This window comes from Amycolatopsis pittospori, assembly GCF_013870525.1.
GTDB lineage: Bacteria > Actinomycetota > Actinomycetes > Mycobacteriales > Pseudonocardiaceae > Amycolatopsis > Amycolatopsis pittospori.
The window spans coordinates 54,969-104,959 of record NZ_JACBXD010000024.1; the positions used below are offsets into that span (position 1 = coordinate 54,969).

Annotated in this window: 46 protein-coding genes (1 of these 46 only partly in view); 26 read left to right on the forward strand and 20 right to left on the reverse strand. The window is 69.1% G+C overall.

All coding sequences use genetic code 11. The features are described from left to right. On the reverse strand, positions 1–797 hold the 5' portion of the coding sequence (locus H5J31_RS16020; RefSeq protein WP_181773370.1) for a steroid 3-ketoacyl-CoA thiolase. 367 nt of this gene lie to the left of the window's left edge; the window shows 797 of its 1,164 coding nt (coding positions 1–797); it begins with the start codon at positions 795–797; the stop codon falls past the left edge of the window. Positions 798–1,041: 244 nt separating this feature from the next. Between H5J31_RS16020 and H5J31_RS16025 the strand changes: the two genes are divergently transcribed. From H5J31_RS16025 to H5J31_RS16035, 3 genes are read left to right on the forward strand one after another with little or no spacing between them, the layout of a single operon-like run. After that, positions 1,042–2,268: a cytochrome P450 gene (locus H5J31_RS16025; RefSeq protein ID WP_181773371.1), complete on the forward strand. Its 1,227-nt coding sequence runs from the start codon at positions 1,042–1,044 to the stop codon at positions 2,266–2,268. 33 nt (positions 2,269–2,301) lie between these two features. Next, positions 2,302–3,090 (forward strand): transglutaminase-like domain-containing protein, encoded by a 789-nt coding sequence (locus tag H5J31_RS16030; protein WP_181773372.1) that lies wholly within the window; start codon positions 2,302–2,304, stop codon positions 3,088–3,090. 48 nt (positions 3,091–3,138) lie between these two features. Next, positions 3,139–4,161: a YhjD/YihY/BrkB family envelope integrity protein gene (locus tag H5J31_RS16035; protein ID WP_181773373.1), complete on the forward strand. Its 1,023-nt coding sequence runs from the start codon at positions 3,139–3,141 to the stop codon at positions 4,159–4,161. Positions 4,162–4,241: 80 nt separating this feature from the next. On the opposite strand, the gene H5J31_RS16040 is transcribed toward H5J31_RS16035, so the two are convergent. The 3 genes from H5J31_RS16040 to H5J31_RS16050 are packed head-to-tail and all read right to left on the reverse strand — an operon-like array spanning position 4,242 to position 7,449. Beyond that, complete coding sequence (locus H5J31_RS16040) at positions 4,242–5,408, reverse strand: thiolase domain-containing protein (RefSeq protein ID WP_181773414.1); 1,167 nt, start codon at positions 5,406–5,408, stop codon at positions 4,242–4,244. Next, positions 5,402–6,457: a thiolase domain-containing protein gene (locus tag H5J31_RS16045; RefSeq protein ID WP_181773374.1), complete on the reverse strand. Its 1,056-nt coding sequence runs from the start codon at positions 6,455–6,457 to the stop codon at positions 5,402–5,404. The genes H5J31_RS16040 and H5J31_RS16045 overlap by 7 nt, the downstream gene beginning before the upstream one ends. 8 nt (positions 6,458–6,465) lie before the next feature. After that, the gene (locus tag H5J31_RS16050) at positions 6,466–7,449 is read right to left on the reverse strand and encodes a Zn-ribbon domain-containing OB-fold protein (RefSeq protein WP_181773375.1); all 984 of its coding nucleotides are present in this window, start codon (positions 7,447–7,449) and stop codon (positions 6,466–6,468) included. Positions 7,450–7,547: 98 nt separating this feature from the next. Here H5J31_RS16050 and H5J31_RS16055 point away from each other — a divergent pair, with 98 nt between their 5' ends. Further along, the gene (locus H5J31_RS16055; RefSeq protein ID WP_181773376.1) at positions 7,548–9,107 is read left to right on the forward strand and encodes an acyl-CoA synthetase; all 1,560 of its coding nucleotides are present in this window, start codon (positions 7,548–7,550) and stop codon (positions 9,105–9,107) included. 68 nt (positions 9,108–9,175) lie between these two features. On the opposite strand, the gene H5J31_RS16060 is transcribed toward H5J31_RS16055, so the two are convergent. After that, positions 9,176–9,964, reverse strand: a complete 789-nt coding sequence (locus H5J31_RS16060) for a crotonase/enoyl-CoA hydratase family protein (protein WP_181773377.1) — start codon at positions 9,962–9,964, stop codon at positions 9,176–9,178. 61 nt (positions 9,965–10,025) lie between these two features. Here H5J31_RS16060 and H5J31_RS16065 point away from each other — a divergent pair, with 61 nt between their 5' ends. Then, a complete protein-coding gene (locus H5J31_RS16065) occupies positions 10,026–11,642 on the forward strand; it encodes an acyl-CoA synthetase (protein ID WP_181773378.1) in 1,617 nt (538 codons plus the stop codon). Positions 11,643–11,653: 11 nt separating this feature from the next. Beyond that, positions 11,654–12,760 carry an NAD(P)H-dependent flavin oxidoreductase gene (locus H5J31_RS16070; RefSeq protein WP_181773379.1) on the forward strand — a complete coding sequence of 369 codons (1,107 nt, stop codon included), beginning with the start codon at positions 11,654–11,656 and terminating at the stop codon, positions 12,758–12,760. Positions 12,761–12,925: 165 nt separating this feature from the next. Here H5J31_RS16070 and H5J31_RS16075 read toward each other — a convergent pair whose 3' ends face one another. Beyond that, on the reverse strand, positions 12,926–13,732 hold the full coding sequence (locus H5J31_RS16075) for a S1 family peptidase (RefSeq protein WP_181773380.1): 807 nt from the start codon (positions 13,730–13,732) through the stop codon (positions 12,926–12,928). Between the two features lie 445 nt (positions 13,733–14,177). Between H5J31_RS16075 and H5J31_RS16080 the strand changes: the two genes are divergently transcribed. The 9 genes from H5J31_RS16080 to H5J31_RS16120 all read left to right on the forward strand — a co-directional run bounded on the left by H5J31_RS16080 (position 14,178) and on the right by H5J31_RS16120 (position 22,112). After that, positions 14,178–14,954 carry a GntR family transcriptional regulator gene (locus tag H5J31_RS16080; RefSeq protein ID WP_181773381.1) on the forward strand — a complete coding sequence of 259 codons (777 nt, stop codon included), beginning with the start codon at positions 14,178–14,180 and terminating at the stop codon, positions 14,952–14,954. Positions 14,955–15,126: 172 nt separating this feature from the next. Continuing rightward, on the forward strand, positions 15,127–16,239 hold the full coding sequence (locus tag H5J31_RS16085; protein WP_181773382.1) for a TIGR03364 family FAD-dependent oxidoreductase: 1,113 nt from the start codon (positions 15,127–15,129) through the stop codon (positions 16,237–16,239). Then, the gene (locus tag H5J31_RS16090) at positions 16,233–16,907 is read left to right on the forward strand and encodes a phosphonatase-like hydrolase (RefSeq protein WP_181773383.1); all 675 of its coding nucleotides are present in this window, start codon (positions 16,233–16,235) and stop codon (positions 16,905–16,907) included. The genes H5J31_RS16085 and H5J31_RS16090 overlap by 7 nt, the downstream gene beginning before the upstream one ends. A 390-nt stretch (positions 16,908–17,297) precedes the next feature. Further along, positions 17,298–18,317, forward strand: coding sequence for a 2-aminoethylphosphonate ABC transporter substrate-binding protein (locus tag H5J31_RS16095; protein WP_181773384.1), 1,020 nt, complete (start codon positions 17,298–17,300; stop codon positions 18,315–18,317). Beyond that, positions 18,314–19,375, forward strand: a complete 1,062-nt coding sequence (locus H5J31_RS16100; RefSeq protein WP_181773385.1) for an ABC transporter ATP-binding protein — start codon at positions 18,314–18,316, stop codon at positions 19,373–19,375. Before H5J31_RS16095 ends, H5J31_RS16100 begins: the two co-directional genes overlap by 4 nt. Continuing rightward, entirely contained in the window at positions 19,372–20,226 is an 855-nt protein-coding gene (locus tag H5J31_RS16105; RefSeq protein ID WP_181773386.1) for a 2-aminoethylphosphonate ABC transporter permease subunit, read from the forward strand. Before H5J31_RS16100 ends, H5J31_RS16105 begins: the two co-directional genes overlap by 4 nt. Beyond that, positions 20,204–21,001, forward strand: coding sequence for an ABC transporter permease (locus H5J31_RS16110; RefSeq protein WP_181773387.1), 798 nt, complete (start codon positions 20,204–20,206; stop codon positions 20,999–21,001). The genes H5J31_RS16105 and H5J31_RS16110 overlap by 23 nt, the downstream gene beginning before the upstream one ends. 51 nt (positions 21,002–21,052) lie before the next feature. After that, the gene (locus H5J31_RS16115; protein WP_181773388.1) at positions 21,053–21,538 is read left to right on the forward strand and encodes a hypothetical protein; all 486 of its coding nucleotides are present in this window, start codon (positions 21,053–21,055) and stop codon (positions 21,536–21,538) included. Between the two features lie 43 nt (positions 21,539–21,581). Beyond that, entirely contained in the window at positions 21,582–22,112 is a 531-nt protein-coding gene (locus H5J31_RS16120; protein WP_181773389.1) for a hypothetical protein, read from the forward strand. An 87-nt stretch (positions 22,113–22,199) separates the two neighbouring features. Here the strand turns inward: H5J31_RS16120 and H5J31_RS16125 are convergent, their stop codons facing one another. The 4 genes from H5J31_RS16125 to H5J31_RS16140 form a co-directional block, all read right to left on the reverse strand. After that, the gene (locus H5J31_RS16125; protein WP_181773390.1) at positions 22,200–23,870 is read right to left on the reverse strand and encodes a fumarate hydratase; all 1,671 of its coding nucleotides are present in this window, start codon (positions 23,868–23,870) and stop codon (positions 22,200–22,202) included. 383 nt (positions 23,871–24,253) lie between these two features. Next, positions 24,254–25,285 (reverse strand): sigma-70 family RNA polymerase sigma factor, encoded by a 1,032-nt coding sequence (locus tag H5J31_RS16130; protein WP_207898117.1) that lies wholly within the window; start codon positions 25,283–25,285, stop codon positions 24,254–24,256. Between the two features lie 246 nt (positions 25,286–25,531). Continuing rightward, the gene (dtd, locus tag H5J31_RS16135; protein ID WP_181773391.1) at positions 25,532–25,957 is read right to left on the reverse strand and encodes a D-aminoacyl-tRNA deacylase; all 426 of its coding nucleotides are present in this window, start codon (positions 25,955–25,957) and stop codon (positions 25,532–25,534) included. Next, complete coding sequence (locus H5J31_RS16140; protein WP_181773392.1) at positions 25,957–27,453, reverse strand: DUF7782 domain-containing protein; 1,497 nt, start codon at positions 27,451–27,453, stop codon at positions 25,957–25,959. Before H5J31_RS16140 ends, dtd begins: the two co-directional genes overlap by 1 nt. 27 nt (positions 27,454–27,480) lie before the next feature. On the opposite strand from H5J31_RS16140, the gene H5J31_RS16145 reads away from it, so the two are divergent. Further along, entirely contained in the window at positions 27,481–28,746 is a 1,266-nt protein-coding gene (locus H5J31_RS16145) for an amidohydrolase (RefSeq protein ID WP_181773393.1), read from the forward strand. Between the two features lie 17 nt (positions 28,747–28,763). Continuing rightward, complete coding sequence (locus H5J31_RS16150) at positions 28,764–29,117, forward strand: DUF3099 domain-containing protein (protein WP_005164464.1); 354 nt, start codon at positions 28,764–28,766, stop codon at positions 29,115–29,117. A gap of 280 nt (positions 29,118–29,397) precedes the next feature. Here the strand turns inward: H5J31_RS16150 and H5J31_RS16155 are convergent, their stop codons facing one another. The 5 genes from H5J31_RS16155 to H5J31_RS16175 are packed head-to-tail and all read right to left on the reverse strand — an operon-like array spanning position 29,398 to position 33,166. Beyond that, a complete protein-coding gene (locus H5J31_RS16155; protein ID WP_181773416.1) occupies positions 29,398–30,270 on the reverse strand; it encodes a carbohydrate kinase family protein in 873 nt (290 codons plus the stop codon). Positions 30,271–30,275: 5 nt separating this feature from the next. Beyond that, positions 30,276–31,193 carry a pseudouridine-5'-phosphate glycosidase gene (locus H5J31_RS16160; RefSeq protein ID WP_181773394.1) on the reverse strand — a complete coding sequence of 306 codons (918 nt, stop codon included), beginning with the start codon at positions 31,191–31,193 and terminating at the stop codon, positions 30,276–30,278. Between the two features lie 9 nt (positions 31,194–31,202). Continuing rightward, positions 31,203–31,847: an HD domain-containing protein gene (locus H5J31_RS16165; RefSeq protein ID WP_181773395.1), complete on the reverse strand. Its 645-nt coding sequence runs from the start codon at positions 31,845–31,847 to the stop codon at positions 31,203–31,205. Beyond that, complete coding sequence (locus H5J31_RS16170; protein ID WP_181773396.1) at positions 31,844–32,344, reverse strand: pyridoxamine 5'-phosphate oxidase family protein; 501 nt, start codon at positions 32,342–32,344, stop codon at positions 31,844–31,846. The genes H5J31_RS16165 and H5J31_RS16170 overlap by 4 nt, the downstream gene beginning before the upstream one ends. Positions 32,345–32,359: 15 nt before the next feature. Then, the gene (locus tag H5J31_RS16175) at positions 32,360–33,166 is read right to left on the reverse strand and encodes a sporulation protein (RefSeq protein WP_181773397.1); all 807 of its coding nucleotides are present in this window, start codon (positions 33,164–33,166) and stop codon (positions 32,360–32,362) included. Positions 33,167–33,224: 58 nt separating this feature from the next. On the opposite strand from H5J31_RS16175, the gene H5J31_RS16180 reads away from it, so the two are divergent. Together H5J31_RS16180 and H5J31_RS16185 are read left to right on the forward strand one after the other, a co-directional pair. Next, positions 33,225–33,467, forward strand: coding sequence for a DUF3039 domain-containing protein (locus tag H5J31_RS16180; RefSeq protein WP_005164469.1), 243 nt, complete (start codon positions 33,225–33,227; stop codon positions 33,465–33,467). A 123-nt stretch (positions 33,468–33,590) separates the two neighbouring features. Then, positions 33,591–34,427: a hypothetical protein gene (locus H5J31_RS16185; RefSeq protein WP_181773398.1), complete on the forward strand. Its 837-nt coding sequence runs from the start codon at positions 33,591–33,593 to the stop codon at positions 34,425–34,427. Positions 34,428–34,478: 51 nt separating this feature from the next. Here H5J31_RS16185 and H5J31_RS16190 read toward each other — a convergent pair whose 3' ends face one another. Beyond that, positions 34,479–37,625 carry an efflux RND transporter permease subunit gene (locus H5J31_RS16190; protein WP_181773399.1) on the reverse strand — a complete coding sequence of 1,049 codons (3,147 nt, stop codon included), beginning with the start codon at positions 37,623–37,625 and terminating at the stop codon, positions 34,479–34,481. A 133-nt stretch (positions 37,626–37,758) separates the two neighbouring features. Continuing rightward, entirely contained in the window at positions 37,759–38,883 is a 1,125-nt protein-coding gene (locus H5J31_RS16195; protein ID WP_181773400.1) for a YihY/virulence factor BrkB family protein, read from the reverse strand. A gap of 262 nt (positions 38,884–39,145) precedes the next feature. Here H5J31_RS16195 and H5J31_RS16200 point away from each other — a divergent pair, with 262 nt between their 5' ends. From H5J31_RS16200 to H5J31_RS16220, 5 genes are all read left to right on the forward strand, one after another. After that, the gene (locus H5J31_RS16200; protein ID WP_181773401.1) at positions 39,146–40,900 is read left to right on the forward strand and encodes a DEAD/DEAH box helicase; all 1,755 of its coding nucleotides are present in this window, start codon (positions 39,146–39,148) and stop codon (positions 40,898–40,900) included. A gap of 339 nt (positions 40,901–41,239) precedes the next feature. Beyond that, positions 41,240–42,373: a sugar ABC transporter substrate-binding protein gene (locus H5J31_RS16205; RefSeq protein WP_181773402.1), complete on the forward strand. Its 1,134-nt coding sequence runs from the start codon at positions 41,240–41,242 to the stop codon at positions 42,371–42,373. Positions 42,374–42,461: 88 nt separating this feature from the next. After that, positions 42,462–43,235: an ATP-binding cassette domain-containing protein gene (locus H5J31_RS16210; RefSeq protein ID WP_181773403.1), complete on the forward strand. Its 774-nt coding sequence runs from the start codon at positions 42,462–42,464 to the stop codon at positions 43,233–43,235. A 17-nt stretch (positions 43,236–43,252) separates the two neighbouring features. Further along, positions 43,253–44,713, forward strand: coding sequence for a sugar ABC transporter permease (locus H5J31_RS16215; protein WP_181773404.1), 1,461 nt, complete (start codon positions 43,253–43,255; stop codon positions 44,711–44,713). A gap of 11 nt (positions 44,714–44,724) precedes the next feature. After that, entirely contained in the window at positions 44,725–45,906 is a 1,182-nt protein-coding gene (locus H5J31_RS16220) for an ROK family transcriptional regulator (protein ID WP_181773405.1), read from the forward strand. A gap of 69 nt (positions 45,907–45,975) precedes the next feature. Here H5J31_RS16220 and H5J31_RS16225 read toward each other — a convergent pair whose 3' ends face one another. The 3 genes from H5J31_RS16225 to H5J31_RS39865 form a co-directional block, all read right to left on the reverse strand. Then, positions 45,976–46,581 (reverse strand): TetR/AcrR family transcriptional regulator, encoded by a 606-nt coding sequence (locus tag H5J31_RS16225; RefSeq protein WP_181773406.1) that lies wholly within the window; start codon positions 46,579–46,581, stop codon positions 45,976–45,978. Continuing rightward, positions 46,562–47,425: an alpha/beta fold hydrolase gene (locus H5J31_RS16230; RefSeq protein WP_181773407.1), complete on the reverse strand. Its 864-nt coding sequence runs from the start codon at positions 47,423–47,425 to the stop codon at positions 46,562–46,564. The genes H5J31_RS16225 and H5J31_RS16230 overlap by 20 nt, the downstream gene beginning before the upstream one ends. A 105-nt stretch (positions 47,426–47,530) precedes the next feature. Beyond that, entirely contained in the window at positions 47,531–47,710 is a 180-nt protein-coding gene (locus H5J31_RS39865) for a DUF7455 domain-containing protein (protein ID WP_016332937.1), read from the reverse strand. 339 nt (positions 47,711–48,049) lie between these two features. On the opposite strand from H5J31_RS39865, the gene H5J31_RS16235 reads away from it, so the two are divergent. After that, positions 48,050–48,853, forward strand: coding sequence for an EamA family transporter (locus tag H5J31_RS16235; protein ID WP_181773417.1), 804 nt, complete (start codon positions 48,050–48,052; stop codon positions 48,851–48,853). Between the two features lie 67 nt (positions 48,854–48,920). After that, on the forward strand, positions 48,921–49,991 hold a 1,071-nt coding region (locus H5J31_RS16240), incomplete at its 3' end, for a type I glutamate--ammonia ligase (protein WP_181773408.1).

Sequence of the window (49,991 nt, forward strand, 5' to 3'; positions counted from 1 at the left end):
GGCCTGAGGCCCAGCGCCTTGGCCCGGTCCGAGTCCATCAGGAGGAGCGCGGCCGCGCCGTCGGAGATCTGCGAAGACGTCCCGGCCGTGTGCACGCCGCCTTCGAGGACGGGCTTGAGCTTGGCGAGGCCTTCGACGGTCGTCTCGCGCAGGCCCTGGTCGCGGGTCACCAGGCGGGTCTCACCCGTCGCTTTGCCGTCCTCGCCGAGCACGGGTGCCTTCACCGCGACGACCTCGCGGTCGAAGTGCCCGGCCGCCCACGCCGCGGCGGCCTTGGCCTGCGACGCCGTCCCGAACCGGTCGACGTCCTGGCGGGTGATGCCGCGACGCTCCGCGATCCGCTCGGCCGCGCCGTACTGGTTCGGCATGTCGATGGCCCACGACTCCGGCCGCGGGGTCCCGATGCCTTCGCCGCGGTTCGCACCCAGCGGTACCCGGGTCATCGCCTCGACACCGCAGGAGACGCCGGCGTCGATCGCCCCGGCCGCGATCAGCCCGGCGATCAGATGGGTCGCCTGCTGCGCCGAGCCGCATTGGGCGTCGATGGTGGTCGCGCCGGTCGTCTCGGGGAGCCCGGCGTGCAGCCATGCCGTCCTCGTGACGTTGCCCGCCTGCTCCCCGGCCTGGGTCACGGCGCCGCCGATCGCCTGCTCGACCAGGGCGGGGTCCAGCCCCGCGCGTTCGAGCAGGGCGCGTTGCGCGGCGCCGAGGATCTCGGCGGCGTGCAACCCCGCCAGGTGGCCCCTGCGTTTGCCGACAGGGGTGCGGACCGCCTCGACGATCACCGGACTACCCACGTTCGCCTCCTGGGGAAACACTGTTCACTACGCAAAAACTAGAACACGTTCTCAATTTGGGCAAGTCGCCCCAGGGTTGACTCGTTTTTGATCACTGGTCGCGGTTACCGCTTCTTGCTGCGGCTCCAAGATCCCTCCCGGCCAAGTTAACGGGTTTCACTAAAAACTCTTCACTAGGTGAACGCCGTATGCTTCAATCGGGTCTAGAACGTGTTTCATTGGCGAACCGCGTAGGAGGTAGCCCGTGGCCGCTCCGCTGATCCCCGCCGGTTTCGATTTCACCGATCCGGATCTGTACGCCACCAGACTGCCTCTGGAGGAGTTCGCCGAACTCCGCCGGACGGCGCCGGTCTGGTGGAACCCGCAGCCGCACAACACCGCGGGCTTCCGCGATGACGGCTACTGGGTCGTCAGCCGGCTCGAGGACGTCAAAGCGGTGTCGAGGGACAGCGAGCTGTTCTCCTCGCGAGAGAAGACCGCGATCATCCGCTTCGACGAGAACATGACCGACGACAGCCTCGAAGCGAATCGTCTGGTCCTGCTCAACATGGACGCCCCGCAGCACACCAAGCTGCGGCGCATCGTGTCGAAGGGCTTCACACCGAGGTCGATCGCGAAACTCGAGGACACCCTGCGCGACCGCGCGGAGAAGATCGTCAACGAGGCCAAGAAGAAGGGCTCCGGGGACTTCGTCGTCGACGTCGCCTGCGAACTTCCCTTGCAGGCCATCGCCGAACTGATCGGCATCCCGCAGGAAGACCGGATGAAGGTCTTCGACTGGTCCAACCAGATGGTCTCCTACGACGACCCCGAGTACGAGGTCGAGCCGCTCGCCGCGTCGGCCGAGATCGTCGGCTACGCCTGGAACATGGCCGAAGAGCGCCGTAAATGCCCGATGGACGACATCGTCACGAAGCTGATCCAGGCCGACGTCGACGGTGAATCGCTGGCTTCGGACGAGTTCGGCTTCTTCGTCATCCTGCTGGCCGTCGCGGGCAACGAGACGACGCGCAACGCGATCACCCACGGCATGAAGGCGTTCCTCGACCACCCGGATCAGTGGGAGCTCTACAAGAAGGAACGGCCGAAGACCGCGCCGGACGAGATCGTCCGCTGGGCCACCCCGGTGGTCGCCTTCCAGCGCACCGCGACCCGCGACACCGAACTCGGCGGGCAGCTGATCCGCAAGGGCGACCGGGTCGGGATGTTCTACAGCTCCGCGAACTTCGACCCGGACCACTTCGACGAGCCGGAGAAGTTCGACATCCTCCGCGAGGACAACCCCCACGTCGGTTTCGGCGGCACCGGTTCGCACTACTGCATCGGCGCCAACCTCGCGCGGCTGGAGATCGACCTGATCTTCAACGCCATCGCCGATGTCATGCCGAACATCAGCGAGGTCTCCGAGCCGGACCGGCTGCGGTCGAGCTGGCTCAACGGGATCAAGCACTATCAGGTGCGCTACGCCTGATCCGCCGCGCACGTCGTAGTGCACCATGGGGCCATGGGTCCCCACGTGCAGGTCGACGTCGAAATGTCCTTCCGGGTCACGAAACCCGGCCCCGCCGCGTTCGTGATCGCGATCGCGGGCGGGGCGGAACAGGAAGAGTTCGCCTATCCCGCGCCGCCACGCCAGGTGGCGTTCGAACACGGGAGCCGCGCGCAGGTCCTCGATCTGCCGCTCGGCGAGCACGTCGTGCGGTACCGGGCCGAGCACAGCCTGGGGCGGGCCGAACCCGAGCCCGTCACGATGGACGACCTCATCCGGTACACCCGGCCCAGCCGGTACTGCCCCTCGGACCGGATGGGCGGGCTCGCGCTGTCGCGGTTCGGGCACCTGCCCGACGCGCGGACCCAGGTCGAGGCGATCGTGCGGCATGTGGGCGAGCACCTGTCCTATGTGGTCGGTTCCGGTTCGCCGACCGACGACGCCGTCGACACCTATCTCGCCGGGGAAGGGGTTTGCCGCGACTACGCGCACGTCTGCATCTCGCTGTGCCGCGTGATCGACATCCCCGCCCGGTTCACCGCGGTCTACGCGCCAGGACTGTCCCCAATGGACTTCCACGCCGTGTTCGAGGCGGCGATCGACGGCCGCTGGTACGTGTTCGACGCCACCGGCCTCGCGCCGAGGCAGAGCATGAGCCGGATCGCGACCGGGCGGGACGCCACCGACACCGCGTTCCTCTCCACACTCGGCTGTGAGCTGGACTTTCTCGGCAACACGGTGCTGGCGACGGCCGGCCCGTCCTTGCCGGAGGACGACGGCTCGGAGCTGATCGCGCTCGCTTGATCGCGTGTTGTGCACGAAGCGTGACTTCGCTGAGGTAGACATTGGCGTGTGAGGGAGAAGCAAGCACCGACGAAATGGAAGCGGCTGCGTGCCCGCTACCGCTGGCTGGACCATTTGGCGCGGGCGGTGAACCGCTATGTCGAGTACGGCGGTTACCACTACGTCGCCTCGATCACCTACTTCAGCCTGTTCTCGCTGGTGCCCATCCTCATGGTCGCGGTGTCGGTGGCCGGCTTCGTCCTGGCGAGCCAGCCGCAGCTGATCGAGTCGATGCTGAACGCGATCACCGGCACGCTGCCCGGCGGTCTCGGCGACAAGGCGGGGGACCTGCTCACCGGCTTCGTGGAGCAGCGCACCAGCGTCGGGCTCATCGGTCTGGTGATCGGGCTGTACTCCGGCTGGAACTGGATGAACTCGCTGCGGGACGCGCTCACCGCGCTGTGGGGCCAGAACCGCTCCGACCTCCCGCTGCTGCGCACGATCGCCGCCGATCTCCTCGCCCTGGTGGGGCTCGCGGCCGCGCTGCTGGTCTCCTTCGCCATCACCATTTCCGGATCCGCGCTCGGCCGGTACCTGCTGGGGCTGGCCGGGGTCGACGACACCGCCTGGGGGCACAACGTGCTTTCGGCGATCTCGATCCCGTTGGCGCTGCTGGCCAACTGGCTCGTGTTCCTCTGGGTGCTCACCCGGTTGCCGCGGAAACCGGTCGGGGTCCGCAGCGCGATGCGCGGCGCCGTCGCGCTGGCACTGGGGTTCGAACTGCTGAAGCAGGCCGGGGGGATCTACCTGCGGTTGATCGGCGACTCGCCGACCGGCGTCGCGTTCGGTTCGATCATCGGCCTGATCTTCTTCATCTCACTGGTGGCGCGGATGCTGGTGTTCGTCACCGCCTGGACCGCGACCGCGCGGGACGCGCCACGCGACCCGGTCCGGCCGCCGCCACCCGTCGTCGTCCGGCCGGTGGTGGCGCAGGCCGACCGGCACGGCCTCAAACCCGTCCTGGTGGGCGCGGTGACCGGCGTCGTGGCCACTCTCGCCGCGCAACGCCTCCGCCCGCGCCGCCGCTCCTGACCCACCCTCCGGGCGTGCTATGAACGGCTCGTTACTTGCAAAATTTGCAAGTAACGAGCCGTTCATAGCACCACCGAGGCTCAGGAACCGGGTTTCGCCGAGCCCACCACCCACATCGAGAAGAACTGCGAACCGCCGCCGTACGCGTGCCCGAGCGCGACCCGTGCGCCGTCGACCTGATAGTCCCCGGCCCGGCCCATCACCTGCTTGGCGGCTTCGGAGAACCGGAGCATGCCCGACGCGCCGATCGGGTTCGAGGACAGCACGCCGCCCGACGGGTTGATCGGCAGCCGTCCGCCGAGCGCGGTCTCGCCCGCCTCGGTGAGCTTCCAGCCCTGGCCTTCCTCGGTGAATCCCAGGTTCTCCAGCCACATCGGCTCGAACCACGAGAACGGCACATAGATCTCGGCGGTGTCCACTTCGGACAGTGGGTCGGTGATGCCCGCGTCGCGCCACAACGCGGCGGCGGCGTCCCGGCCCGCCTGCGGGTTGACCTGGTCGCGTCCGGCGAACGTCGTCGGCTCGGTGCGCATCGCGGTCGCGTGGATCCACGCCGCGCCACCGGGAACGGCGTCGCCGGCGGCCTCGTCGCCGATCACCATCGCGCAAGCGCCGTCCGAGGACGGGCACGTCTCGTCGTAGCGGATCGGGTCCCACAGCATCTGCGAGGCCTGCACCGACTCCACGGTGATGTCCGGCTGGCGCAAGTGCGCGTACGGATTCAGGGCGCCGTTGCGCCGGTCCTTGGCCGCCACGATCGCGCCGATGTGGTCGGGTGCGCCGGACCGCCGGATGTAGGAGCGCACGTGCGGCGCGAAGTAGCCGCCCGCCCCGGCGCCCACCGGCATCTGGAACGGCGGCAGGATCGACAGACCCCACATCGCGTTCGATTCGGACTGCTTCTCGAAGGCCACCGTCAGGACCCGTTTGTGCACCCCGGCCTGTACCAGCGACGACGCCACGAGAGCGGTCGATCCGCCGACCGAACCCGCGGTGTGCACGCGCAGCAGGGGTTTCCCGGTCGCGCCGAGCGCGTCGGCGAGGAACAGTTCGGGCATCATGACGCCCTCGAACAGATCCGGCGCCTTGCCGAGGACGACGGCGTCGATGTCGTCCCAGCCGGTCTGCGCGTCGAGCATCGCCCGGTCGATGGCCTCCCGGAGCAGTCCGGGCATGGAGACGTCGGTGCGCTTGGCCTTGTGGTGGGTCTGGCCGGTTCCCAGTACGGCCGCGAGGTGCTTCACGATCCGACCTCCAGGGTCGCGACCAGGTTCTGCTGCAGGAGGGGGCCGCTGGTCGCATGGGCGAGGGTCTTGCGCGCGCTGCCGTCGAGGATGCGGTTCGCCGCCTCGCCGATCCGTGCGAGTCCGGCGGAGAACATCGGGTTCCCGGCCAGGACCCCGCCCGAAGGGTTGATGCGCACCTGCTCGCCCAAACCCAGCGCGTCGCGCAGGATCAGTTCCTGGTGGGTGAACGGCGCGTGCAGTTCGGCGAGTTCGACGCCGTCGAGGTCGAGCGCCCGGCCGGCGGCCACTGTGGACGGTGACCGGGTGAGATCCCGGACGCCGAGGGCGGGGGAGTCGACTCGGTGTTCGATCCCGGTGATCACGGCGGGGCTGTCGACGAGGTCCGCGGCCCGTTCGGCCGAAGCGAGGACGATCACGGCGGCACCGTCGGTGACCGGGGCGATGTCATGTGCTCGCAGGGGATCCGCGAAGTACGGGGTGTCGAGAAGCTCGGCGGCCTCGACCGTTCCGGAGACCTGTGCGACCGGATTTCCGGCGGCGTCGGCGCGGCTGCGCGCGGCGACCTCGGCGAGGTCCTTTTCGGACCACAGGCCCGCTTCGAGACCCATCCTCGCCTGGATCCCGGCGACGCTCACCGAGTCCGGCCACAGCGGCGCGACGACGTACGGGTCCATCTGCAGTGCCAGCACTCGCCGCAACTGCCCGGCCGAGGACTTGCCGAAGCCGTACACGAGCGCGGTGTCGACCTCGCCCATCCGGATCTTGAGCCAGGCCTCGTACAGCGCCCAGGCGGCGTCCATCTCGACGTGCGACTCGTGGATCGGCGGGAACGCGCCGATGGCGTCGACGGCGGCGATGAACGAGAACGCGCGCCCGGCGAGGTAATCCGAGGAGCCCGAGCACCAGAACCCGATGTCCTCTTTGGACAAACCGGTGCGTTCGAAGACCTCGGCGAAGATCGGCACCAGCATTTCCACGCCATTGGTGGTGCCCGGGGTGTTACGGACGTTGGGGGCCTGCGCGAAGCCCACTACTGCTACATCTGGCACTGTGGTCCTCACAGATGGTGGGCGAAGGATTCGTAGGGCGCGTCGGGCTCGCCGGTCGGTTCGAAGTGGCCGATGTTCTCCAGCGACGTCCACCATTCGTTCCGCGGTTTCCAGGCGGCGCGCACGCGCATGCCCATCCGGACGTCGGCGGCGTCGCAGCCGAGGACCAGGTGAAGGAACGCGATGTCGGCGCCGTCGAGAAGGATGTACGCCGCCACATACGGCGGTTTGATCTTCTGGCCGAGGAACGGCACGTTCACGATGCAGAACGTGGTGACGATGCCGGTGTCGGGCAGTTCGACCTCGTCGGTGGTCGGGACGCCGTCGGTCGGGCACGCGCCGCGCGGCGGGATGTAGACCTTGTCGCACGACGGGCAGCGCTGGCCGATCAGCTTCCCTTCGGCGAGCCCGCGCAGATAGCGGCTCTCCTCCGGGGACGCGGAATGCTCGTAGCGCAGGTGGATCGGTGTGATCACCACGCTGACCGGCGCGCCCTCTTCGCGTTTCGCGACCGGGGGAGGGGCTTCGGTGGACTCGGTGTCGGGTCCGTCGGCGGGGACGAAGTAGGCGATGTCCCTGATGTGGCCGACGGTCTCGTCGGCCCAGCGGATCCGTACGCGTTGTCCGGTGTGGACATTCGACGGGCCGCCGGCGTCGACGGCGTGCAGGATCGCGGTGTCGGCGCCGTCGAGCCGGATCAGCGCCCAGGCGAACGGGCGGGACAACGGCTGGCCGTCGAGCGGTTCGGCGATCCACGACCAGGACACGATCTCGCCCTCGGCGGCGACCGGGACGAACTCGGACAGCGCCTCGGCGGTCACGGGATCGTATTCCAGTGGCGGCACGTGGACACGGCCGTCGCTGCCGCGGACGCCTTCGACACGGCGCTCGCGCAGGGCGTTGACGAAGCGGCCGAGCACGGGGCCGACCGAGCGGGTGTAGTCGAAGCCCACGTTGAGCGGGGCCGACAGCGGAAGTTCGGGTGCGCTCACATCCTGAGTGAAACACGTTCTCGAAATTCCGGCAAGATCGGTCTTCTGGGCCTTGCTGGCGGTTGCTCTTGAGTGGAACGCGTTCTAGATTTGCGCGTATGTCGACTGCTACGGGGACACTTGGGGTCTGGAACATCGCCGCGCAGGAGCCGGAGCGGGTCGCGCTCGTCGACCCGGACGGCCGTTCGATCGGCTACGGCGAGCTGGCCGCGAAGGCGAACGCGTACGCCCGGGGCCTGCAAGCCCTGGGGCTGGAGGCCGGGGACGTGATCGTCGTCCTCCAGCCCAACGGCGACGAACTCGTGGCGGCCTATTTCGCCGCCATCCAGTCCGGTTTGTACATCGTGGTGGTCAACTGGCATCTCGTCGGCCCGGAGGTCGCCTACATCCTCGCCGACAGCGGCGCCAAGGCCTTCCTCGCGCACGAACGGTTCGCCGACGTCGCGATCGCGGCCGCCGACGAGGCGGGGATCCCGGAACGGGGACGGTTCGCCGTCGGCGACGTCGAGGGCTTCCGGCGGATCGAGGAACTCGGCTCGGGCGAGGGCGACGGACGTCCGGAGCGGCGTACAGCCGGCTCGCCGATGCTCTACACGTCCGGGACGACGGGGCGGCCCAAGGGGGTCCGCCGTCCGCTGACCGGGGCCGACCCCGACGCCGTCCCGGGCGCGTCGACGTGGTTCTTCGGGATCTTCGGGCTGGCACCGCACGACGATCACGTGCACCTCTGCGGTTCGCCGCTCTATCACACGGCGGTGCTCAACTTCGTCGCGATCTCCCTGCAACTGGGGCATACGGCGGTACTGATGGACCGCTGGGACGCCGAGGACATGCTGCGGCTGATCGAACGGCACCGCGTCACGCACAGCCATATGGTGCCGACGCAGTTCCGCCGCCTGCTCGGACTGCCGGACGACGTCCGCGCGGCCTACGACCTGAGTTCCCTGCGCGTGATGATCCACGGCGCCGCGCCGTGCCCGCTGGAAGTCAAACGGCGGATGCTCGACTGGTGGGGCCCGGTCGTCACCGAGTACTACGCGGCCACCGAGGGCGGCGGCACGGCGATCTCGGGGGAGGAGTGGCTCAAGAAACCGGGTTCGGTGGGATTGCCGTGGCCGGGTTCGACGATCAAGATCCTCGACGACGAGGGCACCGAACTGCCCGCGGGCGAGACCGGCACGGTCTACATGAAGATGGGCGACTCGAAGTTCGAGTACCACAAGGACCGGGCCAAGACGGCCAAGGCGCGGGTCGGGGACCTGTTCACGCTCGGCGACGTCGGGCATCTCGACGAAGACGGCTACCTCTTCCTGCACGACCGCAAGGCGGACCTGATCATCTCGGGCGGGGTCAACATCTACCCGGCGGAGATCGAGGGCGAACTGGTGATGCATCCGAAGATCGCCGACGTCGCCGTGTTCGGCGTCCCCCACGAGGACTGGGGCGAGGCGATCAAGGCCGTCGTGCAGCCCGCGGACGGCGTCGAGCCTTCCGAGGAGCTGACCGCGGAGATCCTGGAGTACGCCGCCGCCCGCCTGGCGAAGTTCAAACTCCCGCGTTCGGTCGACTACCTGCCCGAACTCCCGCGTGACCCGAACGGGAAGCTCTACAAGCGCAAGCTCCGCGACCCCTACTGGGAGGGCCACCGCGCACCCTGACGCATTTCGTCCTCTGAATGCGGTAGTTCACCGGCGAACTACCGCATTCAGAGGACTAATTGCGGGGGTCAGCGGCCCCGGAAGACGGGCTTGCGTTTCTCGGCGAAGGCGCGGGGGCCCTCCTTCGCGTCTTCGCTCGCGAAGACCTCGATGCCGTACTGGGCGTCGAGCTTGAAGGCCTCTTCCTCGTGCATGCCCTCGGTGTCGCGCATGGTCTTGAGGATCGCGCGGACCGCGAGCGGCCCGTTTTCGGCGATCTTGCCGGCCAGCTCCAGCGCCTTGTCCAGGGCCTTGCCGTCGGGAACGACGTGCCCGATGAGGCCGATTTCCCGGGCTTCGGCCGCGGTGATGTGCCGTCCGGTCAGGAGCAGATCGGCGGCCACGGTGTACGGGATCTGGCGGGGGAGCCGCACGGCCGAGCCGCCCATCGGGAACAGGCTCCATCGCGCCTCGGAGACGCCGAACCTCGCGCTTTCGCCCGCGACCCGGAGGTCTGTGCCCTGCAGGATCTCGGTCCCGCCCGCGATCGCCGGACCTTCGACGGCCGCGATCAACGGCTTCGTCAGCCGTCGTCCCTTGAGCAGCCCTTCGATCCGGCTGGGGTCGAACGTGCCTTTCTCGAACGAGTCGCTGGGCGAGTTCTTCGACATCGACTTCAGGTCCGCGCCCGCGCAGAACGCGCCGCCGGCGCCGGTGAGGACGCAGCACCGGACGTCGTCGTCCTCGTCGACCCGGTTCCACGCCTCGACCATGATCCCGAGCATCTCGCCGCTGAGCGCGTTGCGCGCCTCGGGCCGGTTCATCGTGACCACGAGGGTGTGGCCGGTCTTCTCGACCAGGGCGTGCGGTTCGCTCACCGGAGTCTCCCTTGAAATCGCCACCATTGCCCAGAACGATAACATGTTCTACTTTGAGGAAGTGGCACTCAACATCGCGGATCTACTCGAGCACGCCGTCGACGCCGTGCCGGAGCGCATCGCGGTCGTCTGCGGCGATCGGCGGGTCACCTTCGCCGAACTGGAAGAGCGCGCCAACCGGCTGGCGCACCATCTCGCCGCACACGGCGTGGGACCCGGATCCCACATCGGTGTCTATTCCCGGAACTCGATCGAGGCACTGGAATCGATGATCGCCGCGTACAAGCTGCGCGCGATCGCGGTCAACGTCAACTACCGCTACGTCCACGGCGAACTGCGGTACCTGTTCGACAACGCCGACCTCGTGGCGCTGGTCCACGAGCGCGGTTATTCGGACAAGGTGGCCGCCGTCCTGCCGGAGGCGCCGAAACTGAAACACGTTGTCGTTGTCGACGACGGAAGCGACGGCGACTACTCGTCTTACGGCGGTGTGGACTACGAAGCCGCGCTCGCCGAAGGCTCGCCCGAGCGTGACTTCGAAGAGCGAAGCGCCGACGACATCTACATCCTCTACACCGGCGGAACGACCGGGTATCCGAAGGGCGTCCTGTGGCGTCACGAGGACATCTGGCGCGCGCTCGGCGGTGGCATCAACTTCGTCACCGGCGAGTACGTCCCGGACGAATGGACGCTCGCCGAACAGGGCAAGGCGGGCAGCCTGGTCCGGCTTCCGGCCGCGCCGCTGATCCACGGGGCCGCGCAATGGGCGGCGTTCGGCGCGCTGTTCACCGGCAGCCCGGTCGTGTTCGTGCCACGGTTCGACGCGCACGAGATCTGGAAAGCCGTGCAGGACAACAAGGTCCAGGTGCTCACGATTGTCGGCGACGCGATGGCGCGGCCGCTGATCGACGCTTTCCGCGAGGGCGACTACGACGCGTCGTCGCTCGTCGCGGTATCGAGCCACGCGGCCCTGTTCTCCCAGTCGGTTAAGCAGGAATTCCTGGCGATGGTCCCGCATGTGGTGATCACCGACGCGATCGGATCATCCGAAAGCGGGTTCACCGGCATCGGCATGGTGAGCAAGGACAGCGATCATTCCGCCGGTCCCCGGGTCAGCTTCGGCAAGGACGCGATCCTGGTGGACGACGACGGCGGGCTCGTCGACCCGAAGCCGGGTGCGATCGGGCTGATCGCGCGGCGCGGGCACGTCCCTCTCGGGTACTACAAGGACCCGGCCAAGACCGAGAAGATCTTCGTCGAGGTCGACGGCAAGCGGTACGTCGTTCCGGGTGACTACGCGCGCTACGAGGAAGACGGCACGGTGACCCTGCTCGGCCGGGGATCGCAGTGTGTGAACACCGGCGGCGAAAAGGTGTACCCGGAAGAAGTCGAGGGTGCCCTGAAGTCGCATCCGGACGTCTTCGACGCGCTCGTCATCGGCATCCCCGACGACCGGCTCGGGCAGCGGGTGGCGGCGGTGATCCAGCCGAGGACCGGGAAGGAGATCGACTTCGCCGGCCTCGAAGCGCACGTGCGGACCGAGATCGCCGGGTACAAGGTGCCGCGCACCCTGTGGCTGACCGACGAGATCGGGCGGTCGCCCAGCGGGAAACCGGACTATCCGTGGGCGGAGCGCTATGCCGCCGAGCACGAGCCCGCCACCATTCCATCGGCGTAAGAAGGAGCTACATGCGGACGTCTCTCTGCGACCGCCTCGGGATCGACCTGCCGATCGTCGGGTTCACCCCCTCCGAGCACGTCGCCGCGGCGATCAGCCGGGCGGGTGGGCTGGGCGTGCTGGGCTGCGTACGGTTCAACGACGCCGCCGAACTCGACGCCGTCCTCTCCTGGATGGACGAGAACACCGGCGGCAAACCGTACGGCGTCGACATCGTGATGCCGGCCAAGATCCCCGCCGAAGGGACGTCGGTCGATCTCGCGAAACACATCCCGCAGGAGCATCGGGACTTCGTGGAGCGGACTCTGCGTGACCTCGCGGTGCCGCCGCTGCCGGACGACACCGACGAACGCGCCGGGGTGCTGGGCTGGCTGCATTCGGTCGCCCGGTCGCATGTCGAGGTCGCGCTGAAACACCCCATCCGGTTGATCGCCAACGCGCTGGGATCACCACCGGTGGACGTCATCGAACAGTGTCACGCGAAGGGCGTACCGGTCGCGGCGCTGGCCGGCAAGGCGGAGCACGCCGTCCGGCACGTCGACAACGGCGTCGATTTCGTGGTGGCACAAGGCTACGAGGCGGGCGGGCACACCGGCGAGATCGCGTCGATGGTCCTGCTGCCCGAAGTGGTCGACGCCGTCGGCGACCGTGTTCCGGTGCTCGCCGCGGGCGGGATCGGCTCGGGCCGCCAGGTCGCGGCGGCGCTCGCACTGGGCGCTTCCGGGGTCTGGATGGGCTCCTTCTGGCTCGCCACCGAGGAATACCTCCAGACCATGGGGGAATCCGAGGCCATGCAACGGGCCCTGGTCGCGGCCGGCTCGTCCGACACCGTCCGGACCCGGATCTACACCGGCAAACCGGCGCGGCTGCTCAAGACGCGGTGGACCGAGGCGTGGGCTTCCCCCGACGCGCCCGAACCGCTGCCGATGCCGTTGCAGAATCTGCTGGTTTCCCACGCGCACAACCGGATCCACCACGCGGCGGATCCGACCGTCGTCTCGATGCCGGTCGGGCAGATCGTCGGGCGGATGGACCGGGTGCGCCCGGTCGCCGAGGTGATCGCGGAGCTCGTCTCGGGATACGAAGAGACACTGTCGCGTTTGGACAAGACCCGCTGAAGTGCCCTCCCGCGTGCTATGAACGGCCCGTTACTTGCAAAATTTGCAAGTAACGGGCCGTTCATAGCATCCCGTGCCAGGCAAGAACGTCCCCTCCACCACGCCGTTGTGGTGAAGGGGACGTTCCGTGCATGCCGTGCCCTGAAGCAGATGAAGCAGATGAAGCTACAGCCCGGCTGCCGCGTTCTTGATCGCGGTCGCGAAGGTGCTCACCTCGGCGTAGACGCCGGGGGCGTGCGCCCGCGCGCAGCCTTCGCCCCAGCTGACAATGCCGACCTGGATCCAGGCGCCGGCGCTGTCGCGGCGGAACATCGGGCCGCCCGAGTCACCCTGGCAGGTGTCGACGCCACCGGAGTTGACGTTGCCCGCGCAGATCTCGGCGCTGTCGATCAGGTCTGCGTAGCTGCCGCCCTGGGCCTTGCAGGTCGCGTCGGAGACGAACGGGACGTTGGCCTTGAGCAGGTAGCGCTGCTGCGCCCCGCCCTCGGTCGCCGCACCCCAGCCGGCGACGGTGAACGTGCCGCTGTTGTAGGCCGTCGTGGTGGCGATCGGCAGCGTCGCGATGCCGGTGACCGGGCTGGCGAGCTTGATCAGCGCCCAGTCACCACCGGTGGAGGTGGGGTAGGTCGGCGACCGGTGCACGTAGGTCGACTTGACCTTCTTGGCCGAGCCGCTCTGCAGGTCCACGACGCCGAGGGTGGCCGTGATGCTCGTGTTGGCGCCGGTCCGCGACACGCAGTGCGCGGCGGTCAGCACGATCTGCGAGGTGTAGAGCGCACCGCCGCAGCCCATCGAAAGCCTTACCATCCAAGGGAATTCTCCCTGGGCGGCTCGGGTTCCACCGACCACGTCGGTGGACGGCGGCTGAGCGGCTGCGGCTTGCGGAGCCGTGGCGAGACCCGCCAGGGTTCCGGCCGCCGCGACGGCGATCAGGGTCTTTTTGAGCAGGCTGAACCGACGCTTGATGTCCAAGGGTTCATTCCTTCCGGCTGTCCACAGTGGAGGCAGGGAGACTGACTGCGGCCAACTGACTACAGCAGGTGGACGGACACCGGGACAACCAACTTTCTTCGGATCTTTCGGATGATGATGGTGATTAACGGACGTTCGCTCCGTGACGCCGACGAATGGCGTAGTCCGGAGCGCCTAACGCCGCTACTCCGGAACCGGCGAGTGCCGAAACCGCCGGAAGGCTGAACGTGCCGCCGGGCGCCGGGCTCGACACGGGCGACGGCGAGCGAGGGGTGAATGCGACAAAACGCCCACCGTGATCGTCGGGCGGAACCCGAGGAAGACGGCGTCGCGGGTGCCGGGCCGCCGGGCGAGTGAAGCCCGTTCGTCCACGAGTGTGAGCGTGGCATGAACACTTCGTTCGGTGCAGTACAGCGCAGGTGAATTCGGCATAGGATCTCCGATTGTGAAAGCGCGTTCACCGAGAGTCCATCCGCCCGCCGACGGCCCGGTCCGGGACGGAATTCCCGAACACGGCCGCATTCCACGCTATTACGCGGTCAAAGTCGAGTTGATCGACGTGATCTCGGAATTAGGGGAAGGTGCGGTTCTTCCCACAGAAAGGGAACTTTCCGAACGATTCGAAGTTTCTCGGGCGACGGTCCGCCAGGCCGTCGGCGAACTCGTGCTCGAAGGCCGCCTGAGCAGGCGGCAGGGGAGCGGGACCTATGTCGCGGGCCCCAAACTCGTCCAGCCGCTCGCTTTGGTGAGTTACACAGAAGGACTCAGGAGGCAGGGCATTCAGCCCGGCCGGAATCTGATCTCCTTGGAACGCCGGGAGGCCGGTCCGTCACTGGCTTCGGAACTGGAGATCGATCCCGACGACGACGTCATCCACATCGAGCGGGTGCTGCTCGCGGATGACGAGAGGGTCGGGCTCGAATCGACGTATCTGACCGCCGCGCGATTCCCGACCCTGATGGATGTGTTCGATCCCACACAATCGCTCTACGCGTGTTTGCGGGAAAGGCTCGGCGTGGTCTTCGACGGCGCCGAGGAGCGGGTCGAGACCGTACTCGCCACGCCCCGGGAAGCTCTGCTCATCGGGACGAATCCGGCCTTGCCGATGCTGCTGATGCACCGGACCTCGTGGGGTACCGACGGTGTCCCGTTCGAGCGGGTCCGCTCGCTCTTCCGCGGTGATCGCCTGTCGTTCGAGACCCGCCTCGGCCGCGTGGAGTAACCACCTCGCGCAAGTCGCCACCTCCTCGCGTCCGGAACCCGCGCCAGAGGTGCCGACTTGCGGTAGAATGTAACGAGAAGATAACTCATCCGGTCCAATATTCGGGCCTCCTTCACCTGGGGTTAGGCCCGGTGTCACGGAGCGTTGGTGCGCGCAGGCGAGCGTCTGCGGTGTGCGAATCCTCATCATCGGCGGCGGAGTGCTCGGCACCCAGCACGCCTGGCAGGCCGTCGAACGCGGCCACGACGTCGTCCAGATCGAACGTGAACCCGAGGCCAGGGGCGCGTCCGTGCGCAACTTCGGCCTGGTCTGGGTCGGCGGCCGCGCCACCGGCCCCGAACTGGAGACGGCGCTGCGGGCGCGGCTGCTGTGGGAGCGCATCGGCGAACGCGTCCCTGGGATCGGTTTCCGGCCGAACGGCTCACTCACCGTCGTCCGCACGGAGGCCGAACTCGCCGTCGCCCGCGCCGCGGCCGCGAGCACGGAGGACCGCGGCTTCAAGCTGCTCGACGCCGCCGAAGCCCGCGAGCTGAACCCGGCCCTGCGCGGAGACTTCCTCGGCGCGCTCTGGTGCGACCGCGACGCCGCCGTCGAACCGCGCGTCGCCCAGCCCGCGTTGCGCGCCGAACTGGCGAAGTCCGGCCGCTACACCTGGGTGCCCGGTCGCGAGATCCGCGACCTGACCGGCCGAGGTGTCGTCGACGACGCCGGCGAGACCCACGAAGGCGACGCCGTGGTGCTGTGCACCGGCGCCTGGACGGGCGGGCTCGTCAAGGAGCTCGCCGGACCGCCGCCGATCCGTCGCGTGCGGCTGCAGATGGCGCAGACCGAGCCGCTGGGCGAAACCCTCACCACCACGGTCGCCGACGCCGACAGTTTCCGCTATTACCCGGCGTACCGCGGTGACGCGCTCGACGGACTCAACGCGGGCCAGCCGCAGGGCGAGGTCGCCGCGGCCAACGCGATGCAGCTGCTCATGGTCCAGCGCCTCGACGGCTCGCTGACCATCGGCGACACGCACGAGTACGACGAGCCGTTCTCCTTCGACACCGTCGAAGACCCGTACGACCACCTGGCCGAGGTCGCCGGCGCCCTGCTCGGCCGGGCGCTCCCGCGCGTCACCCGCCGCTGGGCGGGCGTCTACGCCCAGACCCTCGACACCTCGCGGATCGTCCACCGGGCCCGCGTCGCGGACAACGCCTGGCTCGTCACCGGGCCCGGCGGTCGCGGCATGACCTGTTCGCCCGCCATCGCCGAAGACACCGCCGAGGAGTTGTCGTGGTGAACACCGAACTCGTCGTCCTGGACATGGCCGGGACCACCGTCGCCGACGACGGCCTGGTCATCCGCGCCTTCACCGAGGCGATCGCCGCCGCCGGAGTGTCCGAAGAGGACAGCCGCTTCCCGGGCATGCTCGACTACGTCGTCGAAACCATGGGGCAGTCCAAGATCGTCGTCTTCCGCGCCCTGCTCGACGGGAACGAGGAACTCGCGCGGCGTGCGAACACCGAATTCCAGACCGCCTATGGGAAACTCGTCGCCGACGGCCACTGTCAGCCCATCCCCGGCGCCGAGGACACGATCCAGGAGCTGCGCGCCCAAGGCGTGAAGGTCGCCCTCACCACCGGTTTCGCGGCCACCACCCAGAACGCGATCCTGGACGCCCTGGGTTGGCACGGCCTCGCCGACGCCGTCCTGGCGCCGGGTGAGGGTGTCCGTGGACGCCCGTTCCCCGACCTAGTCCTCGCCGCGGCACTGCGGCTCGAAATCACCGACGTCCGCCGGATCGCCGTCGCCGGCGACACCCCCTCGGACGTCCGGACCGGCCTCTCCTCCGGCGCATCGCTCGTCGCCGGCGTGCTCACAGGATCGGCGAAGAGGCCGGAACTGGAAGCCGCCGGTGCCACGCACGTCCTCGAATCCGTCCGCGACCTCCCCGCCCTGCTGTCCTAATGAGGGGGTAAGGCGAAAGTGGCGTGGTCGGTACAGCTGGTCGTGAGTGGCGATTCGGGGTTATTGAGGGGTAAGGCAAACGTTTCGTGTCTCAGCTACCCGCTCGTCAAGGTTGCGAAAGCCACTTTCGCAACCTTCAACGTTGCGAGAGTGGCTTTCGCAACACCTGCCACGCGGCCGGACGCAACGACCGGCGCCGACCATGCCACCTTTGCCTTACCTCTCAATAGAACCCGAAACGCCACTCACGACCCACTCGCGCCTGACCAGGGCCGAAGGCGTCCTCCGTCGCATCAGACGCGGCGAAGGGAGCCATCGCCGCACCGCCGGCCTCACCCACGAACACGACACGTTCGACCTTCTCCTCAAAATAAAAGGAGCTTTGACGACATGAAGAAACTCGCGGCCGCCGCCCTCGCCGGGCTGCTCACGGTCACCCTGGCCGCCTGCGGCGGCACCGCCGGCGGCGCGTCCGGCGACCAGACCGTCACGCTGTACACAGTGGACGGCCTGGAGGACTGGTACGCCCAGCGCGTCGAGGAGTTCAAGGCCAAGACCGGCATCACCGTCCAGGCGGTGACCGCGGGCTCCGGCGAGGTCGCCTCGCGGGTGGAGAAGGAGAAGGCCAACACCCAGGCCGACATCCTGGTCACCCTCCCGCCGTTCATCCAGCGGGCCGCGTCGCAGGGCCTGCTCGCCACCTCGGCACCGTCCGGCATCGACCAGGTCCCCGCCGGGCAGAAGGACGGCCAGGGCCGCTACTTCGCCATCATGAACAACTACCTCAGCTTCATCCGCAACCCGCAGGCCACCTCGAAGACCTGGGACGACCTGCTCGCGCCCGCGCTCAAGGGCAAGCTCCAGTATTCGACCCCGGGCGAGGCGGGCGACGGCACCGCCGTGCTGCTGCAGCTCCAGCACGTCCTCGGCGAGCAGGGCGCGCTGGAATACCTCGCGAAGCTGGAAGCCAACAACGTCGGCCCGTCGTCGTCGACGGGCAAGCTGCAGCCGAAGGTGGCCAAGGGCGAGATCCTGGTGGCCAACGGCGACGTCCAGATGAACCTCGCCTCGATCGAGAAGAGCGGCGGCTTCGAGATCTTCTTCCCGGCCGACGCGCAGGGCAAGCGCTCCACCTTCGCGCTCCCGTACTACGCCGGTCTCGTGAACAACGCGCCGCACGCCGAGAACGCCAAGAAGTTCCTGGACTTCCTGCTCTCGCCCGAGGTCCAGGGCAAGGCCGTCGACGCCTTCGGCGCGCCGTCGCGGACCGACGTCACGCCGTCCGGGCCGCGGGCGGACAAGGTGAAGGCGGCCCTCGACGGCGTCGAGATCTGGCAGCCGGACTGGGACGCCGTCCTCACGAAGCTCGACGCCGACCTCGCCGCGTACAAGAAGGCCGTGGGCCGATGACCCCGGCGGTCGAGTTCCGCGGGGTGTCCGTCCGCTTCGGACAGACGACCGCACTCTCGCCCCTGGATCTCACCGTGGCGAGGGGGGAGACCCTGGCCATGCTCGGGCCGTCCGGCTCCGGCAAGTCGACGGCCTTGAAGGCGCTCGCGGGGTTCGTCGTGCCGAGCACCGGCCGCGTCCTGCTCGACGGCGAGGACGTCACCGACCTGCCGCCGCACCGGCGCGGGCTCGGCGTCGTCGTCCAGAGTTACGCGCTGTTCCCGCATATGCGCGTAGAGGCCAATGTCGCCTTCGGACTCAAGGCGCGCAAGACGCCTCGCGCCGAGACGGCGAGCCGGGTCGCCGAGGCGCTGGAACTGGTCGGGATGGGCAAGTACGCCCGGCGGTACCCGCGCGAGCTTTCGGGCGGTCAGCAGCAGCGGGTCGCGCTCGCCAGGGCGCTGGCCATCCGGCCGCGCGTGCTGCTGCTGGACGAACCACTGTCCGCTTTGGACGCCGCCCTGCGCGAGGACATGGTCGCGGAACTCCTGCGGCTGCGCGCCGAACTGCCCGACACCACGCTGATCTACGTCACCCACGACCAGGGTGAGGCGCTGGCGCTGGCCGACCGGATCGCCGTCATGCGCGACTCGAAGCTGGTCGAACTCGGCCCGAGCCGCGAGCTGTACCAGCGGCCGGCGACGGAGTTCACCGCGAGCTTCCTCGGCGCGTCCAACCTCATCGCGGTGGAGCTCATCCAGCCGGACGGCACTCGCGTCCGGCTCGGCGACCGCGAGCTGGCGGCCGACCCGTCCGGCATGATCCGGGCGGGGCAGCCGGTCGCGCTCGGCGTCCGGCCCCACCGGATCGGCATCACCGCGGTGGACGCCCCGGGCGCGCTGCCCGCCGTCCTGCGTGGCGTCCAATGGCGCGGTACGGGTTTCCGGCTCGACCTGGAACTGGCGCACAACGGCGACGAGGTGCGGGCCGAAGTGCCCGACGTCGAAGGTCTTCCGAGTGTGGGGGAGAAGGTCGGAGTGTCCATTCCGGACGGGTGCCCGCTGGTGGGTGTCGGATGACCGGCCTCGCGCTGGCCGCCGCGACGACACCGGCGCGGCGTCAGGAGAAACGGCCCGGCCACGGCTGGCTCCTGCTGCCGCCGGTCCTCATCCTGCTCGGGTTCTTCGGCTACCCGCTCGTGCTGGTCGTCCTGCAGTCCCTGGAATCGAAGACCGGCGAGTTCGGCCTCTCGGTGTGGCTGGACGTCCTGGGCTCGGCGGAATTCCGGGACGCCGCCTGGAAGACCGTCGCGCTCGCGCTCGGCGCTACCGCGGGCTGTGTGGTGCTGGGGACGTTCCTCGCCCTGGTGATCGCGTTCGTGCCGTTCCCGGGCGCGCGGACGATCTCGCGGCTGGTGGACACCGTGCTCGCGTTCCCGTCGTTCCTGATCGCGCTCGCGTTCACCTTCATCTACGGCAGTGCGGGCATCCTGGGCGCGGGCGGATTCCTGTACTCGCCGTTCGGGATCCTCCTGGCGGAGATCACCTTCTACACGCCGTTCGTGATGCGGCCGGCGCTCGCCGCGTTCGGTCAGGTCTCGTCGGCGCAGATGGAGGTCGCGGCCAGTCTCGGCGCGAAACCCGGACGCGTCCTGCGTCAGGTGATCCTGCCGGAAGCCCTGCCATCATTGGCTTCCGGCGCCTGCCTGACCATGCTGCTGGCGATGAACGAGTTCGGCATCGTGCTGTTCCTCGGCGCCAAGGACGTCACGACCCTGCCGATGCTGGTCTACGGCAAGGGGATCGTCACCTTCGACTTCCCGCAGGCGTGCGTCATCGCGGTGGTCAACATCGTGTTCTCCCTTGCCCTGTACGGAACCTACCGGCGACTGACGAAGGGAGGCGGCCGTGCTTCTGTGGACGAGGCGTAGCCGGATCCTGCTGTGGGCGGTGTTCGCGGTGCTGTTCGTCGCGATCGTGCTGGCGCCGCTGCTGATGATCGTGCTGGCGTCCGTCGCCGGGACCTGGACGGGCCTGCTGCCCGGGGCGCTCACCGGATCGCATTTCGCGCAGGCGCTGTCCGGGGAGACGTTCGCGAGTCTTTCGGTGAGCATCCAGACCGGCGTCATCGCGTCCCTGGTCTCGGTGCTGCTCGGGACTTGGGCCGCGCTCGCCGCGCGGTCGGCTCCGGCCAGGCTGCGGAAGATCGTCGACACCCTGTTCCACCTGCCGATCGCGGTGCCGTCGGTGGTGCTGGGGCTCGCGTTGCTGGTGGCGTTCAGCCGTCCGCCGCTGGCCTTCAACGGGACGCGCTGGATCGTGTTGCTCGGGCACGTGATGATCCTGCTGCCGTTCTCCTACAGCACCGTCTCCGCGGCGATCGCCCGGATGGACCCGCTGCTGGCGCAGGCGGCGGCGAGCCTCGGCGCGGGCCCGGTCCGGGTGCTGCTGCGCGTGCGGCTCCCGGTGCTGCTGCCGTCGATCTCGGCGTCGGCGAGCCTCGCGCTGGCGATGTCCATGGGCGAACTGGGCGCGACGATGATGCTGTACCCGCCGGACTGGCGCACGCTGCCCGCGAGCATCTTCGCGCTCACGGACCGGGGACAGGTGTTCCTCGCGTCGGCGAGCACCGTACTGCTGCTGGCCGTCACCCTGGCCGGAGTGGTGATCCTCGGACTGGCACGCGGACGTGCTTCCCAGCGTTGAACGACACAGCGGTGATGCAACCGTTCGTCCGCTTCGTTCCGTCTTGCCGCCATGAAGAACGCAGCGAAGACGCTGGGCGCGGGGCTCGTGCTCGCCGCGACGGCCGCCTGCGGCGCGGGCGGCCCGGGAGCACCGGCGAACACGAGCACCCCACCGGTCGTCACCACACCGTCCGATCTGCCCACCTCGCTACCGGCCAGCCCGCCGGTGGCGAAACCACCGATGTCGCGGCCGACCGTGGGCCCGCCGCCGTCGGACAAGATGCTGCCGCCGTCGCAGGTCGACGTCGCCAAGGTACCCAGCGGGCAGGTCAGCGCCGAGGAAGGCGCGCTGGTCAAGGTGCACGTCGAACTGAGCGGCTGCGACGAGGCCGCGGCGAACCTCGCCGAGCAGAACGCGCAGCGGGTCGTGATCAAGGTGAAGATCGACCACGGCAAGCCGGGGCAGATGTGCCCGCAGGTCATCCGCTACGCCGTCCTGCCGGTGCCGCTGGCCGAGCCGATCGGGCCGCGGACCGTCGTCCTGGAAGCAGGTTGAGATCATGTGCAACCCCACAGCGGCCCCGTTCCGTCCTAGCCGCATGAGGTACTTAACGAATGTCATCGGCCTTGGCCTGATCGTCGTTGCGGTATCCGCTTGCGGGGCGCAGAACCAGGCAGCGGAACCCGCGGCCGGACCCGCGAGCGGCACCCTCAGTACCGCCCCGCAGTCGCCGTCCGCACCGCCGTCTTCGTCGCCGGCGCCCGCGCCGGGGAACCAGCCGGGCAGCCAGCCGGGCGTGCCCGGCGCGCCACGCCAGGAGGTCCCGGAAGGCAGCACGAAGCTGCCGGACAAGCAGCTCGACGCGACGGCGCTCCCCGCGGACTACCCGCGTGAGGTGTACACGAGCAACGGCGGGACGATCCTGAACATCCGCGGCCAGGAAGGCGGCTGCGGGCACGCGACCGCGGAGGCCGCGCAGCAGGACGGCGACCGGGTCACCGTCAACCTGACCGAACTGAAGGGCCAGACCGGCCAGATGTGCACCATGGACATCCGGCACCCGGTGATCTCGGTGGCCCTGGCGGGCCCGCTGGGCGAGCGGACCGTGGTCCTGAAGCAGATGCGGTAACGCTCCAGAGAATGCTATGAACGGCCCGTTACTGGCAAAATTTGCCAGTAACGGGCCGTTCATAGCATCCGGCAGGCTGTGGAGTCGTCAGCGGAAGCTGATCTGCAGCACCGGTTCCGAGGTGGCCTCGAAGAAGTCGTTGCCCTTGTCGTCGATGACGATGAACGCGGGGAAGTCCTCGACCTCGATCTTCCAGACCGCTTCCATCCCCAGTTCGGCGTACTCGAGCACGTCGACCTTCTTGATGCAGTCCTGCGCGAGCCGCGCGGCCGGGCCGCCGATCGAGCCGAGGTAGAAGCCGCCGTGCTCGTTGCACGCCGCGGTCACCTTCTTGGACCTGTTGCCCTTCGCCAGCATCACCAGTGAGCCACCCGCGGCCTGGAACTGCTCGACGTAGGAGTCCATGCGGCCGGCCGTCGTCGGACCGAAGGAGCCTGACGCGTAGCCCTCGGGCGTCTTCGCCGGACCCGCGTAGTACACCGGGTGGTCGCGAAGGTACTGAGGCATCTCTTCGCCCGCGTCGAGCCGCTCGGCGATCTTCGCGTGAGCGATGTCGCGGGCGACGACGAGCGGGCCGGTCAGGGACAGGCGGGTCTTCACCGGCAGCTGCGAGAGCTGGGCACGGATCTCGGCCATCGGCCGGTTGAGGTCGACGGTCACCACCTCGTCGGACAGGTCGTCCTCGGTGACGTCCGGCAGGAACTGCGCCGGGTCGCGCTCCAGCTGCTCCAGGAAGACACCGTCGGCGGTGATCTTCGCCTTCGCCTGCCGGTCGGCCGAGCACGAGACGGCGACGCCGACCGGGCAGGAGGCGCCGTGGCGCGGCAAGCGGATCACGCGGACGTCGTGGCAGAAGTACTTGCCGCCGAACTGCGCGCCGATACCGAACTGGCGCGTCATCTCCAGCACCTGCTGCTCGAGGTCGACGTCGCGGAAACCGTGGCCCAGTTCGGAACCCTCGGTCGGGAGGTCGTCGAGGTAGCGGGCCGAAGCCAGCTTCGCGACCTTCAGGTTGAACTCCGCCGACGTGCCGCCGACGACGATCGCGAGGTGGTACGGCGGGCAGGCGGCGGTGCCGAGGCTGCGCAGCTTCTCGTCGAGGAACTTCGCGAGCCGCTTCGGGTTCAGGACCGCTTTCGTTTCCTGATAGAGGAACGTCTTGTTCGCGCTGCCGCCGCCCTTGGCCATGAACAGGAATTCATAGCTGGGAACTTCGGACTGCCCAGCTGTGTTGTCCTTGTGATAGAGCTCGATCTGCGCGGGCAAGTTGGTACCCGTATTGCGCTCATCCCAGAAATTCACCGGCGCCATCTGCGAATAGCGCAGATTCAACTCCTGATAGGCGTCGAAAATGCCGCGTGACAGCGCGCGTTCGTCGTCGGCTCCGGTGAGTACGCCTTCGCCGCGTTTGCCGATCACGATCGCGGTGCCGGTGTCCTGGCACATCGGGAGGACACCGCCGGCGGAGATCGCCGCGTTGCGCAGCAGGTCCATCGCGACGAAGCGGTCGTTGCCGCTGGCCTCCGGGTCGTCGACGATCGCGCGCAGCTGCGCCAGATGCGACGAGCGCAGCAGGTGCTGGATGTCGGTGATCGCGGTCTTGGCGAGCTTGGTCAGCGCCTCGGGCTCGACCTTGAGGAACTTCCGGCCCGCGGCTTCGACGACCTCGACACCTTCGGTGCTGAGCAGCCTGTACTCGGTGTGGGTGTCCTTCGCGAGCGGAAGGACTTCAGTGTGCTGGAACGTGGTGGGCGCCACTGCGCAGGCTCCTTTGCCGGCATCGGGAACCCGCCCACGGTACAAGGCGAGGCCCGTGTGACCGGCGCCACGTGGGCGAGGGCGGCGCTGCCGCGCGTGACAGGAACGGCCCGTTACTTGCGAAAAGCACCATGCAAAGAAATGGTGACCACAATGCGGGGGTTCGGGGTTCACCCCGGGCGGGTTCGGGGTCGCACCCCGAATAACGCAGTTCGGGAGGCCGGGCCCACCCCGACGGACCCGACCTCCCGGGGAAAGCGATCCGGGCGCGAACACCCGACCGCGAAGACTTATTTACCTGCACGACGGTCTCGTGACCTAGGTCATAAGTCAACGCTGCCGAACGGGTGTCGCTTTTACCGCGCCGAAAGGCGCAATGAGGACTACGAAGCGTAGGCGCGCAGGCGGTCGGCCCGCTCACCCTGGCGAAGCTTCGACATGACCTCTCGCTCGATCTGCCGAACGCGCTCACGGGAGAGCCCGAAGTGCTTGCCGATCTGGTCGAGCGTGCGCGGCTGGCCGTCGTCGAGGCCGTAGCGGAGACGGATCACCTGGGACTCCCGGTCATCCAGCGTCGCGAGCACGCGGCGCAGGTCGTCCTGGAGCAGACCGGAGATCACGGCGCTCTCGGCGTCGGTCGCCTCGGAGTCCTCGATGAAGTCACCGAGCGGGGCGTCCTCCTCGGTGCCGACCGGCATGTCCAGGCTCACCGGGTCACGCGAGTGGTCGAGCAGGTCGGAGATCTTGTGCGCCGGGATGCCCGATTCGGCGGCCAGTTCCTCGTGCGTGGCATCACGGCCGAGCTGCTGGTGCAGGTCACGCTTGATGCGGGCCAGCTTGTTCACCTGTTCCACCAGGTGGACCGGCAGCCGGATGGTGCGTCCCTGGTCGGCCATCCCCCTGGTGATGGCCTGGCGGATCCACCAGGTGGCGTACGTCGAGAACTTGAACCCCTTGGAGTAGTCGAACTTCTCCACCGCGCGGATCAGACCCAGGTTCCCCTCCTGGATCAGGTCGAGCAGCGGCATCCCCCGGCCGGTGTAGCGCTTCGCCAGCGAGACCACGAGGCGGAGGTTGGCCTCCAGCAGGTGGTTCTTCGCGACGTGGCCGTCGCGCACCAGCGCGGCCAGCTCCGAACGACGCTTCGGCGTCAGGTTCTCGGCGGTGTCCTTCATGTGCTGGGCGAACACACCCGCTTCGATGCGCTTGGCCAGCTCGACCTCGTCGGCGGCCGACAGCAGTGCCGTCTTGCCGATCCCGTTGAGGTAAACGCGAACGAGGTCCGCGGCCGGGCTCTGGGCGTCGAGGTCGGCGTCGGTGAGCGCCCCCGCGCTCGCCGGCTCCTGGGTGGATTGCGCCGGGATACGGCGCTCGCGAATCCCGCGCGCTTCGCGTTCGAGAGTCTGGACTGACATTCTGCCTCCCCGGTCACGGGCTGAACGTGCTGCGATGTGTCCACCGGATCCGGCTCGGCGTAGCAGGCCCTGTGGAAAACCCGCTACTCCTTGCCGTCCCAGCTTGGCTGGACACTGGGCTCAACGCCGGGAGGTCCGAAAACGTTCCCGGCCGCTGTACAGGAGACGGGTGGCTGACCTGGGGCGTTGCTCCACCAACCCTGAGCTTTTCCTGAGAATGCCCGCCCTCGGGAGAAGAACTGTGGTCTAGACCTCTATGAGGAGGGTGAACGGACCGTCGTTCACGCTCCGGACCGCCATCATCGCCCCGAATCGCCCGGTTTCGACCCGTGCGCCGCGTTCGCGCAGGGCCTCGACGACGGCTGTCACGAGCGGCTCGGCCGTTTCTGGCCTGGCGGCCGCGGTCCACGAGGGACGGCGGCCTTTGCGGGTATCGCCGTAAAGAGTGAACTGGCTTACGACAAGTAGGGGAGCACCGGTGGTGGCACAGGACTCTTCGTCACGAAGTATGCGAGCTTCGTGCAGTTTGCGTGCCATCGTGGTCGCCTTCGTCACATCGTCGTCGACGTGAATTCCCAGCAGTACCAGCAAACCCGGTTCGCCGATGGCGCCGGTCACCTCGTCGTCGACGGTCACGCTCGCTTCCGTGACCCTCGCCACCACCGCTCGCATCAGGAAGCCGGAAGGAGCATGCCGTGGCGGACCAGTTCGCGGACGACGGGCAGCGCGGCGGCGGCCAGCTCCTCCGGTTCGAGACCCTGGGCGGCCGCCAAAAGGATGATCAGGTCCTCCAGGGGCAGCGCACCCCGGCAGCCGGCGAGCAGCCGCGTCGCGAGTTCGTCGACTTCGTGCGACCAGCCGGGGCCGTCGGTGCGGTGCAGCCGCTGGACGGTCGTGGCCCAGCCCTCGTCGCCCGGTTCGGCGACGGTCTCCAGCAGGACGCTCTCCGGGACCTGGAAACGGACATCCAGGAGCGAATCACCGTTGGCGCGCAGCCACTCCACCCGATCCAGCCAGGTGGCCGCCTCGGCGCCGAGCGGGTCGTCGTAGGCCTGGCGCAGGTCCTCGCACACGATCGTCGGTGTCCGACCCGAGGCCCGCCGCAGGGTGACGAAGCCGAAACCGATGCCCTGGACGTCGTTTTCGGCGAACCAGTCCAGCCAGGCGCCGGATTTCGCGCGACCTTCGGGCGAGCGGGGATCGATCCCCGCGTCGCGCAGCCATGTACCGACGTACAGGCTCGGATCGGCGATGTCCCGCTGGACGAACCACGCGTCGGTCTCGGCGGGCAGCCAGCGGGTCACCCGGTCGCCCCAGTCCTCGCCCTCGACGTGCAGCCAGGACGCCAGGAGCTGGCCGGTGCCGCCGTCGTTGAGGAACCCGGGCAGTTGCCGCACCACGAGCGCGCTGGCGTCGTCACCGGCGAGACCGGAGTCACGGTAGGTGTAGTCCACCCGCGGCGGGCCGACCACGAACGGGGGATTGCAGACGATCTGGTCGAAGCGGCGCCGCGCGACCGGGGCGAACCATTCACCCTGGAGGAGTTCGACGTCCAGTTCGTTGAGCCGGAACGTGGCCGCGGCGAGGGCGAGAGCGCGGGCCGAGAGGTCGGTGGCGGTGACCTTCTTCGCGTGGCGGGCGGCGTGCAGGGCCTGGACGCCGTTGCCGGTGCCGAGGTCCAGCAGGCTGCCGACCTCGCGGCGGCTGGTCGCGCGGATCAGGCTGAGCGACGCGTGCCCGACGCCGAGCACGTGGTCCTCGGGCACGGTCCGGCCCAGGACTTCGGCGTCGAGGTCCGAAACGACCCACCAGGAGCCCGCGTCGTCGCCGTGCGGGCGGACGTCGAGACCGGCGCGGTAGCCGTCGGTCTCGGGTACGAGCAGCGTCGAGGCGACGGCATCGTCCAGCGAAAGGGGCGAGAAGGCTGCCTCGACGTCCTTCTCCGGCTCGGTCGAGCCCAGGAGGAACAGCCGGATCAGCGTGCCGAGTTCCCCGGCGTCGCGGGTGGCGCGGTAGGCGGGTTCGGGCTCGCCCCGGCCGAGCGCGTTCTGGGCGGCGCCGAGGGCGTCGACCACGCCGTCGGCGTCGTAGCCGGTCCGGCGGAACGCGTCCCGCAGCCTCGCGCAGACGTCGTCGGACAGTTCGGGGAGGGCCGCTCGTCTACTCACAGTGGGTAATACTGCCAGGATGACGTGGTGAGCCTCGAAAGTGTCCTGGCACCGCTGCAGGCGGCGCTGCCCGGATTGGAAGACCTGTACACCGACCTCCACCGTCACCCGGAGCTGTCGTTCGCCGAAACCCGCACCGCCGCCGAACTGGCCCGGCGCCTGGAGGCCGACGGTTACGAGGTGCACACCGGCATCGGCCGCACCGGTGTCCTGGGCGTGCTGCGCAACGGCCCCGGCCCGAAGGTGATGCTGCGCGCCGACATCGACGCGCTGCCGGTCGAGGAGAAGACCGGACTGCCGTACGCGAGCACGGCGCGCGGGATCGACGCCGACGGCCGCGACGTCCCGGTGATGCACGCCTGCGGCCACGACATGCACGCCACCTGGCTCTCCGGCGCCGCCGCGCTGATGGCCGCCGGGCGCAAGCACTGGTCCGGCACGCTCATGGTCGTCTTCCAGCCGGGGGAGGAGGCCGGGGACGGCGCTGTCGGGATGGTTCGCGACGGGGTCTTCGAGCCCGCCGGCAAACCCGACGTCGTCCTCGGCCAGCATGTCGTACCCGGTCCGGCGGGCTGGGTGCTGACCAGGCCCGGTGTGATCATGGCGGCCACCGACGCGCTCCGCGTCACCCTGCACGGCCGGGGCGGGCACGGTTCGCGCCCGGAGACGACCGTGGATCCCGCGGTGCTCGCCGCGTCCGTGGTGCTCAAACTGCAGACGATCGTCTCGCGGGAGATCTCCGCGACCGAGTCGGCGGTGGTGACCGTCGGATCGCTGCACGTCGGCACCGCGCACAACATCATCGCCGACCACGCCGTGCTCGAGGTCAACATCCGGTCGTTCGACCAGGCGGTGCGGGAGAAGGTCGTCGCGGCGGTCGAGCGGATCGTGCACGGCGAGGCGGCCACCGCGGGCGCGCCGAAGCCGCCGGAGATCGAGCGCATCGGCGCTTTCCCGGTGACCGAGAACGACGACACGGTCACCGAAGAACTCACCGCCGCCTTCCGCGAGCACTTCGGCGAGGGCCGCGTCATGCCCGCGCCGCTGGTCACCGGCAGCGAGGACTTCAGCGAATTCGGCCGCGCCGCCGGGGTGCCGTCGGTGTTCTGGCTGGTCGGCGGGCTGGACGAAGGGAAGGTCATCGCCGCGATGACCGCCGGGCGGTTCGAACAGGACATCCCGTCGAACCACTCACCGCTGTTCGCGCCGATCCCGCATCCGACCCTTTCGGCCGGTGTCGAAACGCTCGTGGTCGCGGCTTGGCACCGGCTGACCCACCCGGGTGTCCGTTGAGCCCGGCGAGTGGGAGCATGGAAGCCGGAGGTGGTGCTGTGAACGCGCCCGCCCACGGTCCCGAACCGAGGGAACCCGCTCCGGTGCTGATCACCGAAGCCGCCCCGTCCTACGAAGACCAGCTCGCCAAACGGAAGCGGAAATACATCATCATGATGTCGTTCCGCATCCCGTGCCTCATCCTCGCCGGGATCTTCTACCAGACCTGGTGGCTGGCGCTGGCGCTGATCGCGATCTCGATCCCGCTGCCGTGGATCGCCGTCCTGGTGGCCAACGACCGGCCGCCGCGCAAGAGCGAGTCCGTCAACCGCTACCAGGCCGAACCGACCCGGATCGAAGGCGGCGGACACCAGGTCATCGACGGCGGCTGACCCGTTTCGCTCGTGCCATGAACGGCCCGTTACTTGCAAATTTTGCAAGTAACGGGCCGTTCATGGCACTTTGGGCCAAAGTCGCGTGAGCGTGTCCGCGACGACCCCTGTGCGGAGATGGACGGCACGCGTGTCCGAACGGACGTCATACGTGATCAGACGGACGGCACCCGTGATCAGATGGACGTCACACCCGTAGCCGGAGCTCGCGGCGTGCCGTCCGTCTGATCACGCGTGACGTCCGTCCAATCACGCGTGACGTCCGTCTGATCACGCGGTACTAGGGCTGCGGGCCGACCTTCGCGACCGCGCGGGCGCCGAGACGCGTACCGGCGCGAAGCACCTCAACGGTCGACTCGCCGCGAAGCCACGCAGCCAGCACGCCGGCGTCGAAGGCGTCCCCGGCGCCGGTGGAGTCGACGCACTCCGCGGGCTGCGAAGGCACCGAGGTGATGGTGCCGCCCGCGTCGACCCAGCTGGCGCCGTCGAGGCCGGCGGTGACCACGACCTCGCCCACGTAGTCCAGCAGTTCCTTCGCCGCCGCCGGATCGCTCGACCCGGTCAGCGCGACCAGTTCGCTGGTGTTGGGCATCAGCAGGTCGACGCCGCGGACGTCTTCGAGGAACTGCGCCGGATCGGTGATCAGCGTCGCCGCCTGCGGGTCGACCGACGTCGTCAGCCCGGCCTTCTTCGCCGCGGCCAGCGAGGCGAGCGCCGCGGGCCGTGACGACGGGTACAGCAGGACGTAACCCGAGAGATGCAGGTGGCTCGCGCCGCTCAGCGCCTGTTCGGTGATGTCCTCGGGGCTGAACCTCGCGTTCGCGCCGCGGTCGGCGAGCATGCTGCGTTCACCGTCGCCGTCCACGAGTACGACGACGCAGAACGTCGGCTCTTCGGGATCGACGGCGAACTCGCAGCGGACGCCGGCCGCCTCCAGTTCGCCCTTCACCATGCGGCCGCCGGAATCGTCGCCGATGCGCGCGATCAGCGTGGTCTCCGCGCCCTCGGCGCGCAGCCACAGCGCGGTGTTCGCGCCCGCGCCGCCACTGGTGAAGTGGACCTTCGCGCGGATGTCGCCGCCGTGCGGGATCGGGCCTTCGTGCCGCGCGACGACGTCGAGGCCGACGTCGCCCACGACGACAATGCCGCTCATGCCGCTCATGCCGCACTCCCAGCGAGCGCGACAGCCACTTCGGTGGCCAGTTTCGCGTTGGACAGCACCAGCGCTTCGTTCGCGTCGAGGCTCACGCCGCCGCTCGCGGTGTGGAAGTGCTCCAGCAGGACCGGCGTGACGTCCTTGCCGTGGACCCCTTGCGCCCGCAGGAGTTCCAGCCCTTCGGCGAGCAGCCGGTCGTGCAGTTCCCTGTCCATTTCGGACGCTTCCGGAATCGGGTTCGCCAGCAGTACGCCGGATTCGGCGTGCGCGCGGTGCGCGGCGATGACCGCCGCGGCCTGCACGGCGTCGTCGACCCGCCACGGCACCTCGAAACCGGAGGAGCGGAGGTAGAACGCCGGGAACTCGGCGGTGCGGTATCCCAGCACGGGCACCGAGTTGGTCTCCAGCACTTCGAGCGTCGCGGCGATGTCGAGTACCGACTTCACGCCGGAGCAGACGACCGTGGTCGGCACCTTCGCGAGCACGCCGAGGTCCGCCGAGACGTCCCAGCTCTGTGCCGCCCCCTGGTGCACGCCGCCGAGGCCGCCGGTGGCGAACATGCCGATCCCGGCCGCGGCGGCCAGCGCCGCGGTACTGGCGACCGTCGTCGCCCCGGAGCGGCCGAGACCGACGGCCGGCCCGATGTCGCGCAGGGAGAGCTTGTCCAGATCCGCGCCGGGCGCGCAGACGCGCTCCAGCTGCTCGCCGGTGAGGCCGACCAGGGGGACGCCGTCGAGGACGGCGATGGTCGCGGGCACGGCGCCGCCGTCCCGCACGACCTGCTCCAGCCGGCGGGCGACGTCGAGGTTGCGGCCGGGTGGGAGACCGTGGGAGAGGATGGTGCTCTCCAGCGCGACGACGGGATCACCGTCGCCGAGGGCGGAGGCGACCTCTTCGTGAAGGGACAGTTGCGGAGTCACGGACGAACATCATCGGTGATGTGGGTCCGCGTCATGCCATCGGGTCAGTTCGCCCGCGAGGTTCTCCCGCGCCCTGCTCTCCCAGCGTGCCCGCGCGATCTCGCTGCGGTACAGCCGCGGCCGGGCCAGCAGCTTCCGCAGGACGGCGACGCGTCCGGCGCGCCAGTCTTCGTCGGAGTAGATCGAGTACTCCTCGCGGACACCGTTCGCGTACTCCTCGTAGGCCTCGGGCGAAGCGCCGAGGATCGCCAGGTCGGCGTCGAGCAGCGAAGTGGCCAGGCGGTCGTCGCCCGGAGCGTCGTGCGTGATCGTGGCGAGGACCAGTTCCTCCGCGCGGGTGATGTCGGCCTCGGCCACCCGGGCGTTGGTGAGCTCGTCACGGGTCCACGCCGCGCTGGCCCGTTCGTCCTCACCGGGCCGGGCGTCGTAGACGACGTCGTGCGTCCACGCGGCGATGGCGACGAGGGCTCGTTCGCGAGCGCTCAACCCGAAGGCGACGGCGAGGGCTCCGCTGTCGCGGGCGACGGCGGCGGCGTGCCGGAGGTCGTGGTAGCGCCGGTGCGGTTCGCGGTAGCGGGTTTCGAGGTCGGTCCACGCCACGGCGGCGATCCGGTGGTCGCCACCGAGCCGGGCGACCGCGACGGCCCAGCTCATGCCGGGAACACCCAGCGTGTGGGGGAACCCGAGAAGTCCTTCTCCAGCATGCCGAACACCTTTCGTGGCCGGACCCGGATCGACGCGCTCGAAGCCGGGCCGAGCATGTCCATCCCGTATGTGGTCTTGTACTTGGTGTTCACGGCGCCGAGGAAGGTCCGTATCGCGTCGAGGTCGGTGACGATCTCGGCCGGGCCTTCGAGCACCACGGGCTCGTAGGGATCGTCCGTCGACACCGAGACCGCGGAACCGGCGGCGACGTTGCGTGCCTTGGCCGAGCCCAGCGACGAGGAGAACCACAGCGCGTCCCCGGTCCACGCCGCCCACACCGGCATCAGGTGCGGACGGCCGGCGGGGGTGACCGTCGCCACCCAGTAGTCGTGCGAGTCCCGAAGCCGGGTCTCCGCCCAGGACCAGGGCAGCAGACCGGTACTTTCACCGGCGGGGGCGATCCCGTAGCCCGGCATGTACGGCCTGGTCGCCGACGGTTCCGCCATAGCGCCCTCCCGTGCTCAGTCGAAGATCCCTCGTGCTTTGGCCACCTCATGCAGCCAGCCCTCGATCTGAGGTTCCCACTTGACCCGCTCCAGCGCGGCGTGGTCGACCTTGAACAGGCCGAGGAACTCCTGTCCGCGCCCGCCGAAGCCGCCGCTCTTGGAGACCCGGACCCGTTTGGTCACCTCCAGCACGACCTGCGTTTCCGCGGCCGACGACAGGAAGGTCACCGCCACGGAGGTGAAGACGCTCGCGAACCGCTGTGACGGCGTGAAGCGGATCTCCTGGAAGAACGGCAGCTGCTGGGTCGCGCCGTTGATCCGGCCGCGTTCCAGGACGGCTTCGCGGAAGACGAACCCGATCCGGCTGAACGCGTCGAGGATCCGCTTCTGCGCGGGCAGCGGCTCGATCGCGGCGCCGTCGACGTCAACCGGGTCGGTGACGGAGTTCGCGATGTCGAGGCTGGTCTGCAGGCCGACGGCCATCCCGTGCAGCGGTTTGCCGAAGACGCTGGAGATCGGCGTCTCCCACGGCAGCGCGACCTCGAACGGGATGCGGACCTGCTGGCCCGGCGCGATCCGCTCGCTGCCGGCCAGCTGCTGGGCGCCGAACTCGAGGTCCTCGACCTTCGTTTCGCGTTCGCCCGGGATCTGGACGCGGGCGAGCAGCTTCACCGAGAGACCGTTGATCTCTTGATCGACTTCGCCGCCGAGCAGCAGGACCTCGCCGCGCAGGGGGCGGCCGGGGGAGACCGAGCGGTCGAGCAGCCGGGCGTCGATCTTCGCTCCGCCCGAACCGAATGTCGCGAGCACCTTCTGGAACATGGGCGAGATCCTGCCAGGTCGCCGGTGTGCGCAGGAGGATTTGAGGCATTATGGACGGGTGAGCACACAGACCCTTCCGAAGCCGGATACCCGTCCTGAGGGCACCGACGGCACCGATGACGACGCGCCGAAGATGTTCCACTATGTGCGGAAGAACAAGATCGCCGAAAGCGCGGTCATGGGCACGCACGTGGTGGCGCTGTGCGGCGAGGTCTTCCCGGTGACGAAGTCGGCCAAGCCCGGATCGCCGGTCTGCCCGGACTGCAAGAAGATCTACGACGGTCTCAAGCCGGGCGACTGACACGCCGACGTCCGGTGTCCGAAACCGGACAAAATCTGAAAATCCTTCACATGGCGGCTGCCCGTCCCGGTCTTCGCTGGTAATCAGTACCCGCCAGCGAAAACCCGCCGGGACGGAGCCTTCATGCGTAGAACCGGGATCGTGCTCGCCATCGCCGCGTTGGTCGCGGTGTTCTCACCCGCCGCCGCGCAGGCCGTGACAGGCTGGACGACGGTCGGTTCGGACAACGCCCGCCCGCTCGACGAGGGCCAGGGCCTGGCCACCATCGAACGGCCGTCCGGGACCATCTACCGCTACACCGGCATCGCGACCGTCCCGGTCGACCTGTCCTCGAAGGGCTGGGGCCACGTCGGCGACCCGGGCTCGGCCCAGGGCTGGTACGTCGAGCCGTACCAGCGCGACGACCGCGGCGCGAAACTCTTCCGCGTCCAAGCACCCGACGGAACCTGGGCGAACTACACGCACGCCCTGGAATCGTGGGAAGCGAACAACAACTCGTTCTCGGCCGTGACGCCCGACGCGCGCTGGATGGTCGCCGGCGAGTGGGGCACGATGGACCGCTTCCTGGTGCACCCGATGCCGGGCGTCGCGCATACGAACCCGTCGGCGAACCTGCCGTACTCGTCCGCGATCAGGCTCGACAGGCCGGTGCGGGACATCCAGGGCTGCGACTTCGCCACCGCGACGCGTCTCCTGTGCTCCTCCGACGACCCCGAGGGATCGCTGTTCGGGACGACCAAACCGCTCCTGCAGGTGGATCTCTCCGGTCCCGTGGGCGGTTCCGACGTGACCGGGCGGGTGACGTCGCTCGGTCAGCTGCCGCTGCAGAGCACCTGCGGCGGCAACTTCGAGACCGAGGGCGTCGACGTCGCCGCGGACGGGATGTTGCGGGTCGTGGTGCTGTCGCCGTCGTGGTGCGTGGCCTTCGACAGCAAGACTTGGCGGTTCCGGAAGGCGTAGGGCTCGTGAGTGATTTGGGTCGTTAGAACGACCCAAATCACTCACGAGCTCCTAAGCGGACGGCTCCGGGGTGAGAGTCTCGGAGGCCGGCGCCTCTGAAGCGTGACGTCCCCGCTTCGCGTCCTTTTTCGCGCGACGCTTTTCCTTTCGCGTCTCGACCATCGTGTAGAGCGTCGGCACCAGGATCAGCGTCAGCAGGGTGGAGCTGACGAGGCCGCCGATGACGACGATCGCGAGCGGCTGGCCGATGAACCCGCCCTGGCCGGTGAGCCCCAGCGCCATCGGGACCAGCGCGAAGATGGTCGCGGCGGCGGTCATCAGGATCGGCCGCAGCCGTCGCCTGCCACCCTCGACCACCGCGTCGGCGACGGTCATCCCCGACGCTCGGTACTGGTTGATCAGGTCGATCAGCACGATCGCGTTGGTCACCACGATGCCGACGAGCATCAGCATGCCGATCAGCGCGGGCAGGCCCAGCGCGGTGTCGGTGGCCAGCAGCAGCCCGATCGCGCCGGTCGCCGCGAACGGGATCGACACCAGCAGGATCAGCGGCTGGAGCAGGCTGCGGAACGTCGCCACCATGATCAGGTAGACGATCGCGATCGCGGCCAGCAGCGCGAGGAACAGGTTCCCGAAGGCCTCCTGCTGGTCCTCGCTGACGCCGCCGAGCTTGTACGCCGCGCCACCGGTGAAGGTCAGTCCGTCCAATTTGGACTGGATGGCCTTCGTGGTGGCGGCCAGGTCCGCGCCGGTGTTCTTGGCGGTGACCGTGGTGCTCAGCTCGCCCGAGGTGCGGTGCACCGCGGCCGGGCCGTCCACAGTGGACACCGTGGCGACCGAGTCCAGCCGGACGACGCCGGTGGCGCTCGGGATCGGCAGCGCCTTCACCGCGTCCACCGAGACCGGGGCCGTGCCGGCACGCAGCACGATGTCCGTGCGCTGTCCGTCGACGGGCAACTGCGTCACCGTGCGGCCGGCGATGGCCTGGTTCGCGATCTGGCCGATCGTCGTCGCCGAAAGCCCGCTCGCGGCGGCCTTGGCGGCGTCGACCTCGACCTGCACCCGCGGCGAGCCCTGCGCGAGGTCACTGGTCACCTCGGTCAGGTCCGGCACCGTGGACAGTGCCTGGCGGACCTGCTCGGCGGCCGGCTTCAGCGCGGCCTCGTCGGGCGCCGTGACGGTGATGGAAACCCCGTCGGAGTTGAAGCCGCCCGCTTCGGCTCCGACCTTGACCTCGCCGAGCTCCGGCCGGTCCAGCTTGCCGCGCAAGCGATCCGAGAGCGCCTCGACGTCGGTGTCCTTGACGACGGTGACCTGGATGTTGGTCGCCGTCCCGCCACCGCCGAAGAAGTTCCCTCCGCCGATGCTCACCTGGTAGGTCTCGACGGCCGGTTCGGCGGCGAGCGCCTGCTCCACCGCGCCGGCGGCCTTCTCCTTGGCCTCGGGACTGGTGCCGGGCGGTAGTTTCTGCGAAAGGCTCAGCGTCGTCGAGCCGGACTGGTCGAGGAAGTTCGTGTTCAGCTGCGACGCCAGCCCGACCGTGCCGCCGAAGATGATCAGCGCCAGCAGGACCACGGTGACGCGGCGCTTCGTGGCGAACCGGATCACCGGCACGTATCCGCGCTGCAGCGGCCCGCGGCGCTCCTTCTCCTCCGCGGCCTGTCGCGTGCGCTCGGCCTCCTCCTCGTTCGCCGGTGTCTTGGGCGGCTTGAGGAACCAGTACGCGAGCACCGGCACGATCGTCAGCGAGACCAGCAGCGACGCCAGCAGCGCCACGGTGACGGTGATCGCGAACGGCGAGAACAGCTCGCCGACGAACCCGCCGACGAAGGCGATCGGCAGGAACACCGCGACCGTGGTCAGGGTGGACGAGGTGACGGCACCGGCGACCTCGCGCACGCCGTCGAGGACCGCACGCTCCTTTTCCTCGCCGTACGCCAGATGTCGTTTGATGTTCTCCAGCACCACGATCGAGTCGTCGACGACCCGGCCGATGGCGATGGTGAGCGCGCCGAGCGTGAGCAGGTTCAGCGACAGATCACCGGTCCACAGCGCCAGCAGTGCCACGACGACCGAGAGCGGGATCGACACCGCCGTCACGAGCGTGGACCGCAGCGACAGCAGGAACAACAGGATCACGATGACCGCGAAGGCCAGTCCCAGCAGGCCTTCGGTGGTCAGTCCGCTGATCGCGTCCTTGACCGGGGTGCCCTGGTCGAATACGACGCTCATCTCGGCGCCGATCTTCTTCGACAGCTCGGGCAGCCTGTCCCGCACCGAATCCGAGATCGCGACCGCGTTCCCGTTCTCCACCATGGTGATCGAGAGGCCGAGGCTCGGCTTGCCGTTGGTCCGTGTGATCGACGTCGGCGGCGCGAAGCCGGCTTGGACGTCCGCGACCTCGCCGAGCTTCACCGGCTTCGGCGCCTGAGCGCCGGGACGCGACGACGGCGTGGCCGCGGGCGTCAGGTAGAGGTCCTTGATCGTGTCCACCGTGGTCGATCCGCCGCCGACCTGGACGGTGAGCGTCTTGTCGCCTTCGGTCAGCGTCCCGGCCGGGACGGCGGCACCGGCGGTCTGCAGCGTGGTGGCGATCGACGACGGGTCGGCACCCGCCGCGGCCAGTTTCGCGTAGTCCAGTGCGATGGTGACCCGCGGCTGCCGCGCACCGGTCACCTCGACCTCGCGTACGCCGTCGATCTTGCGCAGTTCGGGCGCGACCTCGCCGGTCAGCGCGGGGGCGAGCGCCTGCGGGTCGCCGGTGGTCCCGGCGGCGAGCAGCACGACGGGGAGGTCGTCGGTGGAGCCCGCCGACACCGTGGGTTCGGAGTTCTGCGGCAGTCGCGCCTTGACGCCGTCCACGACGCGCTGGATCTGCCCGACGGCGGCGTCGATGTCCGTGCCGAACTCGAACTGCGCGGTGATCCGCGACAGTCCTTCCGACGACGTCGAGCTCAGCTCTTCGAGCCCCTTCAGGCCCTGGAGTCCGCCTTCGAGCGGTTCGGTGACCTGCCGGTCGACCGCGTCGGGTGACGCGCCCGCGTACGGCGTGATGATCTGCGCCTGCGGGAACTGCAGCGAGGGGAACAGCTGCTGCTTGAGCTGCGGCAGGGCGAAGGCGCCGAAGCCGATCACCACCAGGGCCAGCAGCCCGATGAGACTTCGATTGCGCAGGCTGAGCCTGGCGAGCGTGGACATGGCGGGATCCCCCAGAAAAGAGCTCGGGAACGGGCGGGTTACCGCGAGCTTTTCATGGCGAGGGGCGGACTGGATTCACACTACGGGTGGAATCCGGCTACGACTTCGGGATGAGGTCATCCCCCATTCGGGGTCAACTTCGCCGTTCTGTCACCTGATCGGCTTCGCTGTGCGGTTCTTCGTTCACGGACTGTTCCGATTCCGGTTCGGCCTCGCCGTCGGGCTCTTCGCCGTTCTGACGGGGGCGCCGCAGCGGGACCGTCGTCCGCTCCCACAGTTTGCGACCCTCCTCGGCGCGGATCCGCTCGCTGGCGCGTTCCATTTCCAGCCGCCGCCACTTCCGGCGCTGGCGTTTGGTCGCCTTGGCGGGCCACAGTTCCTGGATCGCGCTGTTGAAGTACGCGCCGCCGACGACCGCGAGCCCGATGAAGAACATCAGCAGCAGGAACGCGATCGGCGCGGCGAGCGCGCCGTAGGTGTAGCCGGTCTTGGTGATCCAGTTGAGGTAGATCCGCAGTCCGATGCTGGAGAGCAGGAACACGAGCATCGCGAGCATCGCGCCCGGCAGCCCGCGGTGCCACGGCAGCCTGCGCGGCAGGGACAGCTTGTACAGCGTCGTCAGCGCCAGCACGATCATCACGGCCAGCACCGGGTAGTACAGCGTGCCGACCCAGTACGACACCGTGTCGCGCCAGTCCGTGGGGAAGAACTGGGGGAGCAGGTCCGGTCCGATCGCCAGCAGCGGCAGCCCGACCACCAGGATGACCAGCCCGGCCAGGTACAGCAGCAGCGCGAAGATCCGCTGCCAGACGTCGTTGCGGACGCCGTACTGGTCGTGCGCGACGGTGATCGCGTCGACGAACGACGACATCGCCGACGAGCCGGCCCACAGGGAGATCAGGAAGCCGATGGAGACGATCTCGCCCTTGCCGACGAACAGGATGCTGTTGACCGTCGGCTCGATGATGTCGTGGACGGCGTTGTCGCTGAAGATCGTCTTGCTGAAGGTGATGATCCGGTCGTGGACCGCGGTCACGACCTCCTGGCCGAACCAGTCGCCGACGAAGCCGAGACACCCGAGGAGGCCAAGGAGCAGCGGAGGCAGTGACAGCGTCTGCCAGAACGCGGCTTCGGCGGCCTCGGAGAAGATGTTGCCTTCCCACGCCTTGTTCAGGGTGCGGCTGAGCAGGCGCAACGGGCCCTTGCGGACCTTTACGGCCTCGGCGGCCGCCTGTTCGCGGCCGTTCTCCTCGCTCATGCAGCTCCTCCGCCAGCGCCGAGCGCCCTTGACGGGGTCCAGCATGGTCCATGTCCCGGCATTCGGCTCGCCACCCCTGGTTTTTCGGGTGAGTAACCCGACAACGGGGGTGGCGCTTCCGGCGTTCCACGGGCCCGCCGGGTAGGCTCACTCCAGTGCCCTCACCTCAGGCGCCGGCGTCGCGGCCGGATACCAAAGTGAGGGTTTTCGCTTGTCAGACAGCGGTGAACAGGGCTTTCGGGTGAGGGAGGAGGTGGCCGGCATGTCGGAAACGGTCGAGCGCGATCGAGGCGAGCTGGGCGCGCCTCCCGCGGCCAAGGACAGCACCGCCCGGCCGCTTCGTGCCTGGCAGCGCCGCGCGCTGACGAAGTACCTGACGAAGAAACCGAAGGACTTCCTCGCCGTCGCGACGCCGGGCGCGGGCAAGACGGTGTTCGGTCTCCGGATCGCCGCCGAGCTGCTGAGCGACCGGACCATCGAAGCGGTCACCATCGTCGCGCCGACGGAGCACCTGAAGCACCAGTGGGCCGCTTCGGCCGCGGCCGCGGGTATCGCGATCGACTCGAACTTCCGCAACACCACCGGTGTCACGTCGCGCGACTATCAAGGTGTCGCGCTGACCTACGCGCAGGTGGCGGCGCATCCGACGCTGCACCGCGTGCGCACCGAGAACCGCAAGACGCTGGTCATCCTGGACGAGATCCACCACGGCGGTGACGCGAAGTCCTGGGGCGACGCGGTCCGCGAGGCGTTCACGCCCGCCGTCCGGCGGCTCGCGCTGACCGGGACGCCGTTCCGCAGCGACGACTCGCAGATCCCGTTCGTCACCTACGAGCCCGACGGCTCGGGCTTCCAGCGAAGCAAGGCCGACCACGCCTACGGTTACGCCGACGCGCTCGCCGACGGCGTCGTCCGGCCGGTCGTCTTCCTCGCCTACTCCGGCGAGGCCTCCTGGCGCACCAGTGCGGGGGAGGAGTTCACCGCGCGGCTCGGCGAGCCGCTGACGGCCGAGCAGAACGCGCGTGCCTGGCGTACGGCGCTCGACCCGGCGGGCGAGTGGATCCCGGCGGTGCTGCAGGCCGCCGACACGCGCCTCGCGCAACTGCGCGCCAACGGCATCCCCGACGCCGGCGGTCTGGTGATCGCCACCGACCAGGAGTCGGCGCGCGCCTACGCCAAGATCCTGGAGCGCATCTCCGGTCAGAACCCGACGGTCGTCCTCTCCGACGACCCGAAGGCGTCCGGGCGGATCAAGGAGTTCGCCGACTCGACCGACCGATGGCTGGTCGCGGTCCGGATGGTGTCCGAAGGCGTCGACGTCCCGCGTCTCGCCGTCGGCGTCTACGCCACGAGCGCGTCGACCCCGCTGTTCTTTGCGCAGGCCATCGGCCGGTACGTGCGTTCACGCAAACCGGGCGAGACGGCTTCGGTGTTCCTGCCGAGCGTGCCCGTGCTGCTGGAACTGGCCAGTGAGCTGGAGGCCCAGCGCGACCACGTCCTCGGCAAGCCGCACCGCGAGAAGGAGGGCTGGGACGACGAACTCCTGGCCCAGGCCAACCGCACCGAGGACGAACCGGGCGAGGAGGAGAAGGCGTTCACCTCGCTGGGCGCCTCCGCCGAGCTCGATCAGGTCATCTACGACGGCAACTCGTTCGGCACCGCGGTGTTCTCCGGTTCCGACGAGGAGCAGGAGTACCTCGGCCTGCCGGGCCTGCTCGAACCGGATCAGGTCCGCGCGCTGTTGCGGAAGCGGCAGGAAGAGCAGATCGCCGACGACAAGCGGCGCAAGCCCAAGGCCGAGGAGGCCGCGCCGGTCGCGCGGCCGCAGTCGGTCAGCGAACGGCTCGGCGCGCTGCGCAAGGAGTTGAACGCTCTGGTGGGCGTGCACCACCACCGGACGCGGAAGCCGCACGGCGCGATCCACAACGAACTCCGCCGGATCTGCGGCGGACCGCCGACCGCGATGGCGACGGTCGAACAGCTCGAAGAGCGGATCGTCACCCTGCGCACCTGGTAGCGCCGGTCGTGAGTGGCGATTCGGGTTAGAACACGAATCGCCACTCACGACCCCTGGAGATCGTCGGCGGGCGAGGCGTGAGGCCCTCTTTCCGTGTCGGAAGGCCAGCGGCGATAACGCTGCGTAAGTGGTGGCGGTCACACTGTCAGCGGACCTAGACTTCGTACGTCTTGCTACGGCCACGTTGCCAAACCGTGTCCATTTGATGAGGCTTAATCGATTCAGCCGTCTTCCGCGAAACCCGTTCGGCGGCATATGTTGTCGCCCACAACATATGCGCGATGGTGCGACCGGTCCCTCAGGATCGCCGCCCGCGAGCAAGATCCGGAAGGAACGAGGATGCGCAGCAGAACCCTTACCCTCCTCGCCGCGACGGTAGGCGCCGGCCTGGTGCTCTCCGCCTGTGGCGCCAACTCCGCGGACTCTGGGAGCAGCAATTCCTCGCAGTCCGCGCCTGCCCCGGGCGGTGCCGCCACCGGCGGCAAGGTCGGCGTCATCCTCCCGGAGACCGCCACCTCCGCGCGCTGGGAGTCCTTCGACAAGCCGTTCCTGACCAAGGCGCTCAAGGACGCGGGCTTCGACGCCGACGTCCAGAACGCGCAGGGCGACGTGCAGAAGTTCACCACACTGGCCGACGGCATGATCGCGCAGAACGTCAAGGTCCTGATCATCGCCGCCATCAACGGCGAGGTCGGCGCGGCGGTGGCCCGCAAGGCGCAGGCCGCGGGCATCCCGACGATCGACTACGACCGCCTGAACCTCGGCGGCAGCTCCGACTACTACGTCTCGTTCGACAACGAGAAGGTCGGCCAGCTGCAGGGCCAGGGGCTCAGCGACGCGCTGAAGGACAAGAAGGGCGCCGAGGTCGTCATGATCGAGGGTGCCCCGACCGACAACAACGCGACGCTGTTCGCGAACGGGCAGAAGTCCGTCCTGCAGCCGAAGTTCGCCGCCGGCGACCTGAAGCTCGTGCGTGAGCAGGCCATCGACAACTGGGACAACCAGAAGGGTGGCCAGACCTTCGAGCAGATCCTGACCGACAACAAGGGCAAGGTCGACGGCGTCGTCGCCGCGAACGACGGTCTCGCCGGCGCGGTCATCACCGTACTGAAGAAGAACGGTCTCAACGGCAAGGTCCCGGTCACCGGTCAGGACGCCACCGCGGACGGTCTCATGGCCATCCTGCGTGGGGACCAGTACATGACCGTGTTCAAGCCGATCAAGGAAGAGGCCGAGGCCGCGGCGAAGCTCGCCGTCCTGCTGGCCAAGGGCGACAAGGCGGGCGCCGACGCGCTGGCCACCGCCAAGGCCAAGGACCCGAAGGGCAACCGCGAGGTCAAGTCCGTGCTCCTCGAGCCGAAGCTGACCACCAAGGAAGGCGTCAAGGAGGTCGTGACGCAGGGCTACGTCAAGGCGTCCGAGATCTGCGGTGGCGACCTGGCGGCGGCTTGCACGACGCTCGGCATCTCCTGACCCGTTAAATCCAGACAGCCGGGCCGGGACGCGTTCCCCGACGACGCGTCCCGGCCCGGTACCCAGCCGGGAGAATTCGAGAACCCCCATGAGTGAACCCATCCTCGAACTGAGGCAGCTGAACAAGAGCTTCGGACCGGTCCACGTCCTCCACGACGTGGACTTCGATGTGCGGGCCGGTGAGGTCACCGCGCTGGTCGGCGACAACGGTGCCGGCAAGTCCACCCTGGTCAAGTCGATCGCCGGTATCCACGGCTACGACTCGGGCACGGTGAAGTTCCAGGGCAAGCCGGTCAACATCCACGGCCCGCGCGACGCCGCGGATCTGGGGATCGAGGTCGTGTACCAGGACCTCGCGCTGGCCGAGAACCTCGACATCGTGCAGAACATGTTCCTTGGCCGGGAGCGCGGCAGTAAGTGGCTGCTCGACGAGGCCAGCATGGAGAAGGCCGCGCGCGAGACGCTCGCGTCGCTTTCGGTTCGCACCGTGAAGTCCGTCCGCACGCCGGTTTCGGCCCTCTCGGGTGGGCAGCGGCAGACCGTCGCCATCGCCAAGTCCGTGCTGTGGGACTCGAAGGTGGTCCTGCTCGACGAGCCGACCGCCGCGCTCGGTGTCGCGCAGACGCGGCAGGTGCTCGACCTCGTCCGCCGTCTCGCCGAACAGGGCCTGGGTGTGGTGCTGATCAGCCACAACATGGCCGACGTCTTCGAGGTCGCCGACCGGATCGCGGTGCTCTACCTCGGCCGTCTCGTCGCCGAGGTGCACACCAAGGACGTGACCCACGGCCAGGTCGTGGAACTGATCACCGCCGGCCGCTCCGGCGACCTCGGCCTTGCCCGCCCCGAAGCCGCCGTCCTGTGAGTGAGAAAGAACCGGAAATGACTGAGACTCCTGCAAAGCCCGCCTCGCCGGAGGGGGGCAAGTCGGCGGCCGCCGCGCTCAACCCGTCGGCGGCCATCACGGACTTCGGCATCGACACGACATCGATGTCAACACGCGAGGCCGTCGGTGACTACGTCTCCCGGCTGAAGGCGGGACAGCTGGGTTCGCTGCCCGCGCTGCTCGGCCTGCTCGTGCTGGTGATCGTGTTCGCCTCGCTGTCGGACACCTTCCTGACGATGAACAACATCGCGAACCTGATGGCGCAGGGCGCCGGCAAGGCGATCATCGCGATGGGCATCGTGTTCGTGCTGCTGCTCGGCGAGATCGACCTGTCCGCGGGTACCGCGTCCGGTGTCACCGCCGCCGTGCTGGCGATGCACTACGTGCGCAACGGAAACCTGCTGGGCGGGATGGGGAACGGCGTGTTCATCGCCTTCCTCGTGGTGCTCGTGATCGCCGGTCTGCTCGGCGTGATCCTGCGGATCTGGGCGGGTGTCGGCTTCGCCGTGATCGCGATCGCGCTGGTGCTTTCGGGTGCGGCCGCCAACCCGTGGATCGAGATCCTGCTCGCGATCAGCGTCGGTGGCGCGATCGGTGTCCTCACCGGGTTCCTGGTCTCGAAGATCGGTATGCCGTCGTTCGTCGTGACGCTGGCGCTCTTCCTCGCCTGGCAAGGCGTCATCCTCCAGTTCATCGGTGAGGGCGGCACACTCGGCATCAGCACCTCGGACGTGCTGTTCAAGGTCGCCAACGGCAACCTGTCCACCATGGGCAGCTGGATCCTCTTCCTGATCGCCGCGGGTGGATTCGCCGCGGTGTCACTGGGCCAGCACTTCTCGCGGCTCAAACGCGGTCTGGTCACGCAGCCGACGCCGATGGTGCTGTTCAAGGTCGGCGCGATCGCCGTCGTGGGTGCGGTGGCGACCTATCTGCTGACGCTGAACCGCGCGCCGAACCCGAACATCGTGATCTCCGGCGTCCCGTACGTCGTGCCGATCGTGCTCGGTCTGCTGGTGCTCGGGACCTACGTGCTCAACCGCACGCAGTACGGCCGCCACATCTACGCCGTCGGTGGCAACCGCGAAGCGGCCCGACGCGCCGGTATCAACGTCGAGAAGATCCGCGCCAGCGTGTTCGTCATCTGCTCCGCGGTGGCGGCGATCGGCGCGATCGTCTACTCGTCGAAGGTCGGTTCGGTCGACCCGCAGGCCGGTGGCCTCAACACGCTGCTGTTCGCGGTCGGCGCCGCCGTCATCGGTGGTACGTCGCTCTTCGGCGGCAAGGGCCGGGTGGTCGACGCGGTCATCGGTGGCCTGGTGCTCGCGGTCGTCGAGAACGCTCTCGGCCTGCTCAAGCAGTCGGCGGCGGTGGTCAACATCGTCACCGGTCTCGTGCTGCTGCTGGCGGCCACGGTCGACGCGCTGTCCCGGCGCCGCGCGGCTGCGTCGCCGCGCTGAGTCCGCATGGAATGATGAAGTCCGTGACCAGCACACCCGTTGCACGACCAGACGAGGTGCGCAGGCACAACCGCACGACCCTGCTCCGGTTGCTGCACGTCAGCGGCCCGAGCACCAGGGCGACCCTGGCCACCGAGCTGGGGCTCAACCGCAGCACCATCAAGACCCTCGTCGACGGCCTCGCGGAAGCGGGCGTCGTCGAAGAGCGGGTCCCGAGGCCGGGACGAGGGGCGGGCCGCCCCTCGCTCCTGGTCCTGCCGCAGCCGCAGGCGGCGGTGGTGCTCGCGGTCGACCTCCAGGTCGAACACGTGGCGATCGCGCTGGTCGGGTTCGGCGGCCAGATCCTCGGGCGCAACAGCTGGAACCTCCGCGGCCGGATGCGGGAGGCCGACGAGGTGATCACGCACGTGATCGAGTCGACCACCATGCTGGCGGGTGACCTCGGCGTACAGCCGATCGCTGTGGGGGTGTCCGTGCCCGGTGTCGTCCGGCGAGCGGACGGGCATGTGCACGAGGCCCCCAACCTGCGCTGGACCGACGTCGCGCTCGGGGAACGGCTCGGCGGTGTGCTGCGCGTCCCCGTCCTGGTCGGCAACGACGCCGAACTCGGCGCCATCGCCGAACATCTGCGCGGCGCCGCCCGGGGCTCGTCCGACGCCGTGTACGTCTCCGCCGACGTGGGAGTCGGGGGAGGGATCATCGCCGACGGCTCGTCGCTGCGAGGCGGCTCCGGGTACGTCGGCGAGATCGGGCATATGGCGATCCGGCCGGGCGGCCGTCCCTGCTACTGCGGTTCCAGCGGCTGCTGGGAGACCGAGGTCGGCGAGGCCGCCCTGTGCCGTGCGCTCGACCTGCCCGAGGACACCCCGCGCGGGGCGATCCTGTTCGAACTGCGCGAACTGGCCCGCGACCCGCACGCGGCCGAGGAACGGCTCTCGGAGTTCGCGGAATGGCTGACGCTCGGCCTGGTGAACGTGGTCAACCTGCTCGGCCCGCAGCTGGTCGTGCTGGGCGACCTGCTGACCGTGCTGCCGGATTCGGTCGTGCGGTCGGTCGCGGCCGAGGTCCGGCGGCGGAGCCTGGTCAGCCGCGCCGTGGGCGGGACCCAGATCGTGAGTTCCGCGCTGGGCGCCGACGTGAAGCTGCTGGGTGCCGCCGAGGCGGCGTTCGAGATGATCCTGGACACCGTTTGAGTCCCGGGAATCATCGCGTTTAGTCCTCTGGATGCGGTCCTTGCGTGTGCAACGACCGCATCCAGAGGACTAAACGCGGTCTTTCACGAGACCCGACAGCAAGGCCACCAGAGCGGCGAGGGACTTCTCCTTCGCCGCTTCGGGGTCTTCGGCGTGCGCGATCATCAGCGCCGCCTCCGCGCAGGCGCTGAGCACCAGTTGCGCCAGTTCCGGGATCGGCGCCGCGATCAGCCGTCCGTCAGCGGCGACGCCCTCCAGGAGCTCCGTGATCAGTCCCAGCCCGTACCGGTTCTCCAGCTCGCGCCATTCCGGCCAGCCGAGGACCGAGATGGCGTCGGTGAGCGAGATCCGCACCACCTCGGGCCGCAGGCACAGGTCCAGGAAGCGGCTCAGCGCGCCGAGCGCGGCCGCCCAAGGATCGTCTTCGGCCCGGAGCACCGCCTCGAGCTCGTCGGTGATCTCCGTTTCGATCTGCTCGACCACGGCACGGAACAGGCCCTGTTTGTCACCGAAGTGGTGGTACAGCGCGCCCCGCGTGACGCCGGCCGCCCGGACGATCTCGTCGGCGGGCACGGCGGCGTAACCCTGTTCGGCGAACAGTCTCCGAGCCGCCGTGATCAGGGCGGTCTGCGTCGACTGGGATCGCTCGGTCTGGCTACGTCGTGGCGTGGGCACGCAGGAATTCCACCACCATGCCGCTCAGCCGCTCCGGCTGGTCCTCCGGCACGAAGGTGTACGAGTCCTCGATCGTCTTCAGTTCCGAGTTCGGCAGCACCCCGGCGAGCTTGCGGCCCAGCCACAGCGGGAAGTGCCGGTCCTCGGATGCCCAGACCAGCAGCACCGGCTTCTCGAACGACGGCAACCGCTCGGCCGCGGCGAGGGTGTACCGGTTGCTGACGCCCGCCATGAACCGGCGCAGGTCGTCGCGGATCTCCGGGTTCCGCCTGCTGGGCAGCAGATAGGCGTCGAGAACGTGCCGGGGGACCGGGTGCTTGATCGCCCAGACGAAGTTCGTGGCCTTCAGCAGCGCCTTCGACCGCATCGCCTGCACGACCGTCCAGGTTCCGCCGGGGATCCGCGCCAGTGTGCTCAGGCCCGCGAACATCGGCGGCAGGAAACGCTCGAAGGAATCCGACGGCGTCAGCACGACCCGGCCGATCCGCTCGGGGGACGTGGTCATGAGCAACTGAGTGAGCGCGCCGCCGGTGTCGTTCGCGACCACGGTGACGTCGGTCAGGTCCAGAACTTCGAGGAACCGCGCGATCAACGCGGCGACGCCGGGCGGGCTCAGGTCGGCGCCGGGGACCGGGATCTCGTGCGACCCCAGCGGCCAGTCCGGGGTCAGGCAGCGGAAGCCCGCGTCGGCGACGGCGGGGGCCACCTTGCGCCAGAGCAGGCCGTTGGTCAGCAGGCCGTGCACGAAGACCACGGGAGGGCCTTCGCCGCGGTCGCGGTAGCGGATACGGGCGCCGCCGAGGTCTGCCTCGTGCACCTCGCCCAGGAGGTCGCTGGTCGTCATGCGGTTAACATACATGCTGTATGTATGTATTTGCCAGGCATAAAACAGGGCGGCCGGCGTGCTCCATGGGGAGCAGCCGGCCGCCAGGTGGTCGTGGACTGGTGGCTACCGCTGAATGTCCGCGGACATTTCTTTGAGCTTCGTTTCGTGTGCGCGGGCGTGGTGACCACAGAAGAGCAACTCGCCACCGGTGCTGAGAATGGCTCGAACCTGGGCTGCAGCACCACACCGGTCGCATCGGTCGGCAGCGGTCAGTTCGGGGCGGGTGAGCGTCGGTGAAGTCATTGGAGTCTCCCTCCGTCCCGGCACCGGTGACCCGGTGCCATCGATCCAGCTACGACCACTTCGGCACTGATGCCGGGAACGCTCGTTCCCGGCCCCGCCGTGTTCGTGCTTCCACTCTTCCAGACGTTTGGCGGCCCGCAAGTGTTCCCGCGTGGGTGTCTCATTTGTCACTGGTAATTACCTCGTATGCCGTAGCGTAATCACGCAACGTAGGAGAAGACTCCCCGCCGAACCGTCTTTTCCCACGTCAGGCACCATGCGGGGGTGGGTATCGCAGTCGTCCGGAACCGTCTCGCGAGCGTGCCGGCGCCGATCTTGTTCGTTCTCAGCGGAATTTCCATGTACGCCGGTGCGGCCGTCGCCGTAGGTCTCTTTTCGGTCGCCTCACCCGCGGGGGTGGCATGGCTCCGCTGTCTCGGCGCCGCGGTGGTCCTCCTGGCGTGGCGGAGGCCGTCGCGCCAGGCGTGGACCGGCCGGACGTTTCTGCTCGCGGCCACCTTCGGCGTCGTCACCGCCGGGATGAACGTGCTCTTCTACGAGGCGATCGCGCGGTTGCCGCTGGGCACGGCCGTCGCCCTCGAGTTCGCCGGACCCGTGCTCGTAGCGGCTTTCGGCTCCCGGACCCGCCGCGACGTCTTCGCGCTCCTGCTGGTGGTGGCGGGTGTGGTCGCCATCGCGGACGTGCGGCTCGAAGGCAGCCTGCTCGGCGTGGTCTTCGCGCTGGGCGCGGCCGCCGCCTGGGCCGGGTACATCCTGCTCGGGAAGCGCGTCGCGGTCGGCGGGAACGGGATCGACGGGCTGGCGGTCGGGTTCGCCGTGGGCACCGTGGTGCTGTCCCCGCTGGCCTTCGGGACCGGCGCGGTGTGGGGTTCGCCACGGCTGCTGCTCCTGGGCATCGGGGTGGGCGTGCTCTCGACCGTCGTGCCGTACGCGCTCGACCAGGTGGTCCTGCGCAAGGCCGGGCAGGCGCGGTTCGCGCTGCTGCTGGCGTTGCTGCCGGTCACGGCGGGCCTGATCGGCTTCCTCTGGCTGAAGCAGGTCCCGACCCTGCCCGAGGCGCTCGGCACGCTCGCCGTCGTCGCCGGGGTGGCGCTGCGCTCGCCGGAGCGACGTGACCGGACGGTGTCCGAACCGCCCGCGTAACCCGATGGCCCGGCGCCGCCGAGGGCGCGATACTGACCGGATCGAGGGCGAGCAGGAAGGCCGGGCCATGACGAAGGCGGCATCGGCGGCGGCGAAGGACCTCGCCGCGGCTGGGGTGGGCGGCGTCCACCTGGCCTGGGCGGACAACAACGGCATCCCGCGCTCCCGGATCATCCCCATCGCCGGGCTGGCGAACGCGGCGACCCGGGGTGTCGGCGTGACGTCGTTGTTCGCGGTCTTCGACAGCCACGACGCGATCACCTTCGCGCACACCGGCCTGGCGACGCCGTCGGGCGACGTCCGGCTCGTCCCGGTGATCGAGCGGCTCCGGCGGCTCGCGGGCCAGCCCGCGCTCGCCTGGGCCCCCGGACGGCAGGTCGCCGCGGACGGCTCGCCGTGGCCGTACTGCCAGCGCGGGGTCCTGGAGCGGCAGGTCGGCCTCGCCGCGGAGCGCGGCCTGGAGTTCAAGGCCGGCTACGAGCTGGAGTTCGCCGTCGCACCGGCCGGGAGCCCCGGCATCGTCGGCTCACCCGGGCACCCGGGGCCGGCTTACAGCCCGCATGCGCTGGTCCCGCTGGACGGCTTCGTCGCCGCCCTGCTGCACGACTTCGCCGCCAACGGCCTCGAAATCGGCCAGCTGCACGCCGAGTACGGTCTCGCGCAGATCGAACTCTCGCTGCCCGCCACCGATCCGGTCTCCGCCGCCGACGACCAGTTGCTGGCGCGCCAGACCATCCACGCCGCCGCGCACGCCCACGGGCTCATCGTGAGCTTCGCGCCGATGGTCGGCCTCGAAACCGCGGGCAACGGCTGGCACCTGCACACCTCGGTCCGGCGCAAGGGCCGCAACCTGCTCGCGGGCGACGGCGTTCCCGAAGGCGAGGGCGCCGCGTACCTCGCCGGCCTGCTGCGCGACCTGCCCGCGCTGACGGCCGTCACCGCGCCCAGCGTCCCGTCCACCCTGCGGCTGCGGCCCGGGTTCTTCGCCGGGGCGTACGCCTTCTGGGGAGTCGAGAACCGCGAAGCGCCGCTTCGGTACGTGCCGGGGACGGCGCTGCTCGGCGACGCGCACGCGAACGTCGAGCTCAAGACCTCCGACGCCTCGGCCAACCCGTACCTCGCGCTCGCGGCCGTCCTG

Excerpts from the sequence above, each read along its gene's own strand:
- H5J31_RS16170 (WP_181773396.1), bottom strand. The coding sequence starts at position 32,344 with ATGGCGGAACCGTCGGCGACCAGGCCGTACATGCCGGGCTACGGGATC.
- H5J31_RS16200 (WP_181773401.1), top strand. The coding sequence starts at position 39,146 with ATGTCGGAAACGGTCGAGCGCGATCGAGGCGAGCTGGGCGCGCCTCCC.
- H5J31_RS16055 (WP_181773376.1), top strand. The coding sequence starts at position 7,548 with ATGTCGACTGCTACGGGGACACTTGGGGTCTGGAACATCGCCGCGCAG.
- H5J31_RS16230 (WP_181773407.1), bottom strand. The coding sequence starts at position 47,425 with ATGACGACCAGCGACCTCCTGGGCGAGGTGCACGAGGCAGACCTCGGC.
- H5J31_RS39865 (WP_016332937.1), bottom strand. The coding sequence starts at position 47,710 with ATGACTTCACCGACGCTCACCCGCCCCGAACTGACCGCTGCCGACCGA.
- dtd (WP_181773391.1), bottom strand. The coding sequence starts at position 25,957 with ATGCGAGCGGTGGTGGCGAGGGTCACGGAAGCGAGCGTGACCGTCGAC.
- H5J31_RS16155 (WP_181773416.1), bottom strand. The coding sequence starts at position 30,270 with ATGAGCGGCATTGTCGTCGTGGGCGACGTCGGCCTCGACGTCGTCGCG.
- H5J31_RS16165 (WP_181773395.1), bottom strand. The coding sequence starts at position 31,847 with ATGAGCTGGGCCGTCGCGGTCGCCCGGCTCGGTGGCGACCACCGGATC.
- H5J31_RS16100 (WP_181773385.1), top strand. The coding sequence starts at position 18,314 with ATGACCCCGGCGGTCGAGTTCCGCGGGGTGTCCGTCCGCTTCGGACAG.
- H5J31_RS16115 (WP_181773388.1), top strand. The coding sequence starts at position 21,053 with ATGAAGAACGCAGCGAAGACGCTGGGCGCGGGGCTCGTGCTCGCCGCG.
- H5J31_RS16190 (WP_181773399.1), bottom strand. The coding sequence starts at position 37,625 with ATGTCCACGCTCGCCAGGCTCAGCCTGCGCAATCGAAGTCTCATCGGG.
- H5J31_RS16150 (WP_005164464.1), top strand. The coding sequence starts at position 28,764 with ATGGAAGCCGGAGGTGGTGCTGTGAACGCGCCCGCCCACGGTCCCGAA.
- H5J31_RS16185 (WP_181773398.1), top strand. The coding sequence starts at position 33,591 with ATGCGTAGAACCGGGATCGTGCTCGCCATCGCCGCGTTGGTCGCGGTG.
- H5J31_RS16220 (WP_181773405.1), top strand. The coding sequence starts at position 44,725 with ATGATGAAGTCCGTGACCAGCACACCCGTTGCACGACCAGACGAGGTG.
- H5J31_RS16195 (WP_181773400.1), bottom strand. The coding sequence starts at position 38,883 with ATGAGCGAGGAGAACGGCCGCGAACAGGCGGCCGCCGAGGCCGTAAAG.
- H5J31_RS16105 (WP_181773386.1), top strand. The coding sequence starts at position 19,372 with ATGACCGGCCTCGCGCTGGCCGCCGCGACGACACCGGCGCGGCGTCAG.
- H5J31_RS16215 (WP_181773404.1), top strand. The coding sequence starts at position 43,253 with ATGACTGAGACTCCTGCAAAGCCCGCCTCGCCGGAGGGGGGCAAGTCG.
- H5J31_RS16210 (WP_181773403.1), top strand. The coding sequence starts at position 42,462 with ATGAGTGAACCCATCCTCGAACTGAGGCAGCTGAACAAGAGCTTCGGA.
- H5J31_RS16120 (WP_181773389.1), top strand. The coding sequence starts at position 21,582 with ATGAGGTACTTAACGAATGTCATCGGCCTTGGCCTGATCGTCGTTGCG.
- H5J31_RS16095 (WP_181773384.1), top strand. The coding sequence starts at position 17,298 with ATGAAGAAACTCGCGGCCGCCGCCCTCGCCGGGCTGCTCACGGTCACC.
- H5J31_RS16130 (WP_207898117.1), bottom strand. The coding sequence starts at position 25,285 with ATGTCAGTCCAGACTCTCGAACGCGAAGCGCGCGGGATTCGCGAGCGC.
- H5J31_RS16070 (WP_181773379.1), top strand. The coding sequence starts at position 11,654 with ATGCGGACGTCTCTCTGCGACCGCCTCGGGATCGACCTGCCGATCGTC.
- H5J31_RS16175 (WP_181773397.1), bottom strand. The coding sequence starts at position 33,166 with ATGTTCCAGAAGGTGCTCGCGACATTCGGTTCGGGCGGAGCGAAGATC.
- H5J31_RS16030 (WP_181773372.1), top strand. The coding sequence starts at position 2,302 with ATGGGTCCCCACGTGCAGGTCGACGTCGAAATGTCCTTCCGGGTCACG.
- H5J31_RS16205 (WP_181773402.1), top strand. The coding sequence starts at position 41,240 with ATGCGCAGCAGAACCCTTACCCTCCTCGCCGCGACGGTAGGCGCCGGC.
- H5J31_RS16235 (WP_181773417.1), top strand. The coding sequence starts at position 48,050 with ATGTACGCCGGTGCGGCCGTCGCCGTAGGTCTCTTTTCGGTCGCCTCA.